This is a genomic window from Paraburkholderia unamae, from assembly GCF_003096875.1.
Taxonomy (GTDB): domain Bacteria; phylum Pseudomonadota; class Gammaproteobacteria; order Burkholderiales; family Burkholderiaceae; genus Paraburkholderia; species Paraburkholderia unamae.
This window is the reverse complement of record NZ_QEOB01000012.1, coordinates 1-56,680: the sequence shown is the minus strand read 5'-3', so window position 1 is coordinate 56,680 and position 56,680 is coordinate 1. Positions and strand designations below refer to the sequence as shown.

Annotated in this window: 52 protein-coding genes (1 of these 52 cut by a window edge); 20 read left to right on the top strand and 32 right to left on the bottom strand. The window is 66.4% G+C overall.

The genetic code is table 11. From position 1 onward, the window contains the following. On the top strand, positions 1-98 hold the final stretch of the coding sequence (locus C7402_RS24260; RefSeq protein WP_116612442.1) for a cupredoxin domain-containing protein. It extends 250 nt beyond the left edge of the window; the window shows 98 of its 348 coding nt (coding positions 251-348); its start codon lies off the left edge, out of view; its stop codon occupies positions 96-98. 29 nt (positions 99-127) lie between these two features. On the opposite strand, the gene C7402_RS24255 is transcribed toward C7402_RS24260, so the two are convergent. The 7 genes from C7402_RS24255 to C7402_RS24225 form a co-directional block, all read right to left on the bottom strand. Further along, positions 128-700 carry a succinylglutamate desuccinylase/aspartoacylase family protein gene (locus tag C7402_RS24255; RefSeq protein ID WP_208948991.1) on the bottom strand — a complete coding sequence of 191 codons (573 nt, stop codon included), beginning with the start codon at positions 698-700 and terminating at the stop codon, positions 128-130. Between the two features lie 7 nt (positions 701-707). Further along, a complete protein-coding gene (locus tag C7402_RS24250) occupies positions 708-1,532 on the bottom strand; it encodes a substrate-binding domain-containing protein (protein ID WP_116612441.1) in 825 nt (274 codons plus the stop codon). Between the two features lie 310 nt (positions 1,533-1,842). Continuing rightward, entirely contained in the window at positions 1,843-2,865 is a 1,023-nt protein-coding gene (locus tag C7402_RS24245; RefSeq protein ID WP_116612440.1) for a dihydroorotate dehydrogenase-like protein, read from the bottom strand. A gap of 43 nt (positions 2,866-2,908) precedes the next feature. Beyond that, on the bottom strand, positions 2,909-6,502 hold the full coding sequence (gene nifJ / locus C7402_RS24240; RefSeq protein WP_208948990.1) for a pyruvate:ferredoxin (flavodoxin) oxidoreductase: 3,594 nt from the start codon (positions 6,500-6,502) through the stop codon (positions 2,909-2,911). After that, a complete protein-coding gene (locus tag C7402_RS24235; RefSeq protein ID WP_116612439.1) occupies positions 6,499-8,169 on the bottom strand; it encodes an NAD(P)-binding protein in 1,671 nt (556 codons plus the stop codon). Before C7402_RS24235 ends, nifJ begins: the two co-directional genes overlap by 4 nt. A gap of 72 nt (positions 8,170-8,241) precedes the next feature. Continuing rightward, positions 8,242-9,507, bottom strand: coding sequence for an MFS transporter (locus tag C7402_RS24230; RefSeq protein ID WP_208948989.1), 1,266 nt, complete (start codon positions 9,505-9,507; stop codon positions 8,242-8,244). A 100-nt stretch (positions 9,508-9,607) separates the two neighbouring features. After that, positions 9,608-10,666 (bottom strand): alpha/beta fold hydrolase, encoded by a 1,059-nt coding sequence (locus C7402_RS24225; protein ID WP_112175209.1) that lies wholly within the window; start codon positions 10,664-10,666, stop codon positions 9,608-9,610. A gap of 495 nt (positions 10,667-11,161) precedes the next feature. Here C7402_RS24225 and C7402_RS24220 point away from each other — a divergent pair, with 495 nt between their 5' ends. From C7402_RS24220 to C7402_RS24200, 5 genes are all read left to right on the top strand, one after another. Next, entirely contained in the window at positions 11,162-12,001 is an 840-nt protein-coding gene (locus tag C7402_RS24220) for a transporter substrate-binding domain-containing protein (protein WP_116612438.1), read from the top strand. 91 nt (positions 12,002-12,092) lie between these two features. Beyond that, entirely contained in the window at positions 12,093-12,743 is a 651-nt protein-coding gene (locus C7402_RS24215) for an amino acid ABC transporter permease (RefSeq protein ID WP_116612437.1), read from the top strand. A gap of 25 nt (positions 12,744-12,768) precedes the next feature. Next, positions 12,769-13,431 carry an amino acid ABC transporter permease gene (locus C7402_RS24210; RefSeq protein ID WP_112175156.1) on the top strand — a complete coding sequence of 221 codons (663 nt, stop codon included), beginning with the start codon at positions 12,769-12,771 and terminating at the stop codon, positions 13,429-13,431. Between the two features lie 15 nt (positions 13,432-13,446). Next, complete coding sequence (locus C7402_RS24205) at positions 13,447-14,325, top strand: amino acid ABC transporter ATP-binding protein (RefSeq protein WP_116612436.1); 879 nt, start codon at positions 13,447-13,449, stop codon at positions 14,323-14,325. 30 nt (positions 14,326-14,355) lie between these two features. Beyond that, the gene (locus C7402_RS24200) at positions 14,356-15,078 is read left to right on the top strand and encodes a class II aldolase and adducin N-terminal domain-containing protein (protein WP_112175158.1); all 723 of its coding nucleotides are present in this window, start codon (positions 14,356-14,358) and stop codon (positions 15,076-15,078) included. A gap of 83 nt (positions 15,079-15,161) precedes the next feature. Here the strand turns inward: C7402_RS24200 and argE are convergent, their stop codons facing one another. From argE to C7402_RS24180, 4 genes are read right to left on the bottom strand one after another with little or no spacing between them, the layout of a single operon-like run. Further along, a complete protein-coding gene (gene argE / locus C7402_RS24195) occupies positions 15,162-16,334 on the bottom strand; it encodes an acetylornithine deacetylase (RefSeq protein ID WP_116612435.1) in 1,173 nt (390 codons plus the stop codon). Next, complete coding sequence (locus tag C7402_RS24190; protein ID WP_116612434.1) at positions 16,327-17,004, bottom strand: DUF1028 domain-containing protein; 678 nt, start codon at positions 17,002-17,004, stop codon at positions 16,327-16,329. The genes argE and C7402_RS24190 overlap by 8 nt, the downstream gene beginning before the upstream one ends. Before the next feature lie 10 nt (positions 17,005-17,014). Beyond that, complete coding sequence (locus C7402_RS24185; protein WP_112175161.1) at positions 17,015-17,446, bottom strand: RidA family protein; 432 nt, start codon at positions 17,444-17,446, stop codon at positions 17,015-17,017. Beyond that, on the bottom strand, positions 17,446-18,792 hold the full coding sequence (locus C7402_RS24180) for a flavin-containing monooxygenase (RefSeq protein WP_116612433.1): 1,347 nt from the start codon (positions 18,790-18,792) through the stop codon (positions 17,446-17,448). Before C7402_RS24180 ends, C7402_RS24185 begins: the two co-directional genes overlap by 1 nt. A gap of 223 nt (positions 18,793-19,015) precedes the next feature. Between C7402_RS24180 and C7402_RS24175 the strand changes: the two genes are divergently transcribed. The 6 genes from C7402_RS24175 to C7402_RS24150 all read left to right on the top strand — a co-directional run bounded on the left by C7402_RS24175 (position 19,016) and on the right by C7402_RS24150 (position 25,745). Further along, positions 19,016-19,942 (top strand): LysR family transcriptional regulator, encoded by a 927-nt coding sequence (locus C7402_RS24175; protein ID WP_112175163.1) that lies wholly within the window; start codon positions 19,016-19,018, stop codon positions 19,940-19,942. 135 nt (positions 19,943-20,077) lie between these two features. Continuing rightward, entirely contained in the window at positions 20,078-21,229 is a 1,152-nt protein-coding gene (locus C7402_RS24170) for an aromatic ring-hydroxylating oxygenase subunit alpha (protein WP_116612432.1), read from the top strand. Positions 21,230-21,273: 44 nt separating this feature from the next. After that, entirely contained in the window at positions 21,274-22,509 is a 1,236-nt protein-coding gene (locus tag C7402_RS24165; protein ID WP_116612431.1) for an ABC transporter ATP-binding protein, read from the top strand. Between the two features lie 14 nt (positions 22,510-22,523). Continuing rightward, a complete protein-coding gene (locus C7402_RS24160) occupies positions 22,524-23,561 on the top strand; it encodes an ABC transporter substrate-binding protein (protein ID WP_224044754.1) in 1,038 nt (345 codons plus the stop codon). Positions 23,562-23,613: 52 nt separating this feature from the next. Further along, positions 23,614-24,870 (top strand): ABC transporter permease, encoded by a 1,257-nt coding sequence (locus tag C7402_RS24155; protein WP_116612430.1) that lies wholly within the window; start codon positions 23,614-23,616, stop codon positions 24,868-24,870. Positions 24,871-24,917: 47 nt separating this feature from the next. Further along, positions 24,918-25,745: an ABC transporter permease gene (locus C7402_RS24150; RefSeq protein ID WP_116612429.1), complete on the top strand. Its 828-nt coding sequence runs from the start codon at positions 24,918-24,920 to the stop codon at positions 25,743-25,745. A gap of 19 nt (positions 25,746-25,764) precedes the next feature. On the opposite strand, the gene C7402_RS24145 is transcribed toward C7402_RS24150, so the two are convergent. The 18 genes from C7402_RS24145 to C7402_RS24060 form a co-directional block, all read right to left on the bottom strand. Continuing rightward, a complete protein-coding gene (locus tag C7402_RS24145) occupies positions 25,765-27,378 on the bottom strand; it encodes a GMC family oxidoreductase (protein ID WP_116612428.1) in 1,614 nt (537 codons plus the stop codon). A 27-nt stretch (positions 27,379-27,405) separates the two neighbouring features. After that, positions 27,406-28,416 carry a zinc-binding dehydrogenase gene (locus C7402_RS24140; RefSeq protein WP_116612427.1) on the bottom strand — a complete coding sequence of 337 codons (1,011 nt, stop codon included), beginning with the start codon at positions 28,414-28,416 and terminating at the stop codon, positions 27,406-27,408. Between the two features lie 35 nt (positions 28,417-28,451). After that, positions 28,452-28,970 carry a VOC family protein gene (locus C7402_RS24135; protein ID WP_112175171.1) on the bottom strand — a complete coding sequence of 173 codons (519 nt, stop codon included), beginning with the start codon at positions 28,968-28,970 and terminating at the stop codon, positions 28,452-28,454. 34 nt (positions 28,971-29,004) lie between these two features. Continuing rightward, complete coding sequence (locus C7402_RS24130; protein ID WP_165841983.1) at positions 29,005-29,943, bottom strand: substrate-binding domain-containing protein; 939 nt, start codon at positions 29,941-29,943, stop codon at positions 29,005-29,007. A gap of 62 nt (positions 29,944-30,005) precedes the next feature. Beyond that, on the bottom strand, positions 30,006-30,998 hold the full coding sequence (locus tag C7402_RS24125; protein WP_116612425.1) for an ABC transporter permease: 993 nt from the start codon (positions 30,996-30,998) through the stop codon (positions 30,006-30,008). Between the two features lie 3 nt (positions 30,999-31,001). Beyond that, a complete protein-coding gene (locus C7402_RS24120) occupies positions 31,002-32,480 on the bottom strand; it encodes a sugar ABC transporter ATP-binding protein (RefSeq protein ID WP_112175174.1) in 1,479 nt (492 codons plus the stop codon). 59 nt (positions 32,481-32,539) lie between these two features. After that, positions 32,540-33,562 carry a zinc-dependent alcohol dehydrogenase gene (locus C7402_RS24115; RefSeq protein ID WP_116612423.1) on the bottom strand — a complete coding sequence of 341 codons (1,023 nt, stop codon included), beginning with the start codon at positions 33,560-33,562 and terminating at the stop codon, positions 32,540-32,542. Between the two features lie 125 nt (positions 33,563-33,687). Then, on the bottom strand, positions 33,688-34,701 hold the full coding sequence (locus tag C7402_RS24110) for an aldo/keto reductase (protein WP_112175176.1): 1,014 nt from the start codon (positions 34,699-34,701) through the stop codon (positions 33,688-33,690). Positions 34,702-34,789: 88 nt separating this feature from the next. After that, positions 34,790-35,677 (bottom strand): shikimate dehydrogenase family protein, encoded by an 888-nt coding sequence (locus tag C7402_RS24105; protein ID WP_116612422.1) that lies wholly within the window; start codon positions 35,675-35,677, stop codon positions 34,790-34,792. Beyond that, positions 35,661-36,686, bottom strand: coding sequence for a Gfo/Idh/MocA family protein (locus tag C7402_RS24100; RefSeq protein WP_116612421.1), 1,026 nt, complete (start codon positions 36,684-36,686; stop codon positions 35,661-35,663). Before C7402_RS24100 ends, C7402_RS24105 begins: the two co-directional genes overlap by 17 nt. A 28-nt stretch (positions 36,687-36,714) precedes the next feature. Continuing rightward, on the bottom strand, positions 36,715-37,656 hold the full coding sequence (locus tag C7402_RS24095; protein WP_116612420.1) for an electron transfer flavoprotein subunit alpha/FixB family protein: 942 nt from the start codon (positions 37,654-37,656) through the stop codon (positions 36,715-36,717). A 15-nt stretch (positions 37,657-37,671) separates the two neighbouring features. Continuing rightward, a complete protein-coding gene (locus C7402_RS24090; protein ID WP_116612419.1) occupies positions 37,672-38,421 on the bottom strand; it encodes an electron transfer flavoprotein subunit beta/FixA family protein in 750 nt (249 codons plus the stop codon). A 12-nt stretch (positions 38,422-38,433) separates the two neighbouring features. After that, on the bottom strand, positions 38,434-39,417 hold the full coding sequence (locus tag C7402_RS24085; RefSeq protein WP_116612418.1) for an ABC transporter permease: 984 nt from the start codon (positions 39,415-39,417) through the stop codon (positions 38,434-38,436). Between the two features lie 9 nt (positions 39,418-39,426). After that, positions 39,427-40,926, bottom strand: a complete 1,500-nt coding sequence (locus C7402_RS24080) for a sugar ABC transporter ATP-binding protein (RefSeq protein ID WP_112175182.1) — start codon at positions 40,924-40,926, stop codon at positions 39,427-39,429. Between the two features lie 9 nt (positions 40,927-40,935). Next, complete coding sequence (locus C7402_RS24075; protein ID WP_116612417.1) at positions 40,936-41,955, bottom strand: ABC transporter permease; 1,020 nt, start codon at positions 41,953-41,955, stop codon at positions 40,936-40,938. Beyond that, positions 41,952-43,028 (bottom strand): sugar ABC transporter substrate-binding protein, encoded by a 1,077-nt coding sequence (locus C7402_RS24070; protein WP_112175184.1) that lies wholly within the window; start codon positions 43,026-43,028, stop codon positions 41,952-41,954. The genes C7402_RS24075 and C7402_RS24070 overlap by 4 nt, the downstream gene beginning before the upstream one ends. A gap of 96 nt (positions 43,029-43,124) precedes the next feature. Next, positions 43,125-44,804, bottom strand: coding sequence for a GMC family oxidoreductase (locus tag C7402_RS24065; RefSeq protein WP_112175185.1), 1,680 nt, complete (start codon positions 44,802-44,804; stop codon positions 43,125-43,127). 68 nt (positions 44,805-44,872) lie between these two features. Then, positions 44,873-46,381 (bottom strand): aldehyde dehydrogenase family protein, encoded by a 1,509-nt coding sequence (locus C7402_RS24060; RefSeq protein ID WP_116612416.1) that lies wholly within the window; start codon positions 46,379-46,381, stop codon positions 44,873-44,875. Positions 46,382-46,554: 173 nt separating this feature from the next. Here C7402_RS24060 and C7402_RS24055 point away from each other — a divergent pair, with 173 nt between their 5' ends. Further along, positions 46,555-47,235, top strand: a complete 681-nt coding sequence (locus tag C7402_RS24055) for a TetR/AcrR family transcriptional regulator (RefSeq protein WP_112175187.1) — start codon at positions 46,555-46,557, stop codon at positions 47,233-47,235. A gap of 50 nt (positions 47,236-47,285) precedes the next feature. Here the strand turns inward: C7402_RS24055 and C7402_RS24050 are convergent, their stop codons facing one another. After that, positions 47,286-48,812, bottom strand: a complete 1,527-nt coding sequence (locus tag C7402_RS24050; protein WP_116612415.1) for an acyl CoA:acetate/3-ketoacid CoA transferase — start codon at positions 48,810-48,812, stop codon at positions 47,286-47,288. 210 nt (positions 48,813-49,022) lie between these two features. On the opposite strand from C7402_RS24050, the gene C7402_RS24045 reads away from it, so the two are divergent. From C7402_RS24045 to C7402_RS24015, 7 genes are all read left to right on the top strand, one after another. Continuing rightward, complete coding sequence (locus C7402_RS24045) at positions 49,023-50,168, top strand: acyl-CoA dehydrogenase family protein (protein ID WP_116612414.1); 1,146 nt, start codon at positions 49,023-49,025, stop codon at positions 50,166-50,168. After that, the gene (locus C7402_RS24040; protein WP_116612413.1) at positions 50,165-50,968 is read left to right on the top strand and encodes a 3-ketoacyl-ACP reductase; all 804 of its coding nucleotides are present in this window, start codon (positions 50,165-50,167) and stop codon (positions 50,966-50,968) included. The genes C7402_RS24045 and C7402_RS24040 overlap by 4 nt, the downstream gene beginning before the upstream one ends. A gap of 8 nt (positions 50,969-50,976) precedes the next feature. Next, a complete protein-coding gene (locus C7402_RS24035; protein ID WP_116612412.1) occupies positions 50,977-52,146 on the top strand; it encodes a dihydrodipicolinate synthase family protein in 1,170 nt (389 codons plus the stop codon). 1 nt (position 52,147) lies between these two features. Beyond that, positions 52,148-52,579 (top strand): Dabb family protein, encoded by a 432-nt coding sequence (locus tag C7402_RS24030; protein WP_112175192.1) that lies wholly within the window; start codon positions 52,148-52,150, stop codon positions 52,577-52,579. Continuing rightward, on the top strand, positions 52,494-53,348 hold the full coding sequence (locus C7402_RS24025; RefSeq protein WP_116612411.1) for a sugar phosphate isomerase/epimerase family protein: 855 nt from the start codon (positions 52,494-52,496) through the stop codon (positions 53,346-53,348). Before C7402_RS24030 ends, C7402_RS24025 begins: the two co-directional genes overlap by 86 nt. A 19-nt stretch (positions 53,349-53,367) precedes the next feature. After that, the gene (locus C7402_RS24020) at positions 53,368-54,336 is read left to right on the top strand and encodes a Gfo/Idh/MocA family protein (protein WP_116612410.1); all 969 of its coding nucleotides are present in this window, start codon (positions 53,368-53,370) and stop codon (positions 54,334-54,336) included. A gap of 189 nt (positions 54,337-54,525) precedes the next feature. Then, entirely contained in the window at positions 54,526-55,551 is a 1,026-nt protein-coding gene (locus tag C7402_RS24015; protein WP_116612409.1) for an alpha/beta fold hydrolase, read from the top strand. Positions 55,552-55,582: 31 nt separating this feature from the next. On the opposite strand, the gene C7402_RS24010 is transcribed toward C7402_RS24015, so the two are convergent. Both C7402_RS24010 and C7402_RS24005 read right to left on the bottom strand, forming a co-directional pair. Then, entirely contained in the window at positions 55,583-56,380 is a 798-nt protein-coding gene (locus C7402_RS24010) for an SET domain-containing protein-lysine N-methyltransferase (RefSeq protein ID WP_165841982.1), read from the bottom strand. Between the two features lie 105 nt (positions 56,381-56,485). Beyond that, positions 56,486-56,680: AMP-binding enzyme (locus C7402_RS24005; protein WP_133254540.1), on the bottom strand; the 195-nt coding region annotated here is incomplete at its 5' end.

Here is a 56,680-nt window from a genome sequence, read left to right as displayed (position 1 = left end):
AAAACGACACGTATCAGTTCAAGTTCGACAAGCCAGGCGTGTACAAGGTGTTCTGCGGGATACATCCCTATATGAAGGCAACCATTACCGTGCAGTAGGCAGGTCTATATTAATTCGGAATCCATAATTACTCGACGTAGTCTTCCGGATTCTCCCTGCCCGGACTCTGATAAAGAATCATCATGAGAGGAATACGGGGCTCCGCCGTGGCATCGATGCGGCGTCCCGTCACCTCGCCGGCGACCCCGGTCGTATATTCCGCAACCACTTCGCCAAAGGCGTTGCGCTGAATGGCGACTTTCTGCCCCGCCTTGACCTTGTCGTTCAGCTTGACCAGCAATTCGACGAAGCCGCCATGCGTGCTCAGGATGCCATGCGCGCTGTTGCCGACGAAGATCCCGACGTCCCGCCCGGTGCGGCCCATCGGGCCGGTGACGACGCCATAGCGCTTGAGCACATTCATCGTCCCTTCTACGAACAAGGGGATCATGTCGAAATCGAAGACGCGCTCGGAGCCGATTTCCGGCGTGATCGCCGGAATGCCCACGTCGATCAGCGCGACACGCTTGCCCGGCTTCGCACCGCAAACGACGACGGCCGACACATACCCGTGTTGGCCCGTCGGCATCTGCACGCCCTGGAAATAGAACATATGCTTCTTGCCGCGCGCCAGGTCGCTAACGTCGAGCGCGCTGATCAAACAGCGATCAGCCGATTGGCCCGCCGCTGCTCATACGCACAATCAGCTCGGGGCGCAGGCGTTCCGACTTTGGCTTTTCGCCTCCGAGCTGCTTGACCAGCAACTCCATCGCGCGAAAACCCATGGGGTGCATGGGCGAGCGCACCGATGTGAGACCGATGGGCAATTGGGCCGCAAGCGGCGTGTCGTTGAACCCGACCAGCGCCACGTCCCGCCCTGGCTGCATGCCCGAGTCCCGCAGCGCACCCATGACACCAATGGCGAGAAAGTCGTTGACGGCAAAGATGGCCGTCGGCTTGCGCTTCCTCGCGCACAGTTGCTCGCCGGCCTCACGGCCGGCCGCCGTATCGAACGGACCATGCAGGATCGAGTCCGGCCTGATCTCGACGCCGAGCGCCTTGCATCGCTCCACGAAACCCACGCACCGGTCCCAGCCGCTGCTCGAATATTGCTCCCCGGCCAGCACGGCAAAGTCGCGGTGCCCCAGGGCAACCAGGTGATCGGCCGCCATTTTCCCGCCTGCGAGGTCGTCGCAGGTGATGGAGCAATACTTCCTTCCCTGGTGGCGGCTCACGAGAATCATCGGCACACCGCGTTTGGCCAGTTCGTCGATGAACGCGGTTTCGTCGCGGCGCGCGTCCGCGAAGATGAGTCCCTCCACGTTACGGTGCAGCGCCGCCTCGCCAAGCAGCCGCTGGCGCTGCGCATCGTCGTGTGTGTTGGCCACGAAGGTCATGTAACCGGCGGCGTCCGCCGCGTCGTCGATGCCTTCGTAAATGATTGCGAGCACGAGGTCGGAGAGCCTCGGCACGCGACCCGGAAAGTTCCGCATTGGCGCAACGCCAGGCGAATCGGCAATGGCGGCGCGTTAAAGAAAGACCACTGCGGATATCATCAGGATAACGATATATGTGTCGCCTCACCGTCGTCTAGCCGTTGACGGTACTCCACCACAAGGGCCCGCGCCGCACTGAACTGCCACGCGGGCCCCATTCTTCGACAACCTTAACCGCAACGACTGGCACAAGCCTCTCGACAGCCAGCCGCCTCCCCGCGCCTGCATGGCGCGTCATCGAAGCGCAACCGAAGCGATGCGATGCGATGACGCGCCATGCAGCGCGGGCCCGCGCTCCGTACCCGCGCTAGGCGTCCAGATGCCGCCCGCTCCATGTCTGAAGCCGGTCGAGATATTGCCCGCGCGTATATGCCACCGGGTCCTTCAGCCGCGCAAACGACATCGCGCCGCGAATCGCGTCGAGCGAGTCGACTTCGCGCGCCTCCAGCCACGCCCTCAGCCCGCCCAGCAACCGCTCGAAGCACGACGGCCCCTCGCGCAGCACGGTCGACGTCACCATCACGGCGTCGGCGCCCGCATACAGGTATTTAATCACCTGTTCGGCGTTCTCCACCCCCGTGGACGCAGCCAGCGATGCGCGTATTCTCCCCGCAAGCAGCGCGATCCACTGTAGCGGCAGGCGCATGTCGATGGCCTGGCTCAGGGTCAGCTCGCTCGAAAGCTTCAGCCGGTGCAGGTCGATGTCTGGCTGCACGAAGCGGTTGAACACCACGAGCCCGGCGGCGCCGGCCTCCACGAAGCGCTGCGCCATGTTGCCGACGTTCGTGAAGTACGGTCCCATCTTCACGCACAGCGCAATGCCGAGTTGGCCGCGCAGTTCCTGCACGATCCGCACGTAGCGCTCCTCGATCGCGGCGCCGCTTTCGAACAGGTCCGTCGGCACCGCGTACAGGTTCACTTCCAGCGCCTGCGCCCCGGCCTGCTCGATCTGCTTGCCAAAGTCCAGCCAGCCTCCGGGCGTCGTGCCGTTGAGGCTCGCGATCACGGGGATCGACAGGCTTTCGCGTGCGCGGCGCAGCAGGTCCAGGTAACGGTCCGGAACGAGCCCATACGGGCCCGAGGCAATGTGCGCGGGCGGGAAATAGTGCTGATGCATCTCGGGATTGCTGTCGATGCCCGTCGCGAGTATCGCCTCGCGCCGCGTGCCCGCAACGCCGACCTGCTCCTCGAACAGGGACGGCAACACGACGGCGGCCGCACCCGCGTCCTCCAGCCGCCGCAGATGATCGATCTGCGCATTCGCGGGCGAGGCCGACGCCACGAGCGGGTTATTGAGCGTCAGCCCGAGGTAGGGCGTCGTCAGATCCATTGCTGTCCTCCCTGATGCGCGATTGACTGAGGAATCCTGATCGTCATGCCCGGCTCCCGTCGCGCTCGGCAACCGCGGGTGCGCCGCTCCAGAATCGACTGCCGTCGCGCGCGGCCAGATCCTCGTATTGGCGGTACTTCTCCTCGACCCATCGTTGCGCGGCGTCGAGCAGACTGGCGGCGGTCTCGCCGTCGGTTTCCGCCAGCGAGCTGTAGCGGATCTCGTTGTATGCGTAATCCTTCAACGCAATGGCGGGTCGCATCGAATCGAGCTGGAACGGGTTGGCCCCCACGCGGCGCATGGACGGGTTATAGCGGAACAGCGGCCAGTAACCGGCTTCGGTCGCGAGCGCCTGCTGGTGCATGCCCTGGCGCATGTCGATGCCGTGCGCGATGCAATGACTGTAGGCGAGGATCAGCGACGGTCCCTCGTACGCCTCGGCCTCGCGAAACGCCTGGAGCGTCTGCTGCGGATTCGCGCCCATCGCGACCTGGGCGACATAGATGTTGCCGTAGGCGATCGCCTGGAGCGCCAGGTCCTTGCGCGGCACGCGCTTGCCCGCCGCCGCGAACTTCGCGACGGCCGCGAGCGGCGTCGCCTTCGACGACTGGCCGCCGGTATTGGAGTAGACCTCGGTGTCGAGCACCAGCACGTTCACGTCGCGGCCCTGCGCGAGCACATGATCGAGCCCGCCATAACCGATGTCGTACGCCCAGCCGTCGCCGCCGACGAGCCAGATGCTGCGGCGGATCAGATGATCGACGACCGAGAGCAGATCGGCCGCGCGCGCGTCGTCGTGCAATGCGAGCAGGCGGGTCTTGAGCAGCGCCACGCGCTCGCGCTGGGCGCGGATGGCCGACTCCTGCGCCTGCGGCGCGCCGATGATCGCCTGCACCAGATCCTCGCCGACCTGCGGCGCCAGTTCCTTGAGCCGGCGATGCGCGAGCGCGAGTTGCTGGTCGGCGGCGAGCCGGAAGCCGAGGCCGAACTCAGCGTTGTCCTCGAACAGCGAGTTCGACCAGGCCGGCCCGCGTCCTTCGTGATTCTTCGTCCAGGGCGTGACGGGCAGATTGCCCCCGTAGATCGACGAGCAGCCGGTGGCGTTGGCCACTTGCAGGCGGTCGCCGAACAACTGGCTCAGGAGGCGCAGATACGGCGTCTCGCCACAGCCCGCGCATGCGCCCGGAAACTCGAACAGCGGCTGGAGGAACTGCACGCCGCGCACGTTCGCGAAATCGACGCGCGCCCGGTCGTTGACCGGCAGCGACTCGAAAAAGCGAATGTTCTCGCGCTCCGCTTCGAGCACGGGCAGCTTGTCGGCGATGTTGAGCGCCTTCGTCTCCGGCTCCACGGCGCTGTGTGCCGGACACGCCTCGACGCACAGCCCGCAGCCCGTGCAGTCCTCCACGTAGATCTGCAACGAGAAGCGGGCTTCCGGGTAGCCGCGCGCATTCACGGGCGCGGACGGGAACGAAGCGGGCGCGCCGGCCAGGCGATCCTCGTGGAAGTAGCGCGCGCGGATCACGCCGTGCGGGCACACGAAGCCGCACTGGCCGCACTGCACGCACAGGTCGGCGCGCCACTGCGGCACGGTGTCGGACACGTTGCGCTTCTCGTAGGCGCTCGTGCCCGAGGGAAAGGTGCCGTCCACGGGCATCAGGCTCACGGGAATCGCATCGCCCTTGCCCGCGAACATCATGGCCGTGACGTCACGCACGAACGCGGGCGCATCGGCCGGCACGAGCGGCGGCAGTGCGCCGCCGTCCGCCTTCGCCGGCACGCTCACCGGCTGCATGCGCGCGAGCGCCCCGTCCACGGCGGCGTCGTTCATCCGCACCACGTGCTCGCCCTGACGTCCGTAAGTCTTGCGGATGGCCTTCTTGATCGCCGCGATCGCCTCGTCGCGCGGCAGCACGCCCGACAGCGCGAAAAAGCAGGTCTGGAGCAGCGTGTTGACGCGAAAGCCCAGGCCCAGCTCGCGCGCGGCCGCCGAAGCGTCGATCACGTAGAGACTGAGCTTGCGCTCGATGATCGTCTGCTGGACCGGCCGCGGCAGATGCGCCCAGACCTGGTCGGCGGGATACGGCGCGTTCAGCAGGAAGATCGCGCCCGGCGCGGCGTACTGGAGCACGTCCACGCGTTCGAGAAAGTCGAAGCGATGGCATGCGACGAAGCCCGCCCGGGCGATCAGGTACGGCGCGCGGATCGGCCGCGGCCCGAAACGCAGATGCGAGACGGTCTGCGCGCCGGACTTGTGCGAGTCGTACACGAAATAGCCCTGCGCGAAGTTGGCGGTGTCCTCGCCGATGATCTTCACGCTGTTCTTGTTCGCGCCGACCGTGCCGTCCGCGCCGAGTCCGTAGAACACCGCGCGCGTCACGTCGTCGGGTTCGATGTCGAACGCCGGGTCGTAGTCGAGGCTCAGGTGCGTCACGTCGTCGTCGATGCCCACGGTGAAGCTGTGGCGCGGCCGCTCGCGCCCGAGTTCGTCGAATACGGCCTTGACCATCGCGGGCGTGAAGTCCTTGTTCGAAATCCCGTAGCGGCCGCCGGTCACGAGCGGCAGCGACGCGCGCTCGCCACGGCTGAACGCGCTGGCGAGCGTCGCGAGCACGTCCTGGTAGAGCGGCTCGCCCGACGCACCCGGCTCCTTGGTCTGTTCGAGCACGGCAATGCGCTTGACCGACGCGGGCAACGCCGCCAGCAGATGCGCCGCGGAGAACGGCCGGTACAGCCGCACTTGCAGCACGCCGTGCTTGCGGCCCTGCGCCGCGAGCGCCTGCACGGTTTCGCGCACCGTCTGCGCGCCCGACCCCATCAGCACGACGATGTGCTCGGCGTCCGGTGCGCCGTCGTATTCGAACAGCCGGTAATGCCGGCCGGTCAACTGGCCAAAGCGCTCCATCAGCGTCTCGACGATGCCCGGCACCGCGTCGTAGTAGAGATTGGCGGCCTCGCGCGCCTGGAAGTAGGTGTCCGGGTTGTGCGCCGTGCCGCGCACGAACGGCCGCTCGGGGCTCAGCGCTCGGGCGCGGTGCGCGCGGATCAGCGAATCGTCGATCATCGCGCGCAGCACGTCGTCGCCGAGCAGCTCCAGCGTGTTCAGCTCGTGCGAGGTGCGAAAGCCGTCGAAGAAGTGCAGGAAGGGCACGCGCGATTGGAGCGTCGCGGCCTGCGCGATCAGCGCGCTGTCGTGCGCCTCCTGCACCGAGGCCGCGTTGAGCAGCGCGAAGCCGGTCATGCGCGCGGCCATCACGTCCGAGTGGTCGCCGAAAATCGACAGCGCCGAGGTCGCCAGCGAGCGCGCCGCCACGTGGAAGACCGTCGAGGTCAGCTCGCCCGCGATCTTGTACATGTTCGGCAGCATCAGCATGAGCCCCTGCGACGCCGTGAACGTGGTCGTGAGCGCGCCCGACTGAAGCGCGCCGTGCACCGCGCCCGCCGCGCCGCCCTCGGCCTGCATTTCCTGCACGAGCGGCAGGTTGCCCCACAGGTTCGGCAGGCCTTGGGCCGTCCATTGATCGGCCAGCTCCGCCATCGCCGACGACGGCGTGATCGGGTAGATCGCGCACACCTCGTTGAGCTTGTAGGCGACGGTCGCGACCGCCGTATTGCCATCCATCGTGCTGCGGGTCATCGCACGGCCTCCGTGTTCGGGTTCGCGTTCGGGATCGCTGCCGCGCTCGCCTCCGGCGTCATGTCGATGGCGTGGCACGGGCATTGTTCGAAGCAGACCGCGCAGCCGGTGCAGCGCCCGAGGTTGACCTCGTAGCCGCGCCCCGGGCCGAGCCGCTCGATCGCGCCGGTCGGGCATGCCGCGTAGCAGTTGTCGCATTCGTAGCAGTTGCCGCACGACAGGCAGCGGCGCGCCTCATGCCGCGCCGCCCGCTCGTCGAGGCCGCCTAGCACCTCTTCGAAGCCGCTGCGCCCGGCCACCGGCAGCACCGGCTGCGCCGACGGCAGCGCGTCGCTATAGAGCGGCAGATGCAGCGCGTCGAAGCCGACGATCGCATGGCGCGCCGGCGTGACGAACGGCTCGCCGCGCAGCCACGCGTCGATATGGCGCGCGGCGCGCTTGCCGTGGCCCGTGGCGGTCGTCACCGTGCGGTTCGCGGGGGTCATGTCGCCGCCCGCGAACACGCCCGCGCAGCCGGTCTGAAAGTCGTCGCCGACGATCACCGTGCCGTCCGCTTCGAAGCCGATGCCCGGCACCTCGCGCAGGAACGCCGTATCGGTCTGCTGGCCGAGCGCGAGAATCAGCGAGTCGGCCTCCAGCGTCTCGTATTCGCCGGTGGGCTGCGCGCGGCCGTTCTCGTCGAGCCGCATCTTCTCGACGCGGATCGACTGCCCGTCGATGTCCCGGATGCTCGACAGCCAGCGGATGCGCACGCCCTCCTCCAGCGCCTCTTCGGCTTCGAACGGCAGCGCGCCCATGTGCGCGCGATCGCGGTAGTAGACGATCAGCGCCTCCTGCGCGCCGAGGCGGCGGGCGGTGCGCGCGGCATCCATCGCGGTGTTGCCGCCGCCGTAGACGACCACGCGCCGGCCGAGCTGTGGGCGCTCGCCCGTGCCCGTTGCCCGCAGCACGCTCACGGCGTCGAACACCCGCGCCGCGTCGCGCGCCGGGATGTCGATGTGGCGGGCCACCTGGGCGCCGATCGCGAGCAGCACGGCGTCGAAGCCGCCCGCGGCCTTTTCCGCCGCCAGGTCGCCGACCTTGTGGTTCAGCACGAAACGCACGCCGAGCGCTTCGAGCCGCCCGATTTCGTGGTTCAGCACGTCGCGCGGCAGCCGGTACGCGGGAATGCCGAAGTGCAGCATGCCGCCCGCCACCGGGCCGGCCTCGCGCACTTCCACGGCATGGCCGCGCCGCGCGAGATGCCACGCGGCCGACAGACCGCACGGCCCCGCGCCGACGATCAGCACGCGCTTGCCGGTGGCGGGCGCGGGCGTGATCGTCCAGCCGTGTTCGAGCGCGAGATCGCCGAGAAAGCGCTCGACCGCATGCACGCTCACCGCGCTGTCGAGTTCGCCGCGATTGCAGGCGCTCTCGCACGGGTGATAGCACACGCGGCCGTGAATCGCGGGAAACGGATTGTCGGCGACGAGATGCCGCCACGCGGCTTCGTACTTGCCCGCTTGCGCGAGCGCGAGCCAGCCCTGAATGTCCTCGCCCGCCGGACACGCGTCGTTGCAGGGCGGCAGCAGGTCATGCCAGACGGGGTGCCGGGTGCGCACCGGCCCGATCGCCTGACGGCGGGTCAGGTCCACGACGGGGCTCATGTTTTCCAGTCGAACGTTCATGGGAACTCCAGCCAGACGTATGGGGTGGGGAGGTTCGCGGAGTCGCGCTCCGCTTTTATGTCGGCGCCGGGCCTAGGCGCCCGCGCCGGTGCGCGAGCCGGTTTCCTTGAGGAACAGCGCGAGCACGATCGCAACGCCAATGCCGACCAGCAGCCACGCCCCTGCGGCGCGGAACACGGCGAGGTCGATCGGGCCGCCGTGGGCGTAGTGCGCGAGCAGCCGGCCGAACACGGGTGTGAGCCAGGCGCTGAAGGTGAACACGAGAAAGTTGATCGCGCCGGTTGCGCTGCCTTTCACGTTGTCCGGATTGACTTCCTTGATCACCGAGTACGGCAGCATGGCCGCGCCGGAGCCCACGCCGAGCAGCAGGCCCAGCACGTAATGCGGCGCGACGCCGGGCGGCAGGTAGAGGATGGCCGCGGCGCAGGCGAGCATGAGCAAGGCGCCCGCGAGCAGCACCGGTTTGCGGCGGCCGATGTGATCAGACAGATAGCCCAGCAGCGGGCAGCCGATCACCCAGCCGAGCGGCACCATGCTCGCGCGGTTGACCGCTTCGGCGTAGCCGACCTCCAGCCCGTTGCGCAGGAACGGCACGCCCCAGATCATGTCGCCGATCGTCGTCGGCAGGAACAGCAGGCCCGCGCAGAAGCCGCACAGATACGATTGCGGATTGGTCAGCACCACCTTGTACGGCGCGAACATCTTCGCCCACGAACCCCGGCTTGCCGGACCCTCGTCGTGTCCGGCCGGCGTGGCGAGGAACACGAGCACCGCGATCACGAAGAGACCGGCGCCCGAGAGCCACCAGAACTGCCGCCACGTGATGAGCTCGTGAATGAGCGGCCCGACCGCGAACTGGCCCGCGGAGCCGCCGAGCATGCCGAAACATTGCGTGAAGCCCACCGCCGTCGCGAGGTAGCGCGGCGGAAAGCCGTGCGTGGCGAGATACACCGCGCCGGTGAACGCGCAGGCGGAACCGGCGCCCTGCAACAGACGGCCGATCTGCGCGGACTCCGCGCTTCCGAGCCCGAACAGCCCCGCGCCGATCGCGACCAGCACGATGCCCACCGGAATCACGCTCTTGCCGCCGAGCCGGTCGAGCGCCGCGCCCGCGAGGATCGAAAACAGCGAATAGGTGTAGTAGTACAGCCCGACCAGCGTGCTCACGCCCACCGCGTCGCGGCCGAACGCCGCCGAAAGCTCCGGGACCATCACGCCCGGCGCCGAGCGCAGCGCATATTGCATGAAGTAGAAGACGATGCAAAAGAGCCACGCGATCACGAAGCCGATATGCATGGGCTCGCGAGCCGTCTGGGCCTGCGCGGAACGGGAAGTCACACTCGCCATATCGGGCCTCTTCGCTTGACGGACTGCATGAAATTGAAGCGCGGGCATCCGCGCATCGCCGATGCCCGCAGCTCTACCGGCTCTACCCGGTCTAGGCGGCTGCCGCCACCCAGGCGGCGATTGCCGGCCAGGTCTCCTTGAGCGTGCGCGAGCCCATGAAGAGGCCGATATGGCCGCCCGGCACGAGACGCTTCTCGATGCGCTCGGGCGGCGTGCCCAGGTATTTCTCGGCGTCGAACACCTGCTCCTTCGTGGTGATGTCGTCCGACTCGCCCGCGAGCAGATAAACCGGGCATGTAATCGCTTTCAGGTTCAACGTGCGGCCGAGCGCGACGAACGTGCCTTTCGCGAGCCGGTTCTCCCTGAAAATCTGCCGGATGGTTTGCAGATACCAGCGCCCGGGCAGGTCGAGCGGGTTCTCGTACCAGCTCTGGAAGGCCTCCTCCTTTTTCACGTACACCGGGTCGTCGATGTGCTCGTACAGATCGACGTGCTCCGTCACGTAGTGCTGGTCCGGGTGCATGTTCTTCCATCCCCGCAGCATGAAACGGCCGCGCATCAGGCCGCCGCCAAGCTTCACCAGCTCCTCGTAGAACGACTCGGGATACGTGTGCACCATCCGCTTGATGGGACCGTCGCCCGCGTCGGTGTCGATGGGCGAGCCCGCGAGCACGAGACTCGCGACCTTGTGCGGAAAGCGCGCGGCGTACATGGCCGACATCCAGCCGCCCTGGCACAGGCCCACCAGGTTCACGCGGCCGCCGAGTTCGTCGACGCACACGTTGATCTCGGCGAGGTACTGGTCGATCTCCAGATCCTTCATGTCCTCCGTCGCCGACTTCCAGTCGGTCAGGAAAAGCCGCGACAGTCCGTGCTCGCGCAACGTTTGCATCAGGCTCTGACCCGGCTGGAAGTCGGCGATCATCGCGCGGTGGCCCGCGTACGGCGCATCGACGATGGTCGGCAGGCCCTGCGGGTTGTCGCCGGAGTAGTCGCGCAGCACCATCGTGCGCAGGTCCAGCAGCGGCCGGCTGGCCGTGGCGAGCGCGGGATGCAGCTCGAAATGGAGCCGTTCTTCTTCCGCGAGGAAAGCGAGATTTCTGGCCGACAGCGAAGCGCCGGCTTCGATCAGCGCGGCGGTGGCCGCCATCGGCCAGAAGATCGGCAGCGCGAGCATCGACGTACTACCGGGGCTTTGAGTTTGACGAGTGGGGCTCAAGAGCATTTCTCCATGCTTGGGGCAGCGTGTGGAAATCAAACGAGTTTCGGCAAAGGGCGGGGAACAGGCGGTGGATCTGGGGAAAATGGCGTCGGCATCGCACGCACTGACAGAGAACGACACAGACAAAGATTAAGCACCTTCTGAAAAGAAGGCGCATTGATTTATATCAAATTTATTGCGCCGCACAATCGAAGCTGTGCACGGCCGCCCGTCCGCCCGCGACACGCCCGTGGTGGCGCACTCGCAGCTTGAAACCGGCATCCCGACGTTTGCTGACATCGACCCGTTTCAGTCATAGGCAAAACCTTTCCACTTCATCGGGAAACAATATTTTCTCGGGATTGTGACCAGGTAAATTGCCTGGGTGGCCGCACCGCACCCCGCTATGTCGGGGCCCTCCCCGCCGCTTCAGGACGACGACCCATGAATCTTTTCCAACGCTGGAAACACCACGTTTGTGCCGCCATGATGCTGACCGCGAGCCTGGCCGCGAGTCTGCCCGCCCACGCCGACGACCTGCTTGGCCGCGTCAGGCAGCAAGGCGAACTCGTTGTCGGAACCGAGATGCAGTTCGCGCCGTTCGACTTCCTGGAGAACGGCCAGCAAGCCGGCTTCAACAAGGATCTGTTCGCCGCCGTCGGCAAAATCATGGGCGTGAAGGTGCGCTTCATCGACCTGCCCTGGGACAGCGTGCTGCCCGGCCTCGACGCGAAGAAGTTCGACATGGTCGCCGGCCCCCTCACGGTCACGAAGGCGCGCATGGAACGCTACGCCTTCACTTATCCGATCGCCGACGCCACCGACGCGCTTCTCAAGCGCGCCAGCGACGCGAGCATCAAGCAGCCCTCGGATATCGCGGGCAAGGTCGTCGGCGCGCAAAAGAGCAGCGCGCAGAACGAGCAGTTGAAGACTTACGCCGCGACGCTCAAGCAGACGCCCGAAGTGCGCGAATACGTCGACAACAACCAGGCCTACGCCGATCTCGCGTCGGGGCGCCTCGCCGCCGTCGCGAACTCGCTCACGAATATCGCCTATGTCGCGAAGCAGCGCCCGGCCGTGTTCGCGGTCGTGCAGCCCGCGTTCGGCTCGAAGGTGTATTTCGCCTATTGCATGCGCAAGGATGCGGACAGCCAGTCGCTCGACGACGCTTTCAACGCCGCCATCAGCACGCTGAACAAGAACGGCGAGCTGGCGGCGCTGCAAAAGAAGTGGTTCGGCGTGGCCGTGAGCCTGCCGATGGCCGTGCCGACGCCCAATACCTGAGCGCGGCAAAAGTCGCGGGAAAAGTCGCGCCAACAGTCGCGGCACCCATAGCGCGCCGTCCGCACCTCACACTTCGACAAGGCGATTCGACATGTTCAGTCTGAGCGCGTTCTGCGATGCCCTGCCCCTGCTGCTTCACGCGTCGCTCATGACGCTCGCCGTTTCGTCGGCCGGGCTCGTGATCGGCTTCTTCATTGCGCTCGTGGTGTGCGCGGCGCGGCTTTCCCCGAAGCCCGCGCTGCGCATTGCCGCCACGGTGTACGTGCGCGTGCTGCGCGGCATTCCGTTGCTCGTGCAACTTCTTCTGGTTTATTACCTGCTGCCGTTCGTCGGCATCAACGTGCCGCCGCTCACGGCGGCCATCAGCGCCGTGTCGCTCTGTTCGGCAGCGTATATCGCCGAAATCCTGCGCGGCGGCTTTGCGAATCTCGCTCGCGGGCAAACCGAGGCGGCGCGCATGCTCGGGCTCTCGGCATTCGATCAGCTTCGGCGCGTGCAGATTCCCCTGGTGCTGCGCTCGACTTTGCCGTCGCTCGTCAACGAGATGGTGCTGCTGATCAAGGCGTCGTCGCTCATTTCGGTCGTCGGCATCGCGGAAGTCACGCGCACCGCGCAGAACATCGCGGCCAGCACCTATCAGCCGCTCGAAGCGTATGCCGCGGCGGGCCTGATCTATTTCATCCTGTGCGGCACCCTGGCGTTGCTGGCGCACGGCGCGGAGCGGCGCCTGCGCGCCGCCTGACGCGAGCGCGCATACGGAGCCGACCATGTCCCAGTTCGACTTGCATGTCATCACGAACAATCTGCCGCAAATCGGCGCGGGCTTCGCCACGACTGTCGGCATGTGGCTCGCGGGTGTCGCGCTCGGCGCGGCCATCGGCCTCGCGGTCGCGCTGGCGCAGCTAAGCGGCGGCCGCGCCTTGCGCGCGCTGCTGCGCGCCTATATCGAACTCTTTCGCGGCACGCCTTTTCTCGTGCAGCTTTTCCTGCTCTATTACGGCGGCCCCGCGCTGGGTTTGATGCTCACGCCCGCGAGCGCGGGCGTGGCGAGCCTCGCGCTCTACGCGGGCGCCTATTTTGCCGAAGTCTTTCGCGGCGGCTTCGCCTGCGTGCCGCGCGGCCATCTCGAAGCGGCCGTGTGTCTCGGCCTCACCCGCTGGCAGGCGATCTGGCGCATCGAGCTGCCGCAAATGCTGGCGCTCATCACGCCCGCGCTCGCGAATCTCACGATCGTGCTCAGCAAGGAAACGGCCGTGCTCTCGATCGTGACGGTGCCCGAACTCACCTTCGTGCTGACCGGCATCGGCTCCGCGACCTTCGCCTTCGTGGAAACGCTGCTCGTGCTGTGCGTCTGCTACCTGCTGCTTGTCGAAGCGGCGACACTCGCCGGCAACTGGGCCGAACGGCGCGTGAGCCGCTTCCTGGCATGAACCCTGGAGATCCGCATGAATAATCCGGCCGAACCCGGCGAACACGCGAGCGCTTTTCTGGGCGCGGGCGCCCCGCACGCTTCGAGCGCGCCGCTGATCCAGGTGAGGGATCTCTACAAGCGCTTTGGACACACCGACATCTTGCGCGGCGTCGATCTGAGCATCGCGAAGTCGGAGGTCGTGTGCATCATCGGGCCGTCCGGTTCCGGCAAGAGCACGCTGCTGCGCTGCATCGCGGGGCTCGAAACCTACGATCACGGCGACGTGCGCATTGAAGGCGAACTGCTCGGCTACGTCGATCGCGGCGGCCGGCGCGTGCGCGCGGCGGCGCGCGAGGTGAACCGCGTGCGCCGCAATGTCGGCATGGTGTTTCAGCAGTTCAACCTGTGGCCGCACATGACGGCGCTGGCGAACGTGAAGGAAGCGCTCTTGCGCGTGCGCGGCCTGTCGAATCAGCAGGCGGACGAACGCGCGGGCAAGATGCTGGAGATGGTCGGTCTGTCGCACAAGGCGGACGCGTACCCGTCGCGGCTTTCCGGCGGCCAGCAGCAACGCGTCGCGATTGCGCGCGCGCTCGCCATGGCGCCGCACATCATGCTCTTCGACGAACCGACTTCGGCGCTCGATCCCGAACTCGTCGGCGAGGTGTTGCAGGTGATGAAGCAGCTTGCGCGCGACGGCATGACGATGGTCGTCGTCACGCACGAAATGGGCTTCGCCGCGCAGATGGCCGACACGGTCGTCTTCATCGATCAAGGTCGCGTTGCCGTGCGCGGCGCGCCGCAACACGTGTTTCGCGAGTCGGAGAACCCGCGTTTCAAGCAGTTCCTGCAAAACTATCTGGACCGCAATGCCTTCTGGTCCGGCGCGCCGGGCGCGCGCAATCCAGCGTGATCCCCCTCGAATCCCCCACTCCCTTTCACCATGAGCGAATCTGAACTGCGTATCGATCTGGCCGCGGCCTTCCGGTGCTTCGCACGCCTGAACATGCACGAAGCGGTCGCGAATCATTTGAGCGTGGCCGTGTCTGACGACGGCCGCCGCTTCCTGACCAACCCGAAGTGGATGCACTTCTCGCGCATCAAGGCGAGCGACCTCGTGCTGCTCGACGCCGACGACCCCGCGAGCCTCGCGGGCGGCAAGGTCGATCCGACGACATGGGCGATTCACGGTCAGTTGCACCGCCGCCTGCCGCACGTGCGCGTCGCCATGCATCTGCATCCGGTTTATGCCACGACGATCTCCACGCTCGAAGATCCCGTGGTCCTGCCGATCGAACAGAATACCGCGCGCTATTTCAACCGCATCGCGCTCGACACGGCATTCTCCGGCATGGCCGACTCCGAAGACGAAGGCGCGCGCCTCGTCGCGCTGCTCGACGGCAAGTCGCGCCTGATGATGGGCAATCACGGCGTGATGGTGTGCGCGCCGACCATCGGCGAAGCATTCGACGACATGTACACGCTGGAGCGCGCCTGCCAGATTCTCGTGAACGCCTATGCGACAGGCAAGCCACTGCGCGTGCTCTCCGACGCCGTCGCCGAACGCACCGCGCGCGACTGGGAAAGCATTGCGGACTTCTCGATCGCGCACTTCGAAGAAATGAAGAAAGTGCTCGACGCGGAAGATCCGTCTTATCGGGACTAAATGCGCAGACTCGATGCGGCGCATGAAAAGGGCGCGTGCGAATCAACGCACACGCCCTTTTTGAGCCGCTTAGAAAGCGCCGCTTAACCGGCCGTTTGCAGGTGCTGCGCGAGACGCAACAACATCGCATCGCAGCGATCCAGTTGATCGAGCGTGACGAACTCGTCCGGCTTGTGGCCTTGATCCATGCTGCCGGGCCCGCACACCACGGTCGGAATGCCCGCCTGCGCGAAGAGACCGCCCTCGGTGCCGAATGCCACCGTGCCGAAGTCGCTCGATTCGCACAGCCGCGCGAGCAGTTGCGCAACCTCGCTCTCAGGCGGCGTGGCCAGCCCCGGATACGCGTTGAGCGCTTCGAAGCGGATGCCGGTATCGGCGTGCACCGCGCGCATTTTCGGCACGAGTTCGCTCTCGGCGTAACGCTTCAGATCGTCGGCGACCGTGAGCGCGTCGAAGCCCGGCACCGTACGCACTTCGAAGTCGAATTCGCATTCGGCGGGCACGATGTTCAGCGCGCGGCCGCCCTTCACAACGCCGGTTTGCAGCGTGGAAAACGGCGGATCGAATCGCGCGTCGCGATACTCGGGCCGCGCGAGTTCGTCGCCGATCGCCTCCAGCTTGTTGATGAGGCGCGCCGCATACTGGATCGCGTTCACGCCGTACGGCGCATAAGCCGAATGACACGCCGCGCCTTTCACATGGCAGCGCATCGCGAGCTTGCCCTTGTGACCCAGCACGGGCTTGAGTTCCGTCGGCTCGCCGATCAGGCACACGCGCGGCGCGTGCGCGCGCTGCGCGAGTTCGGCGAGCATGGGCCGCACGCCGAGGCAGCCGATTTCCTCGTCGTACGAAAACGCGAGATGCACCGGCATGGCGAGCGGCGCGCGCTGGAAGGCGGGCACCGCCGCCAGCACGCACGCGATGAACGATTTCATGTCGGCCGTGCCGCGTCCGTAGAGGCGTCCGTGCTTCTCGGTCAGGCGGAACGGCTCAACCGTCCATACCTGGCCGTCCACGGGCACGACGTCGGTGTGGCCCGAAAGCACGATGCCGCCGCGATCGCGCGGACCGATTGTCGCGAACAGATTGGCCTTGGTGCGCTGCGCGTTGTAGAACAGCTCGCACTCCACGCCCAGACCCGCGAGATACGCCTCGATGAATGCGATGAGTTCGAGGTTCGAATCGCGGCTCACGGTCGCGAAGCCGATCAGGCGCTCCAGCATCGCGCGGCTCGTCGTCTCGCGCGGCTCACTCATCGCCTGGCACTCCGTAGCTTGGCGCGGCCGTGGGGTTCAGCGCGCGCGTGATGTAGTCCTGCATCTGCGGGCGGTACGCCTCCCACAGGCCGCCCAGCGCGGCAATGGGTGCTTCGTCGGCCCAGTCGACCCGCAGATCGACGATGGGCCAGACCTGCGCATCGACGATCTTGAGCGCCGCCGAATGCACCGGCCCCGCTTCGCCGCCCGCCTCGAGCGCCGCGTGCATGGCCGCCAGCAAACGGTCCGCGAGCACGCCCGGCGTGCTCTCGAACGCCTGCGCCATCGCGTCGATCACCTGTTCGTGAGCGAGCATGTTGCCCGCCGCGACGCATTGATCGCCCGCGCGCGCATGGTTGCGCCCGAGCGTGCGCTCGCCCGTGAACAGCGCCGTGCGCCCCGCGCTGTCCACGGCCGTGACCTGCCGGTAAGCGCTATACGGGTCCAGGGCGAGCGCGCGTTGCAACGCAGCCTCCGGCGCGAGCTTGTCGCGCTCCAGCAAGTCGAGCACCTGCGCGCCGAGCGCGGGCAGCGTGACATTCTGCGTCGACACCACGCCCACGCCCGCGCGTGCCCACGCGCAGCGCGCGCCCACGGCGATGCTCGACGAGCTGACGGCAATGCCCAGTTGCCCGCTCTGCGGGCAACGTCCCACGATCGAGAAGGTCATGGCCCGCTCCTCAGTCCTGTACCGGCTTCCAGTTATCGGGAATCACGGCGATCACGTCGATTTCCATGAGCCATTGCGGCTGCCCGAGTGCGCTCACGACGAGCCCCGTCGAAATCGGGAACACGCCCTTCAGCCACTTGCCGACTTCCTGATAAACGGGCTCGCGATAACGCGGATCGATCAGATACGTCGTCGTCTTGACGATGTGCGTGAGGTCGCTGCCCGCTTCTTCGAGCAGTTGCTTGATGTTCTTCATCGCCTGCCCGGCCTGCGCGCGCGGATCGCCGAGGCCGACCAGATTGCCGTCGAAGTCGGTGCCCACCTGGCCGCGCACGTAAACCGTGTTGCCCGCTCGGACGGCCTGGCACAGGTCGTTGTCGAGCGACTGGTTCGGGTACGTGTCCTTCGTGTTGAACATGCGGATACGGGTATGCGTAGGCATCAATTCACTCCCAGTTCGTTGAGATTCGGCTCGCCCGGCGCCTGCACGGCGTCGTGCCCGGCGGATGCCGCGCGGCGCTGCGCGGCGTCGCGATAGTCGAGATATTTGCGTTGCGTGGCGATCTGGTCGGCCAGATGCTTCGCGTCGTGCCACACGCCCCAGATGAACGACGAGCCGCGCCGCGACAGCCACGGCAAGCCGAGGAAATACACGCCGGGCTCCTTCGAGACGCCGCGTTGATGGCGCGGCTTGCCCTTTTCGTCGAAGGCGTCGACCTCGAGCCACGCATAGTCCTGCGCATAGCCGGTCGCCCAGATGATCGTGCTCACGCCCGCTTCGGCGAGATCGAGCGTGAGGATCGGATGCGTCACGCACTCGGGATCGGCGGGAATATCGCGCGCGTGTGGATCTTCCGGCAACGCCACGCCGTTGCGTTCGACATAGGCGTCGGCGGCGTCGAGCAGCGTGAAAAGACTTTGATCGCCGCGCGTGAGATTGGCGGCGAGATCGTCGGCGAAGGTGACGACGTGGCCTTCGAACGATTGCGTCACGCCCACGAGCGTCATGCCCTGGTGCGCCAGTGCGCGGAATTCGACGGTCTGCCCGCCGCGCGCGCCGCTCACGGCAATCGTCACGTGCTCCCGGCCCGGCCCCGCGACTTCCTTGTCCCACTCGCCGAGCACGCCCAGCCACCAGCAAAAATCGCGATTGCGGTACGCGCGCGGCGGCCGGTCGTGCGCGCCCACCGAAAGATAGACCTTGCGGCCCGCGCGCATGAGTTCGTCGGCGATCTGCACGCCCGAGGAGCCCGCGCCCACGACCAGCACCGCGCCGGGCGGCAACTGCTCGGGATTGCGGTAATCGACGGAGTGCATTTGCGTGAGCGTCGCGTCCCCAAGTGCGGCCGGTGCGATCGGCGGAATCACGGGGCGCTGGAACGGCCCGGTCGCGACCACCACGCGTTGCGCGTCGATCACGCCATCGGACGTCTCCACGCGAAAACCGGGGCGGCCCGCGTGACGGGTCACGCGCGTGACCTCCACGCCGGTGCGGATCGGCGCGTGATACTTGCGGGCGTAGGCCTCGAAATAGTCGGCGACCTGATCCTTCGAGGCGAAGGCGTCCGGGTCCAGCCCCTCGAACTCCATGCCGGGAAAACGATCGTGCCACGCCGGACCGTTCGCGACGAGCGAATCCCAGCGCGCGGTGCGCCAACGCTCGGCAACGCGATCGCGTTCGAGCACGAGATGCGGCACGCCGATGCGGCTGAGATGCTCGCTCATCGCAATGCCGGCCTGCCCGGCCCCGACGATGAGCGTGTCGATTGACGTCGTGTCAGCCGTCATGGCTGCCTCCTTCTGAAAAGCGATGCGGGACGGGCCGCACAGGGCCCGCGGATAGCGGAGACCGGAGAGGGTCCGAGAGATCCGGCCGTGTCAGGGGAGAAAATTTACGCCCGGCGCTTGCGCCCACAAACTACTTAAAAAAAATGCGTTGCATTGTTTTTCGCTATGCAAGCATCCCCCGCGTGATCGACAATGTTTTGGTCGGCAATCCTCAGGAGAGGCGATGGATCACAATCCGTTGCGCTATTCGCTGCGCCAGTTGCGCTATTTCGTCGTGGCCGCGGAAGCGCTGTCCTTCACCGCCGCGGCGCGGCGCCTGCACATTTCGCAGCCGTCGATCTCGACGGCGCTCGCGGACCTGGAGGCGTCGTTCGGCGTGCAGCTGTTCATCCGGCATCACGCCAGCGGGCTTTCGCTCACGCATTCGGGACGCGATCTGCTCGGCCATGCGCGCAATCTGCTCAAGAACGCCGAGGAATTGCAGCTTGCGGCGAGCGAAATGGACGGCGGCATGAGCGGCTCGATTTCGCTGGGTTGCCTCGTGTCGCTCGCGCCGCCGCTCATGCCGGGCATCATCAGCCGCTTCGTGAAGGAGCACGCGGGCATCGGGTTTCGCACCACGGAGGCGCATCAGGACGTGCTGTTCGGGGGCCTGAGCGACGGCTCGCTCGACATCGTGCTCACCTATAGCCTCGATATCGCGGACGGCATCGCCTTCACGCCGCTGCTTTCGCTGCCGCCCTATGTGCTGCTGCCGAGAACGCACCGGCTCGCGCGCGCGCACAAGGTCTCGCTCGCCGAGCTGCTCGAAGAACCCTATGTGATGCTCGATCTGCCGCACAGCCGCGAATATTTTTCCGCGCTGTTCGATTCGGTCGGCACGCGCCCGGTGCCCACTTTTCGCTCGTCGCAACCCGAAGTCGTGCGCGGCATGGTGGCGAACGGCCTGGGCTACAGCATCCTCAATTTCCCGCTCAAATCCACGCGCACTGTGGACGGCGAGCACTTCGTCATCAAGCACTTCAAGGACAACGTGAGCGCGACGACGCTCGGCATCGCGCAGTCGAGCGGCATGCGCTCGCGCCGCATCGTGCAGCACTTCGCGGCGTTCTGCGAAGCCTATGTGCGCGAGCTCGACGTGCAGGAGTAGCGGCGCCTCCAGCCAGCCCCGGGAGCCATGCCTATAAGTTTTCCCTATCCTTTACATGGGAAAACAATATTTTGACTGGTAATTTGGATTGTTAGATTGGAGTCCATGCACAGCCCATCAGGTCATGGAGGCCGCATGGCATCACTCCTCTCGTCCCCCGCCGACGGACACGAATTGCTCGGCGCGCTGCGCGCCAATTGCGAGCGCCCGTTCGAAGACGCCCGCTCCATGCCGCCGGGCGTCTATACGTCAGAGGCATTTCTCGCACTAGAACAGCGCGACGTTTTTCGCAACGAATGGCTCTGCGTCGGCCGCGTGAGCGAACTGGCGAAACCCGGCGACTATCTGACGACCCAGATCGACGACCAGCCCGTGGCCGTGCTGCGCGACACGAACGGCGAACTGCGCGCGTTCTCGAACGTCTGTCTGCATCGCATGTCGGTGCTGCTCGAAGGCAGCGGCAACGTCCGGCGCATCGTCTGCCCGTATCACGCCTGGAATTACACGCTCGACGGCGCGCTCGCCGGCGCGCCGCTGATGGACCGCCAGCCCGGCTTCTGCAAGGAGCACTACAAGCTGCCCTCGGTGCGCTGCGAAACGTGGCAAGGCTGGATCTACGTGACGCTGAACGACGACGCGCCGCCCGTCGCCGAGCAGCTCGCCGGGCTCACCGCCCTGATCGAGCCGTACGGCATGACCGACTACGTGCAGACCTTCCACGAAGAGCACGTGTGGGACACGAACTGGAAGCTCCTCGCCGAGAACTTCATGGAGAGCTATCACCTGCCGATGCTGCATCGCGCGACGGTGGGCCCGCATTCGAAGCTCGAGGAAATGGAATGTCCGCCGGGCCTGCCCGCGTTCAACTATCACTGGATCACGAAGGAAGCGACGCTGCCGATCGGCAACGCGCATCCGGCCAACCAGCGTTTGCAGGGCCACTGGCGGCGCACCACGGCGCTGCTCGCGATCTATCCCACGCACCTCGTGACGCTCACGCCCGGTTACTTCTGGTACCTGATCCTGCAACCGAAGGGCGTGGGCCAGGTGCATATCCGCTTTGGCGGGGGCCTCGCGCCCGAGTTCATCGACGACCCGAAAGCGGCCGACTACATGGCCACGCTGAAAACACTGCTCGACGAAGTCAACGCCGAAGACCGCCACGGCGTGGAGTCCGTGTTCCGCGGCGTGCACGCGCCGCTCGCGCGCGCCGGGCACCTGAGCCACCTGGAGCGGCCCAATTACGATTTCGCGCGCTATCTCGCGCGCCGCATTGGCGCGTCGTGAGCCGCGCGCCTCGTTCCTCGCCGACCGACATTTGATGCCGTCCCATGCAAAGCGAACCGTTTATTTCATTTCAAGGCGTCAGCAAGTCGTATGACGGCGTGCACAGCGTGGTCGACGGGCTCGACCTCGACGTCGTGCGCGGCGAATTCGTCTCGCTGCTCGGACCTTCGGGCTCCGGAAAAACCACCACGCTGATGATGCTCGCGGGCTTCGAATCGCCCACGCGCGGCGAGATTCGCCTCGCCGGCAAGCGTCTCGACGACAAGCCGCCGCACCGCCGCGACATCGGCATGGTGTTCCAGAACTACGCGCTCTTTCCGCATATGACGATCGCGGAAAACGTGGCGTTTCCCCTCTCGGTGCGCAAGGTGAGCCGCAGCGAGCAGCAGGCGCGCGTCGCGCGCGCGCTCGACATGGTCGAACTCGGGCATCTCGCGAAACGCCGTCCCGCGCAGTTGTCGGGCGGCCAGCAACAGCGCGTCGCGCTGGCGCGCGCGCTCGTGTTCGAGCCGAGCGTCGTGCTGATGGACGAGCCGCTCGGCGCGCTCGACAAGCGCCTGCGCGAAACCATGCAGTACGAAATCATGCGCCTGCATCGCGACCTCGCGCTGACCGTCGTCTACGTGACGCACGATCAGCATGAAGCGCTGACGATGTCCGATCGCGTCGCCGTGTTTTCCGATGGCCGCATCCAGCAGGCCGCCGCGCCGACCGAGCTTTACGAGAACGCGGCCAACGCGTTCGTCGCGAGTTTCGTCGGCGAGAACAACGGCTTGAAGGGGCGCGTCACCTCGACGGACGGCGAATGGGCCGCGCTGCAACTCGCCGAAGGCGGCACCGTGCATGGCCGCGCGGGAGCGGAACTCAAGCCGGGCGACACGGCGATGCTCGCGCTGCGTCCCGAGCGCGCGCATATCGCCGCGACCGAGGCGAGCGTGCTCGACGCGCAGCGGCAGAACCTCAACGCCGTGCACGCGTTCGTCCACGAACTCGTCTATTGCGGCGATCACCACCGCGTGCATCTGAAACTTGCGAACGGCGAAGCCCTCGTCGTCAAGGTGCCGAACACCCAGCATCACGAGCTGCCCGCGCTCGGCCACCAGACCGTGGTGACCTGGCGGCGCGACGACTGCAAGGTGCTGCCCGTCACCGTCACTTCCAGCGCGCACGCGCCGGCCGGGGAATCCGGCGCGCGCGCCGCGTCGTCACCGCCGTCCCCGCAATCCCCTCAGTCCATTCCATCCGCCTCGCCATCCATCGCAGGAGTCAAGCAAGCATGAAAACGAATCGCTCTATGATCCGCACCGCCCTCGCCGCCTGCGGCCTCGGCGTGGTCGCCATGACCGGCGCACACGCGGCCGACACGATCTCGGTCGTGACGTTCGGCGGCGCTTATGAAGCGGCCGCGAAAAAGGCGTGGTTCGAGCCCTTCACCGCGAAGACCGGCGACCAGTTCAGCACCGAATCGTACGACGGCGGCCTCGCCAAGCTCCAGGCGATGGAGCAGGCCAAGAATCCGACGTGGGACCTGATCGACCTCGAAACCAACGACGCCATCAATGCCTGCGACGAAGGCCTGCTGGAAAAGTTCGACAAGAAATCGCTCGGCAACACCGCCGACTTCCTGCCAGGTTCGATCAGCGATTGCGCGGTCGGCGCGATGGTCTGGTCGACGGTCTACGCCTACGACACGAGCAAGCTGAAAGCCGCGCCGACCACCATCGGCGACTTCTTCGACCTGAAGAAATTCCCGGGCAAGCGCGGCATGCGCAAGTCGCCCAAGGTGGCGATGGAGTGGGCGCTGATCGCCGACGGCGTCGCCCCGCAGGATGTGTACAAGACGCTCGCCACGCCCGCCGGCGTCGATCGCGCGTTCAAGAAGCTCGACACGATCAAGTCGAACATCGTCTGGTGGGACGCGGGCGCCCAGGCGCCGCAGCTGCTCGCCGACGGCGCGGTGGTCATGACCCAGGCCTACAACGGCCGCATCGACGACGCCGTCCACAAGGACAAGAAGCCGTTCAAGGTCGTGTGGGACGCACAGGTGTACGACTACGAATGGTGGGGCGTGCCGGCCGGTGCGAAGCATGGCGACGCGGCGCGCAAGTTCATCGTCGCGTCGTCCACGCCGCAGGCCTACGCCGATCTGTCGAAGTACATCGCCTACGCGCCGCCGCGCAAGAACGCGATTCCGCTGATCGACAAGGCGCGCCTGAACGACCTGCCGACCGCGCCCGCGAACTTCAAGCGGCCGTTGCAGATCGACGCAACCTTCTGGGCCGACAACGCCGACGCGATCAACAAGCGCTTCCAGAACTGGCTCACGCAGTAACGCGAGCCCGCACGAGGCCTATCCGCATCGACAGCCCAGGCGCCACGCGACGATGAACACACCGCTGCCCACCACCGCTTACCCCGGCCCTGGCGCGACGGCCGCCGGCCGCGCGTCGTTTCTCGCCGCGCGCCGCAAGGCGGCCCTTCGTGCGCTGGCGCTTGCGCTGCCGCTGCTGGTCTTTTTGCTCGTGACCTTTGTCGCGCCGATCGCGAGCCTGCTCGCGCGCAGCGTGCAGAACCCCGAAGTGCGCCATGGCATGCCGCATCTGAGCGCGGCGCTCGCGAGCTGGAGCGGCGTTGGCGTGCCCGGCGAAAGCGCGTTCTCGGCGCTTGCCGCCGACCTGAAGCACGCCAGCGAAAACAGCCAGCTCGGCGATATCGCGCGGCGCATGAACTTCTATCAGCCCGAGTACCGGAGCCTGTTGTTCAAGACCGCGCGGGCCGTGCGCGCGCAAACGCCCGCGCAGTGGAAACCCGCGCTCATCGATCTGGACGCGCGCTGGGGCAGCACCGAAACGTGGCGGCTGCTCAAGCGCGCCTCGCAGTCGCCCACGCCCGATTACCTGCTCAACGCCGTCGACGCGCAGGTCGCGCCCGACGGCGCCGTCGCTCACGTGGCCGCCGGCAGCGCCGTCTATCGCGCCGCCTTCGCACGCACGGTGGCGATCAGCGCGAGCGTGACGCTGCTGTGCCTGCTGCTCGGCTATCCGGTTGCCTACCTGCTCGCGACGCTGCCCGAGAAGCAAAGCTCGCGCCTCATGATGTTCGTGATCGTGCCGTTCTGGACCTCGCTGCTCGTGCGCTCGACGGCGTGGTACGTGCTGCTGCAACCGGGTGGCGTGATCAACAGCGCGCTGCTGCGCCTCGGCGTGATCCATGAGCCGATTGCGCTCATCTTCAACCGCACGGGCGTGCTGATCGGCATGACGCACATCCTGCTGCCGTACATGATTCTCGCGATCTATTCGGTGATGAAGAACGTGTCGCCGTCGTACATGCGTGCGGCCAAGTCGCTCGGCGCGCATCCGGCCGTTGCGTTCGTGCGCGTGTACGTGCCGCAGACCTTCCCCGGCGTGGGCGCGGGCTGCTTCCTCGTGTTCGTGCTGGCGCTCGGCTACTACATCACGCCCGCGCTGCTCGGCGGCGCAGGCGACGAAATGATCAGCCAGCTCATCGCCGAGCAGACCAACGATCAACTGAACTGGGGCCTCGCCGGTGCGCTGTCCTGCTATCTCGTGATCTTCACCGGCGTGTTCTATTTCGTCTTCAACCGGCTCGTCGGCATCGACCGGCTGCGCTTCGGTTGACCGCGACCGTTCACGACCCACGCACTCACTGAACCATCGAGCCCGACATGAACGACGCCCGCCCCAGGCTCCTCTCGGAACGCATCGCAGGCGCCGGATTGCGACTGCATAGCGCGCTGATCTTCTTCTTCCTCGTCGCGCCGATTCTCGCGATCGTGCCGCTCTCGTTCAATTCGGGCTCGTTCTTCTCGTACCCGATGCAAGGCTGGTCGCTGCGCTGGTACGAGCAGGCGTTGAGCTCGCCGGACTGGCAGCGCGCGTTTGCGAACAGCCTCGGCATCGGCGCGGCGTCCACCTTGATCGCCACCGTGCTCGGGACGCTCGCGGCGCTCGGCCTGAGCCGCCCCGGCTTTCCGCTGCGCGCCATCGTCATGCCGCTCATCATTTCGCCGATGATCGTGCCCATCGTCGTGGTCGCGGCCGGCTTCTATCTCGTGTTCGCGCCGCTCGGCCTCGTGAATTCGTATCTGGGCGTGGTGCTTTCGCACGCGGCGCTCGGCACGCCGTTCGTCGTCATCACCGTGACGGCGTCGCTGCTGTCGTTCGATCAAAGCCTCCTGCGCGCGGCGTCCGGGCTCGGCGCGCGGCCGTGGGTGGCGTTTCGCCGCGTGACGCTGCCGCTCATCCTGCCCGCCGTGGCGACCGGCAGCATCTTCGCGTTCGCGACCTCGTTCGACGACGTGATCGTGATTCTCTTTATCGGCGGCCCCGATCAGCGCACCGTGCCGCGCCAGATGTGGAGCGGCATTCGCGATCAGATCGATCCGTCGATTCTCGCCGTCGCGACGCTGCTGATGATCTTCGCCGTCGCGCTGCTCGCCAGCATGAACTGGCTGCGCAAGCGCGCGCAGATGGCAAGCGGCGCGATGAGTTGACCGGGCCGCGCGTGTGAGGTCAGGTCACGCCAAGGATATGGTCCGCCGCTTTCTCCGCGATCATGATGGTCGGCGCGTTGGTGTTGCCCGAGGGAATGAACGGCATGACCGAAGCATCGACGACACGCAGGCCGTCGAGACCGATCACGCGCAGATCGGGCGTCACGACGCTCTCGCGATCGTCAGGCGGCCCCATCCGGCAGGTGCCCACGGGGTGGTGGTCGGTCTTGGCGCTCGCACAGGCGTACTGGAACAGATCGTCGTCCGTTTGCCGTTGCGGCCCGGGCAAGACCTCCCTGGACACATATTTCGCCAAGGCCGGTTGCGCCATGATCTCTCGTGCAAGGCGTAGCCCCTTGAGCGCCTTCTCGCGGTCCTGCGGTTCGGCCCAGTAATTCGGGTCGATCAGCGGCGCGGCAAGCGGGTCGGCGCTGCCCAGCCTCACCGTGCCGCGCGATTGCGGCCGCATATAGGCGGTGTTCAACGTGATGCCCGCGCCGCTCAGCGCCGCAACGCCCGCCTCGATTCCCGAACCGAGCCCCAGGTGGAACTGGATGTCCGGCGAACGCGCCGACGCGCTGCCGTCCGCGTACCAGAAGCCGCCCGTTTCGAACAGGCTCGAAGCCGCGGGGCCACGCTTGAACAGCAAATATTCGAGCCCCGCCAGCGCCGCGTAATGCGCGCGGTTGTACTTGTCGTAGGTATGGTCCCCCGTGCATTGGCCGATCACGAACAGGTCGAGATGGTCCTGGAGATTGGCCCCCACGCCCGGCAGATCGTGCGCGACTCGCACGCCCACTGAAGCCAGATGATCGGCGGGCCCGATCCCGGACTGCATCAATAGCTTCGGAGTGCCAATGGCCCCCGAACTGACGATTACTTCGCGCGCGGCACGCAACGCAACCGGTGTTTGCGAATCGCCGCCGGTCATCGTGACGCCGGTCACGCGCGAGCCTTGCAGATCGAGCCGCAGCACGGTCGCGCGAAGGCGCACCGAGAGATTCGGCCGGCTCAGTGCCGGTCTCAGGAAACCGACGGAAGCGGAAGCGCGTTGCGCGTCGCGCTGGGTGAGCTGGTAGTAGCCCAGCCCCGCCTGGCTCGCGCCGTTGAAATCCGCGTTGAAGGGAATACCCAACTCCTGCCCCGCCTGAAAGAAGGCTTCGCACACGGGCAACGGGCTAACCGGATTCGATACGCCGAGCGGGCCGCCATAACCGTGGTATTCGTTGGCGAACCGCTGGTTATGCTCCGAGCGCCTGAAATAGGGAAGCACGTCGCGGTAGCTCCATCCCCGCGCGCCGCCCAGCGTTTCCCACTCGTCATAGTCCGCGGCGGCGCCGCGCGCGTACACCTGCGCGTTGATCGACGAGCCGCCGCCGATCACCTTCGCCTGCGTGAAGCGCAACACGCGCTGGCCGAGATGCCTCTGCGGCACCGTGTGCCACCCCCACGAGCCGATCCCCTTCGTCATCTTGGCGAACCCGGCGGGCATGCGATAAAACGGATGACGATCGCCACCGCCGGCTTCGAGCAGCAGGACCGTCACCGAAGGATCTTCACTCAGCCGGTTCGCGAGAACACATCCCGCAGAACCGCCGCCGACGATAATGTAGTCGTAGGTTGCGTTTGTCATGTTACGAGCGAGAGCATCACAGAGTCGTCAGTGGGCGGCGGCGTCAAGCCAGTCGAACACCACGAACGGTGGGTCGACTTCGCCCGTACGCAGCGCGCCGTAAATGTCGCCGGCGTGCTCCGGGTTCGCGTGGCGAAACAGCCCCTCGACAGGAAAACGTCCCTCGCCCAGCCAACGCACCGCGTGCGTGAGGCCCGAGAGGATGCTGTGGGCGCTGTTGTTGTAGCCTCCGGTGAGTGCCTCCCAGCGAAACGGCTGGCGCAGAAGGGGCAACTCCCATTCCCAGCCGCTGCGCAGATGAACGAAGCCGCCGAAGACCGCGTCGAGCAGTTCGTGCGCGCTCGCGTCGCTGCGACGTCGCCAGGGCACGCCAACCAGCACGACCTCGCCGCCCTGGCGCACCATGCGGCATGCGTCCAGCACGGCTTGCTCGTGGCCCGAGCAGTCCACCATCAGCGCTACGTTCCCGAGCAGCTTCGCGTGATCGAGGGGCATCGCCGCGAACGCCGCTTCGATACCCGACGCAAGCACCCGCTCACGGCGCACGGCATCGGGCTCGACAACGAAGACCCGGTAGCCGCCAAGACGGAACAGATGCGCCGCGAGATAGCCGACCGGGCCCGCGCCGCCTATGCCGACCCAGTCGCCGGGGCGCGCGCGCGTCGTCATCAGCGTCGTCATGGAAACGCCGATCAGCCTGGCGAGCAGTGCCTCGCGCACCGCCAGGTGCGGTTCGATCGGCACCGTGTAGCGGACATCCACTTGCTGAAAGCTGCGGTGCGGCCCCATGCAAAGCCGCCGTTCGCCCTGCGCCACGCCGGACACCGCGCTACCCGCCGCTTCGACTTCGAACACCGCGGCGTAGCCGGGCCGCACGGGAAACGGCCCGTTGTCGGACCAGGCCAGCTCGGTTCCCGGGCTCACCAGCGTCGCGATCGTCCTGCCGCGCACTTCATGCTCGCCCAGGTTTTCCGGCTGCGCACACGGCTCAAAGACGATCTCGCCGCGAGCCGGAAAGACAATCTCCCGCTCCTGCATCGGCTCACCCCTCCTTTTCGTGCTCGTGGCCCCGGTCATTGCGCGGGCCCCACCGGGGACCAGAGCTTCGGAGCGCCTTCGCGCTCGTAAGCGAGCGCATGCCGGTGACTGACCAGTTCGAGAAATTGCCCCCACGGCGCGCGCAAATACACCCATGTCAGCCCGGCCATCGGACCGGTCTCGACGTCGGTCGGGCCTTCGAGCACGTCCACGCCCGCTTCGCGCAGGCGCGTTGCCGCGCCATGCGCGTCGTCCACCTGAAACGCCAGATGGAAGCCGCCCGCTTCGCTGTTGCGCTTGAGCGGGGCGTCGTTCGAATCGCCTGAGTAGCGAAACAGTTCGAGATTCGTCCCGTTGCCGCAACGCAGGACCTTGATGTCCTCGATACGGCAGTGCTCCGGCACGCCGAGCCGCCGTTTCATGAAGGCGTCGTCGGCCTCGATCCGGCCCGTCTCCATCACGGTCACCGCGCCGAATACCTTCGCGAAGAACGCCACCGCCTCGTCGAGATCCGGGACGGTGAAACCGATGTGCTCCAGTCCATGCACTTTCATGCCTTGCCTCCTGATGGTCCTATGGCGCGCGTCGTCAAAAGGCCGGCTTGACCGAATCCACATTCGCCTTCGTCACCCGCACCGTGGGCAGCGTGATCTTCGGCGGCACTTTCTCGCCCTTCAGAATGCGCAGGGCGACCTGCATGCCCTCCGTGCCTGCGGGCGGGTAGAGCCAGGTCGCCAGTTCGTCGCCTGCGCGAATCGCGTCGAACTCTTCCTTCTGGCCATCCAGGCCCACCACCTTGATTTCCTTCGAGCGTCCCGCTTCCTTGATCGCCTGAATCGCACCCAGCGCCATCTCGCCATTGGCGGCAAACACGATATCGACCGTCCCGGCCGGGTGAGCCTGAAGAATGTTCTGCATGACTGAATAAGCCTTCGGACGGCGATAATCGCCCGGCTGTTGTGCGACCACCTTGATGTCGGGATACGTCTTCGTCACCGCCTCCATGCCGCCCACGCGATTGAGCGACGTCTCGTCGCCGGGAATGCCCTCCAGCACGACGAGATTGCCCTTGGGCTTGCCGTTTTTCTGCGTGAGCGTCTCGACGATGAAATGACCCGCATCGGTGCCGAGCGCCCGGTTGTCGCCGGAAACCATGGTGACCGCGCCCGCGTTCTCGATGGGCTTGCCAACGAACATGTAGGGCACGCCGCGCTCCTTGAGCGATTCGAGTTCCTGGCGCAGCCCTTCTGCCTTCGCCGCCTGCACGAGGAGCAGCTTGATGCCTTTGGACTCCATGTCCTCGATTCCGGCGATCTGCGTGGCCACGCTGCCCTGGCCGTCGGTCGCGATCAGGTTCACGCCGGCCGCGCGCGCCACCGCCTCGATCTGGCGGCGCTCGGTGGCCAGCCACGGATGGTCGAGGCTCTCCTGCGAAAGACCCACGGTATCGGCGGCATGCGCGCCCACGGCGGTTCCTGCGGCGAGCGAAAGCGCCACCGCGCAGCGTACGAATCTGGATTGCAGCATCATCGTCTCCTTGCTTGATCGTATGGATGGTTCAATGAATTCAACGGCCGCTTTTCGGGCACTTATCGCCCTTTTGTGCGGCCGATCCGGGCGTGGATCAGGACGGCCCCCACGATAATCGCGCCCTTCACAATCAACTGCGTATAGGCGGGTATGTTCAACAGGTTCAGCAAATTATTCAGTACACCGATCATCATCACGCCGATCACCGTTCCGCCTATGCTGCCGGAACCGCCCATCAGGCTCGTGCCGCCCACCACCACGGCGGCAATGGCATCGAGCTCCAGCCCCTTGCCCAGGTTCGCCTCGCCGATGTTCAACTGCGTGGCCATCACCACGCCGCCAATTCCCGCGAACGCGCCCGAGATGCAATAGGCGATCACGCGCACGCGGTCCACCGGCACGCCCGAGAGGCGCGCCGCCTCGGCATTGCCGCCCACGGCGTAGATGTGCCGCCCAAAGCGGGTCTTGCGCAGCACGAGCGCGCTCAACGCGGTCATGACGACGAACACGATCGCCTGAACGGGCACGCCCGCGAGCTTGCCGCGCCCGATCCACGCCAGCCCCGGCGACACGCCGATCAGCGGCTGACCGTCCGACCATGCGAGCCCCACGCCCACGAGCGCGGTCATCATGCCGAGCGTGACGATGAAGGGCTGAATGCGCCCGCGCGTCGTGATGACCCCGTTGACCCAGCCGCAAACCAGCGCGACGAGCACGCCGCCGAACAAGGCCGCAACGCCGCCGTACGGCTTGAGACTCGCCACCGCCAGGGTGGCGAGACCCAGAATCGAACCCACCGAGAGATCGATGCCGGCGGTGAGAATGACGAACGTCATGCCGAGCGAAACGAGCCCGACAACCGAGACCTGCCGCACGACGTTGAGCAGGTTGTCGACGCTCAGAAACACCGGCGAAGACAACGCGGCGGCGGCGCATAAAAGCAGAAATATCGCCACGATCCCGTAGCGCTGGATAAGCTGGATGCGGCGGTAGCTCCGATCCGAAAAACGTGCGGTCGCCAAACCCTGGGGGACCGGTTCTGCAATTGCCATGGTTCACCTCGCCATCAGTTGAAGAACGGACACTTCCGTCGCGTCGCGGCCCGGCAGTTCGCCGGAAACCCGGCCATCGCGCAACACGACGATTCGATCGGCCAGCCCGAGAAGTTCGGGAAGCTCGGAGGAAATCAGCAAGACCGCTTTGCCGCTGCGCGCGATCTCGTCGATCAGCCGGTAGAACTCGGCCTTCGCGCCCACGTCCACGCCGCGCGTGGGTTCGTCGAGTATCAGCAAGGTGGTGTCATGCGCCATCCACTTGCCGAACACGACTTTCTGCTGGTTGCCGCCGGAAAGCGTGCCCACAGGCACCTCGGAGCCCGCAGCCGACACCGCGAGGCGCCGGCACACGGCATCGACCTGTGAGCGCTCGCGGCGCTTGTCGACGAAGCCGAACCGGCTCACGCGCGCCAGCGTGGGCAGCATGGCGTTTTCGCGGATGCTCAGGCCGAGCACGAGGCCCTGGGCCTTGCGATCCTCCGGCACGAGCGCCACGCCGGCTTCGATGGCCTCGGCCGCCGACTTTGGCCGATGCGCGCGCCCCGCCAGCGTCACGCTTCCCGCCGTCACGCCGCCTAGCCCGAACAGCGCCCGCGCGACTTCGGTGCGCCCCGCGCCGACGAGCCCGGCGAGTCCGACCACCTCGCCCGCACGCACGGTGAACGACACGTCGTGCACGCCGCTCTCCAGCGTCAGGCCGCGCACATCGAGCACGATCGGCGCACCATGCGCCTCACGCCGCGGCGGAAAGCGCGTATCGACTTCGCGGCCGACCATCAGGCCGATGAGCGACGCGTGATCCAGATCGGCCACCGCGCGCGTGCAAACCGCGCGGCCGTCCTTGAGCACCGTGCAGGTGTCGCAAAGGTCGAAGATCTCGTCCATGCGGTGAGAGACGTACAGGATCGTGACGCCCTCTCGCGACAAGCTGCGGACGATCTCGTAGAGCAGCGTGAGTTCGTGCTCGGAGAGCGTTGCGGACGGCTCGTCCATGATCAGCACGCGTGCCGATACCGCAAGCGCGCGTGCAATTTCCACAAGCTGCTGCTGCGCGACGGAGAGCGTCGCCACGCGGCGGCGCACGTCAATCGGCGCGCCTATGCGTTCGAGCAATGCCGCGGCGTCGCGTTGCATCGTCGCGCTGTCCAGCCAGCCTCTTACCGTGCGCTCGCGCCCGAGGAATATGTTCTCGGCCACGCTCAGCTCCGGAATGAGATTGAACTCCTGATAAATCGTCGACACACCTGCGCTGACCGCGTCGCGGGGCGTGGACGGATTGAACGGCTCGCCGTCGAGCACCAGCGAACCTTCGTCCTGCGCCGCCGCGCCGCTCAGGATGCGGATCAGCGTCGACTTTCCGGCGCCGTTCTCGCCAACGAGCGCATGGACGGAGCCGCGCCGGCACGAAAACGACACGCCATCCAGGGCGCGCACCCCAGGATATGATTTGCCGATGCCCTTGACTTCGAGTGCGACCATTACGTACTCCTGCATTTCATTCTGTCTCTCCCGCGCCTGCCCTAGGGAACGCGCCCGCCTCAGGCGACCTGCACCTGGATCTTCAGCACGCTGCGATCCTCCGAAAGCCGGTCGAACGCCGCTTGCACGTCGTCGAGCCGGTAGACCGTGGTGAGGAACGGTGCGGTTTCGATACGCCGGTAGCCAAGAAGCGTGGCGGCCTCGTGCATGTCGTCGCCCATTCCGGCGACGCTCGCCTGAACGCCCTGCTCGCGCAGCACGAAGTCCAGCGCGCTGATACGAAACGTGTGACCCGGCTTGGCGAGACCGAACGCGATCACGCGCCCGCCCGGCCGGATCAGCGTGAACGCGCGCTCATACAGGTCGGTCGAGCCGACACTTTCGACCACGACATCGGCGCCGCGACCGTCCGTTGCCGCGCGCATGGCCGTTTGCGCTTCGTCCAGATCGGCGACGACGATATCGGCTCCCAGCGTTCGCGCCAGTTCCGCCCGTTCGGCGTTGGGCTCCACCAGCATCACAGGCGCGGCGCCCACGCGCAGCGCGAGTTGCAGATGCATTTGCCCGATCGGACCGCCGCCGATCACGAGCACGCTCTCGCCCACGCGCACGTGGCTCTTGCGAAGCGCACGCACGATGCACGAGAGCGGCTCCACGAGCGCCCCCGTCTCCACAGGCATGGCCGCCGGCAGCGGCACGATGGCGTACGCCGGCACGCGAATATACTCGGCCATCCCGCCATCGATATGGATACCTAATTGAGTCACGCGTGCACAATTCAACACTTCGTTCTTGCGACAATAGAAGCATTCGCGGCAACCGATGTTGATATCGGCGGTCACGGCCTGGCCGACGCGCAAGCCGGTCACGGCTTCGCCCAGCGTGGCGATCGTGCCGGCGAACTCATGGCCCGGAATGAGCGGCAACCGGTCACGCGAATAGTTGCCGTGATAGATATGCAGATCGGTCCCGCAAATGCCGCAGCGTTCGACCTTGATGAGGACATCGTGCGGACCGCACGCTGGAACCGGTACCTCTCGCACTTCCAGTTGGCCAGGCGCAACCAGGACTGCTGCTTTCATGGCGTGACTCTCTCGCGGTGAATACGACGGGAAGAAAACGGACGACCGCGCCCCTGCCACGCGCGGGAGCGCGCGCGGCATGCCGATCGACCTTGAGCCGGGACGTTGCCCGGCACGCTCGTGGACTAAGGGGTCGGTGCGTCTTCGCGAATCAGTTCGCGGCGCTTGAGTTCGGCCCAGAAGGCCGATGGAATCTCCGTGCGGAACGTTTCGATGTTCTCGTCGAGTTGAGCGACGGAGCGCGCGCCGGGGATATTGGTGGGAATCGCCGGGTGTCCGAGCACGAACTGGAGCGCGGCGGCCTTCAGCGGCACGGAGAATTCGCGGCAAACGTGCTCGATCTGGCGTACTCGTTCGAGCACGGGCTCCGGCGCCGGTGCGTAGTTGTACTTGGCACCAGGCACCGCACCTGTCGCGAGAATGCCGCTGTTGTAGCCGCCGCCCAGCACGACCGATGCGTTGCGCGCCACGCAAAGGGGCAAGAAGCTTTCGAGCGCGTCCTGCTCCAGCAGCGTGTAGCGGCCCGCGAGCAGCACGCAATCGAAGTCGTTGCGCACCAGCGCCTCCTGCGCCACCTGCCACTCGTTCACGCCCACGCCGATCGCCTTCACCACGCCTTCGTCGCGCAGCTTGAGCAGCGCCTTGGCCGCGCCGGTCATCGCCTGCTCGAACATGGCGGGCTGCTGCGGCCCGTGCGTGTAGTTGTCGATGTCGTGAATGAACGCGATGTCGATATGCTCCAGCGCCATGCGTTGCAGGCTGTCCTCGATCGAGCGCATCGCGCCGTCGTAGCTGTAGTCGAAGCGCATCTCGAACGGCAGGCCGTCAACCCAAGGCGTGAAGTCGATCTCCGCGCGGGGTCGCGAGCGCAGCAAACGGCCGACCTTGGTCGATAGCACGAACTCGTTGCGCGGATACCAGCGCAGCCCCTGGCCGCAGCGCGCTTCGCTCAGTCCGTGCCCGTACATGGGCGCGGTGTCGAAGTAGCGCACGCCCGCGTCCCACGCGGCCTTGATGAGCCCGGCCGAATCCTCTTCGCTGATCGGCCTGAAGATGTTGCCGATCGGCGCCGCGCCGAAGCCCATGACCGTGGTTTCCAGCCCCGATCGGGGCCACCTGCGTTTCGCTGCTGGGTTCATTCGTCTCTCCTGAGCCAGGCATCGATCCTGGCCAACGATGGTAAAAGCCTGTGAACTCGACGTAGAAAGTAACTCTACGGATGGTTACTTATTGGCGATGGTAGTGGGCTTGCCCGCTCGTCACAATCGGGTTTTCCCCGTTTTCCCCCCGCTTTTCCCCGCCTCCTGCGCATGCCGGGGTCAAGCGAAAAAAGTCCGCGATGGAGCCCACGGAGTGCTCTAGCAAATGCCGCCCCTCGTGCGTCGCGAGGCCGCGCGTTTTCGCTTCGGCAAGCAGGCGCGTCGTGGCGGGCTTCATGATCAGATCGGCAACCAGCGCGCCCTGGCGTGCCTCGCCGAGGTCTACGGGCATCGGGTCGCCCTCTCGCATGCCACAGGGCGTAGCGTTGATGATCAGATCGTGCGTGCTCGAAGCGCGGGCTTCCCCTTCCCTAACGGCCGTATTCGAAGCATACGCCCGCAGCGCATGGAGCAGATTTTGCCGCGAATCCGCGCGTACGTCGCACACGTCCAGACTCGCCGCCTCCCGTTCGACCAATGCATGCGCCACCGCGGCGCCCGCGCCGCCCGCGCCCACGAGCAAGATGCGCCGGCCTCGCACGGTATGGCCGCGCGCAGCCAGGCCATCGACAAAGCCGATGCCGTCGAACATCGCGCCTGTCCATGCGCCATCGGGCTCGCGCCGCAAGCAGTTGACCGCGCCGACCGCGCGCGCCACGGGCGTGAGAGCGGCGGCGTACTTCGCGGCAGAGACCTTGTGCGGCACGGTCACGACCACGCCCGCCACGTTGGCAATCGCGCGCAGTCCGTCGAGCACCACGCCTAGCTTGTCCGCGCTCACATGAAAAGGAATCAGGACCGCGTTCAGCGACCGTTGCGCGAATCGCCGATTGAACAACTGCGGCGATTTCACCTGGGCGACCGGGTCGCCCAGAATGGCCACGATGCGGGTATCTCCGTCAATTTCCGGCGTCATGTTCCGCCCCTCCCTTCGCCGTCATTGCGGCTATGAGCCGTTGCACCTTGAGCGCGTCGTCTCCCGTCACGGGCGCCGGCCGGCCTTCGCGTATGGCGGCGATAAAGCCGGCCAGGAGCGCGCGATGCGGACCATGATCGAACGCCATCGGCTGTGCGCCGAAACCGGACGACGCGGCCTCTTTCTCCTCGAACGATTCCCGCCGCCCGTCGCGCCAGTAGATGTCGAGCCGCCCGCCTTCGAGCACCGCCGTGCCGTTCTCCGCGACAAATTCCAGTCGTTCCGGAAAGCCCGGATACGCCGCCGTCGTGGCGAAAACGCGGCCCACCGCGCCGCTTCGAAATTTCAATGCCGCGCAAGCGTAATCTTCCGATTCCATCCGGTGAACCGTTGTCGTCGAACACGCAGCGCTAACGACCGATGCATCGCCCGCGAGCCAAAGCAGCAAATCCAGCGCATGGATGGCCTGCGTGAGCAGCACGCCGCCGCCGTCCCGTGCGTAGGTGCCCCGGCCCGGTTCGTCGTAATACGCTTGATCGCGCCACCATCGCACCTCCACGCCCGCGCTCGCGAGCCGCCCGAGCGCGCCGCTTTGCACGAGCGTGGCCAGTTGCTGGACCGCCGGCCGAAAGCGGTTCTGGAACACGACGCCAAGGCGCACGCCCGCTCGCTGGCAGCATGCAGTCAACTGCTGGGCGCGCGCGAGCGAGACGTCGAGCGGCTTTTCGAGCAGCACATGCTTGCCAGCTCCGGCAGCCGCTTCGACGAGTTCGAGATGCGTATGCGGCGGCGTCAGGATGAGCACCGCATCGATCGAGGCATCGGCCACCACGCTGTCGAACGAGGGCGCGAGAGCGAAGCCGTGCTCGCGCGCGAACGTTGCAGCACGCACGGCGCTGCGCCCGGTCACGCCGGCCACCTCCACCTCCCGCGCCAGATCCTTCAGGGCGAGTGCGTGAGGCGCGGCCGCCAGTCCGACGCCGATCATGGCAACGCGCAGTGTGCTCATCCGGGCAGGCTCCTGGTCACGTTCGGGTCTAGCGTTGCGGGAGCGCGGCAACCAGCGCCGGTGTCGCCTCGAACAGATCGCCCACGAGGCCGTAATCGGCCACGCTGAAGATCGGCGCTTCCTCGTCCTTGTTGATGGCGACGATGACCTTCGAGTCCTTCATGCCCGCGAGGTGCTGGATCGCGCCGGAGATGCCGATCGCCACGTAGAGTTGCGGCGCGACGATCTTGCCGGTTTGGCCGACCTGATAATCGTTGGGCACGTAGCCCGCGTCCACGGCGGCGCGTGATGCGCCCAGGGCTGCGTTGAGTTTGTCGGCGAGCGGTTCCAGAACCTTGGTGTAGTTTTCGCCGCTGCCAAGGCCGCGACCGCCCGAGACGATGATCTTCGCGCTCGTGAGTTCGGGCCGGTCGAGCTTCGTGACTTCGCGGCTCACGAACTGCGAAAGACCGCTGTCCGCTGCGGCTTCGAGCTTTTCGATTATGGCGTTGCCGCCCTCGGCCGCGACGGCGTCGAACGCGGTCGTGCGGACCGTGATGACCTTGACCGGATCGTTGGACTGGACCGTTGCAATCGCATTGCCAGCGTAGACCGGACGCTCGAACGTGTCGGACGCGACCACAGCGGTGATATCGCTGATCTGCGCGACGTCGAGCTTCGCGGCAATGCGCGGTGTGACGTTCTTGCCCGATGCTGTTGCGGGCGTAAGGATGTGCGAATAGCGCCCCGCAATGCCCAGGACCGTCGCTTCGACGTTCTCGGCGAGACCTTGTGCGAGTTGCGGCGCGTCGGCCAGCAGCACCTTCGCAACGCCTGCAATTTTCGCTGCCGCATCGGCTACGGCCTGCGCGTTGTGGCCCGCGACCAGCACGTGAACATCACCGCCCATCTTTTGCGCAGCAGCCACGGTGTTCAGCGTCGCGGCCTTGACGCTTGTGTTGTCGTGTTCGGCAATAACCAGAATCGTCATTTCTCAATCGCTCCCTTACAGCACCTTGGCTTCGGTTTTCAGCTTGTCGATCAGCGCCGCAACGTCGGGCACCTTCACGCCCGCGCTACGCTTGGCCGGCTCAACGACTTTCAGCGTTTTCAAACGCGGCGTAACGTCAACGCCCAGGTCCTCCGGCTTGACCGTTTCCAGCGGCTTCTTCTTCGCCTTCATGATGTTCGGCAGCGTGACATAGCGCGGCTCGTTCAGGCGCAGGTCGGTCGTGACGACAGCGGGCAACGTGAGCGCGAGCGTTTGCGCGCCGCCATCCACTTCACGCGACACGGTGGCCTTGCCGTCGGCCACGACAACCTTCGAAGCGAACGTGGCTTGCGGCAGATTAGCCAGGGCGGCGAGCATCTGCCCGGTCTGGTTCGAATCGTCGTCGATCGCCTGCTTGCCGAGGATGATGAGCGAGGGCTGTTCCTTATCGACCAGCGCCTTCAAGAGCTTCGCCACGGCCAGCGGTTGCAGATCTTCATTCGACTCGACCAGCACGGCGCGATCCGCACCGATAGCCAGCGCCGTGCGCAGCGTTTCCTGCGCCTGCGAAGGACCGCAAGAAACCGCGATCACCTCCGTAACAACACCCGCTTCCTTCAACCGCACCGCTTCTTCAACGGCAATCTCATCGAACGGATTCATCGAGAACTTCACGTTGGCGATATCCACGCCCGTGCCGTCCGACTTCACCCGCACCTTCACGTTGTAGTCCACCACGCGTTTGACACACACCAGCACCTTCATACGTCGCACCCTTTACTTGATGACCAGAACCTTCGAACGGTCGAACGCCACCGTGACGGCAACGACCAGAATGACGCCGAACACGATCTGCTGCGCGAACACGCTCACGCCCACGAACGTCATGCCCACGCGCGTGACCGAAACGAGCAGCGCGCCGATCAGCGTGCGGCCAATGCCGCCCGCGCCGCCCGTGAGCGCGGTGCCGCCGACGATGACGGCCGCGATGGCCGGCAGCAGAAACTGGTCCGCGAGCGTCGGCGAGCCGCTACCGAGCCGCCCCGCCATGATCACGCCCGCCAGCCCCGCGAAAAGCGACGACGTCCCGAACACGAGCCATTTGTTGCGCGCCACGCGCACACCCGAAGCAATGGCCGCCGGTTCGCCCGCGCCAATGGCGTCCACGTGCCGGCCGAACACGGTGCGCCGATGCAGAAACAGGCAGATGGCGAACACCACGATAGAGAGGAGGATTTCATGCGGAATGCCGAACGTGCTCCCCGTCGTCCAGCCGAGCGCTGACTTTCGCACGTCGTCGTCAATGCCGATCGAGCGCGTGCCCGAAAGCACGAGGGCCGCCGCCGAAGCGATGCCGCCCACCGCAAGCGTCGCGATAAACGACGGAATGCGCAGCACGGTCTGGATCATGCCGCTCACGATGCCGATGCCGAACGACACCGCCAGCGCGATCACGGCGGCGTAGGGCCCGAAACGCGGCACAAGCAGCGCGACAATGACGCTCGCGAGCGACGCCACCGCCTGCAACGACAAGTCGATACTGCCGATCAGGATAACGAACGTTGTCCCGGCCGCCATCACGAACAAGGTACAACTGTCCGCGAGCAGGCCCAGCTGCGTCGAAGGCATCAGGAAGTGGGGTTGCACGATCTCGATCAGCAGATAGAGCGCGACGAGCGCTATGATCGGTGCGTAGTCTGTTAGTTTCGCGCGCAACGAAACCTGCGGCGCGTGACCCTGTGCGGTTTGGGAAGTCGACATGGCGTTTCCTTACATCATGTACTCGACAATCTCGACCTGCGCCGGCTTGCGGCCGACCTCGCAGTCAAGCGTCTTTTGGGCCCGGCCGTCGCGCATCACCATCACACGATGGCTCAGGCCGAGAATCTCTTCGAGGGTGTCGCCGGTGAGCACCACGGCCACGCCTTCCGCGCTCAGCTCGCGAATCAGCTGGTACACCTCTTCCTTGGCGCCGACGTCCAGCCCGCGCGTGGGATGATCGAGCACGAGCACGCGGCTTCCGGCGTAGCGCCATTTCGCGAGCACCACTTTCTGCTGATTGCCGCCGGAGAGGTTGCGGCACGACGCATCGGGGCCCGGCGTCTTGATGTGCAGGCGCTCGATCCACGTCTGCGCGATCTCGCGTTCGTTCGCACGGCGCATCACGCCCGCGCGGCTCACGCCGCCGAGATGGGAGAGCGTGAGATTCTGCGCCACGCTCATCGGCGTGACGATGCCCTCGACCTTGCGCTCGCGCGGCACATAACCGACACCCAGGCTCACCGCATGGCGGGCGTTGGGCTTGAGCCGCACGCTGCCCACCTGCACCGAGCCCGCATCGGGCTTTTCGAGTCCCGCGATCACGCGGCACAACTCTTCGCGCCCGGAGCCGACCACGCCCGCAATGCCGAACACCTCGCCGCAGCGGACTTCGAACGACACGTCGTTCAGCGCATGACCCATGGACAGATTGCGCACGGCGAGCGCGACCTCGCTACGCGGCGGCTTTTGCAGGTTTTCGCGGTAGTACTCGCCGTGCAGCGAGCGCCCCACCATCAACTCGTGAAGTCTCGCCACCGAAGCATCGGCGCTGTTCATCTGCGCAACCGTGCGCCCGTCCTTCATGACGTACACGCGATCGCTCAACGACAGCAGCTCATCCAGACGATGCGAAACGAACACGAAGGAAGCGCGCGATTTCAGCTCGCGCACGAGGCGAAAGAGTATCTCGATCTCGGCCGACTCCAGCACGGAAGTCGGCTCATCGAGCAGGATCACGGGCATGCCCCCGGCGTGGCTCGCGAGCGACAACGCGCGGGCAAGCTCGACCATCTGGCGCTGCCCGAACGAGAGGTCCTCGCACAGCGTCAACGGATCGACGTCGAGGTGCACCATCTCGAGTTCTTTCTGCGCCGCCCGGCGCAGCTTCGCCCAGTCGAGGCGGCCAAAGCGCACGAACGCCTGCTCGCGGCCAAGAAAGAGATTCTCGGCCACGGTGAGGTTCGGCAGGATCGACTGCTCCTGGTACACCATGGCGATACCCTTCGAGGTGGCCTCGCGCGGGTTGCGAATGACGAGCGGCTCGCCGCCGAGCAGAATTTCGCCGGAGTCCTGACGATAGGCTCCCGTCAACAGCTTCATCAGCGTGGATTTGCCCGCGCCGTTCTCGCCGATCAGGCCGACGATCTCGTTCGGTCGCACCTCGATCGAGACGTCGTCGAGCGCGAGCACGCCAGGAAAGCGCTTGGTAATGTGATTCAAGGAGAGCATGTCTTTCCCCTACTTGACGATGTGCTTGCGGGAGCGGTTCAACGCGAGCGTCACCGCCAGGATGATCAACGCACCCTGAATGCCTTGCTGCACGTACGGCGGAACACCGAGCAGCACCATGCCGTTGGCGAGCACGACGACGATCAGCGTGCCGACCAGCGTATTGAGCGGACCGCCGTTGCCGCCCGCCAGCGACGTGCCGCCCACCACGATGGCGGTGATCGCGACGAACAGTTGCCCGTTCGCGATGAGCGCGTGCCCCTGCCCGTACTGCGCGACGGCGAGCACGCCGGCCACGCCATAGAAGGCGCCCGCGAGCGCGAACACGGCGATGCGGACTTGTCGCACGCGCACGCCGTTCAGGCGCGCGAGTTCCTCGCCGCCGCCAATGGCGAGCACGTGGCGGCCGAGCAGCGTGTGACGCGACACGGCCCATGCGACGACCAGGCAGGCAATGGCGATCCACACCGTGAGCGGCAGCCCCAGATAGCGCGTGATGGCGAGGCCCCGCAATCCCGAGTCGGTCACACGGATGGTGTTGCCCGAGAGCCAGGCGGTGCCGATGCCGGTCGCGATGAAGCCCACGGCGAGCGTCGTGATGAACGACGGGATGCGCAGCAGCACATGCAGCACGCCATTCGCGAGCCCGAGCGCCAGGCCCGCCGCCACCGCCACGCCGACCGTCCACAGGCCGAAGTGGTTATCGTTGATGGAGTTCTCAACGAGCATCGACACCGCGATGGCCGCCACTGCGACGATGCCTTCGGCCGACAGGTCGATGCTGCCAAGCTGGATCACATAGGTGCCGCCAAGCGCGATCGTGAGCGGGATGGCCGCCGCCACGGCGATGCGCGCGAAGTTCATCGGATCGAAGAAGTCGCGGTTCACCGCGCCGATCGCGAGGCCCAGCACGATCAGCACGATGAGCGGCGCGAGCCGCCTCAACGTTTGCGGGGCGACGAGCGCATGAACGCCGGGTGTCGAGCCATGAACGCCCCCTCGGCCGGGCGCTGCTGTGAGCCTGTTCATCGATACACCACCGGCCCGGCCACGCGGGCATAGAGATTGTTCCAGTCGGCCGTGGGCGCGGCCTGCAACGCCATGACCTGCTGCACGTTGGCCTTCGTCACGAGCGTGGGCTTGCAGAACATTTCGCGCTTGTCCTTCGAAAGCGAGGCGACCTGAAGCTTTTGCTGCTTCGCCTCAAGGCCCATGGAAAGACCGATGCCGCCGAGCCAGTACGGGTCGAAGTAGACCGTCGAATTCATCTCTCCGGCCTTGAGCGCGGCGAGTCCCTGCTGGTCGCCGTCCATGCCGGAAACGGGTAACTGGCCGGCCAGACCCTCGCCGCGCAACGCTTCGATCGCGCCGAGCGCCATGTCGTCGTTGGCCGCCCATACGCCCTTGATCTTCGAGTTGAAGCGCGTGAGCCACGCCTGCATGATGGGGAACGCCTTTTGCGAGTCCCAGTCGGCCACCTGGAAGTCGAGCAGTTCGATGCCGGGGAACTTCTTGAGCGCCGCCATGAGGCCCGCCTTGCGCTCGATCGCAGGCACGTTGCTGAAGATGCCGCCCAGCGCCACCACGCCGCCCTTGCCGCCCATGGACTTGAAGAGTTCGGTGGCCGTGGCTTCGCCGTTGGCGACGCCATCGAACGAAAGATGCGCCACGTAGTTCGGGTTGTAGTCCCACGGATGCAGATCCTTGGGCTTGTTCCAGATCGTCGTCACGAACGCGCCGGCTTTCGCGCAGGCTTCGACGATCACGCGCGCGTCGGCCGAATCGTTCGGGTCGACGTTCAGCACGAGATTGCCGCCGGTTTTCTGCAACAGCGCGCGCACGTCGGCAATGCCCTTTTCGGAGCTGCCTTCCGTCGTGAGCGGCACGTAGGACAGGCCGGCGTTCTTCGCGAAGTTCTGCGCGCCCTTGTTGAACGCCACGTAGTACGGGCTCGTCAGCGAGCGGAACGAACACGCCAGCGTGACGGGCTGCGCGCCGAACGCGAGCGACGAGAGTCCGCCGCTTGCCGCGGCGACCGCGGCGCCGGCCCCCAGCTTCATGAACTGACGCCGGCTCAAGGTCGAACGATCAAAACTGGACATGATGTCTCCTCCATGGATTCGGCACCTGTTAAGCGCCAACGTAAATAACTGGTTAGTTACTGACTGTGTGGTACCCGGCTGGCCGGGTACGGTTGTTTATGCTGTTGCGGCTGTTGCTGCGGGAACCGGTTCGCGCGAAGCCGTGCGCGCGAGGCTCGTGGGCGCGGCCACGCTCGCCGGCGCGCAGCGTCCGCGAATGAGGTCGGCCGCCTTTTCGGCGATCATCAGCGTGGGCGCATTCGTGTTCGAACTCACGATGCGCGGCATGATCGACGAGTCCGCCACGCGCAGTCCCTCGATGCCGTGCACGCGCAGTTCGGGATCGACGACCGACAACGCGTCGACGCCCATCTTGCAGGTGCCCACCGGGTGATAGCCCGTGCGGCCGTACTGCTGCGCATACGCCTCATAGTCGGCCTGGGTGCGCACGGAAGGCCCCGGAAAGTGCTCGCGCTTGAGGTACTTGCTGATCGCGGACTGGCTCATGATCTCCCGGCTCTGGCGAATGCCCTCGACGGCGACCTGAAGGTCATAGGGGTCGCGAATATACGCGGGGTCGATGAGCGGCGCGGCGGCCGGGTCGGCGCTCGACAGCGCCACGCTGCCGCGGCTGCGCGGGCGCAGGAAATAGGAATTCAGCGTGCAGCCGGACCCCGAGGGCACCGGCGGCACCCCGGCTTCGACACCGGCGCCCGGCAGAAAATGGAACTGGAGGTCGGGCGTGGCGACGCCCGGGTCCGAATACCAGAACGCGCCGCCTTCGGCGATATTCGACGTCACCGGCCCGGAGTTGAAGAGCTTGTACTGGAGCCCCGCCATCAACATGAGATGCTTCTTCGCATACTTGTCGAGACTGTACGGGCCGTTCAGCTCGTAGACGATATCGATGTCGAAGTGATCCTGGAGATTCTGGCCGACGCCTTCCAGTGCGAGACGCGGCTTCACGCCCGCGCGTTCGAGATCCGCCGCCGGTCCGATGCCCGAGAGCATCAGCAGCTTGGGCGAGCCGATCGCACCCGCGGTCACGATCACCTCGCGCTCGGCGCGCACGACGCTGGTGTTCGCGCGGTTGTCCTTGTCGGCCAGTTCGACGCCCACCGCGCGGCCGTTTTCGATCACGACGCGCAACACGAAGCAGTCCGTGCGGATCGTCAGGTTCGGCCGCCCGCGCGCCGGGTTGAGATAGCCGACGGCCGCGCTGCATCGACGCCCGCCGCGCTGCGTCACCTGATAGACGCCCACGCCCGCCTGCTGCTCGCCGTTGAAATCGCTGTTGTGCGGCATGCCCGCCTGCTGGCCCGCGCGCACGAACGCCTTCGTCATCTCGTTGACCGTGATGAGGTCGGAGACGCCGAGCGGGCCGCCCACGCCGTGGTACTCGTTGCACAGGCGTTCGTTGTCCTCCATGCGGCGCAGATACGGCAGCACGCCCTCGCGAAATCCCCAGCCGGCACAGCCCTCGCGCTCCCAGCCGTCGTAGTCGGCGGGCTGGCCGCGCGTATAGACCATGGCGTTGATGGAGCCGCCGCCGCCGAGCACCCGCCCTTGCGCAAACGGGATCTGCCGTTGCTGCGTCGGCTTGCCCGCGACCGTCTTGTAGCCCCACGTCAACGGCCCGCCGGTCATCTTGAAGAAGCCCACGGGCATATGGATGTACGGGTCGGTATCCGCGGGGCCGGCTTCGAGAAGCAGCACCCGCACGGCCTGATCTTCGCTCAGCCGCGCTGCCAGCGCGCAGCCGGCCGGCCCTCCACCCACGATCACGTAGTCAAACATCACTGTCTCCATTGCTTTTTTCAACCGGCCGCGCCCGTTGCGAGACGCGGCCGTCCTGCCGCCGCGGTTCAGGCCATCCAGCGTGCGCGTGCGCCAAGTTGCACGTGCACCGACTTCAGCTCGGTATATTCCTCCAGGCCGTAGCGGCCCGTTTCGCGGCCGATTCCCGATTGCTTGAAGCCGCCGATCGGCAGTTCCGGCCCGCCGGTGATCGTGCAGTTGACCCAGATGCGTCCCGCCTGCACGGCGCGCAAACTTTGCATCGCGCCTTCGAGGTCGCGCGTCCAGATGCTCGCGGCGAGGCCGAACGGCACGCCGTTGGCGAGCGCGACGGCTTCGTCGAAGGTGTCGAACGGCGTGACCGCGAGCACCGGGCCAAAAATTTCTTCCTGCGCGAGCGCGCCGCGCGGATCGACATGGCGAAACACCGTCGGGCTCACGAAATAGCGTTCGCCTTCGCTGCTCGACTCGCCGCCGCACACGAGCTGCGCCTGCGATTCGCGGCCCGCTTCGATATAGCCGCGAATCTTGGCGAACTGGCGCGCCTCGACGATGGCGCCGACATGGTTCGCCGCGTCGAGCGGGTCGCCCACGCGCACCCTGGCCAGCACCGCGCGCACGCGCTCGACCAGTTCGGCCTCGACCGAACGATGCACGACCAGGCGGCTCCCGGAAACACAGCACTGACCGGCGTTAAAGGAGATGCCGAACGCGATGGCGTCGGCGGCGTCGTCGAGATCCGCGTCGGCAAAGACGATCTGCGGATTCTTGCCGCCCAGTTCGAGCCCCACCTTCTTCATGTTGCCGGCCGCCGCGCGCATGACCGACTGACCCACCGACGTGGAGCCGGTGAAGGAGATCATGTCGACGTCCGGATGGTCGGCGAGCGCCTGCCCCACGACCGAACCGAGCCCCGTCACGACATTGACCACGCCCTCGGGCAAGCCCGCTTCGGCGAGCAGCGTAGCCAGCCGCAGCGTGGTCGTGGGTGTGAGTTCGGCCGGCTTCACGACCACCGTGCAACCGGCGGCCAGCGCGAACGGCAACCGCTCGGAGAGAATGAAGAAGGGAAAATTCCACGGCGTGATGATGCCGACCACGCCCACGGGCTGACGCAGCACGAGGCCGAACATGCGCTCGCCCAGCGAGTCGTGCGTGTCGCCGTGCACGATGCGCGCGAGGCCCGCCGCATATTCCCAGATGCCGGCCGCGCCGAGAATTTCACCGCGCGACTGCGCAAGCGGCTTGCCGCTTTCGAGCGTTTCGAACCACGCCAGGGTGTCCGCCTGCTCGCGGATCAATTGCGCCGTTTTGAGCAGCACCGTGGCGCGCTGCTCGGCCGGGAGGCGCGACCAGCGGCCGTCGTCGAATGCCTGGCGCGCGGCCGACACGGCGGCGTCCAGGTCGGCCACGCTCGCGCGCTGCGTGCTGGTCACGGCCACGCCGTGCGCGGGGCTCTTGCGCACCACGCGCTCGTCCTGCGAGCCGCGCCAGGGTTTTCCCCCGATGAACATCGGGGTGTGGATCGGTTCGCCCGGCAGCCGCGAGGCGGCGACGAGTTCACTCAGGTTGCTCATGTAACGTCTCCGTGTTGATGCCCGGAAGGCCGGGTCAATCGCTTCCGGCACTCCGATTTTTTGCACATTCTGCACCATCCGGTTACTTCCTGACAACGCCTTTTTGGTCTATATTCGCTGACAAGAAGCACCCGTTGCCGGTGCCCAAATTCACCCCTATACGACCACTACCCATGAGCCTTGAAACCCCGACCCGAGGTCGAGCCGCGAAATCGGCCCCCGTCACCAAGGCGCCGCCGCGCCAGCGCGACCCCGAAGTCACGCGCGCCCGCATTCTCGAAGCGGCCACCAAGGAATTCGCGAAACTCGGCCTTGCGGGCGCGCGCGTCGAAGCCATCGCCACGCGGGCGAAGTCGAACAAGCGGATGATCTATCACTACTTCGGCAGCAAGGAGGAACTGTTCGTCGCCGTGCTCGAAGAGGCTTACGCCGACATCCGCTCCGCCGAACTCAAACTCGACCTCGACCACCTCACGCCCGAAGAGGCGCTCGTCGCGCTCGTCACGCATACGTGGAACTACTACCTGAAGAACCCGGAGTTCATGACGCTCGTGAACAGCGAGAATCTTCACAAGGCGCGACACGTCAAGAAGTCCGAACGATTCCGCGAACTGCACCACGGCTTCATTTCGATGCTGCAACGCATTCTCGATCGCGGCGTCGAGGCCGGCGCATTCCGCAGCGGCGTGGACGCCCGCCAGCTTCACATCACGATGGCGGCCATCGGCTATTACTACCTCACCAACCGCTACACGAGCGGCGTCATCTTCGACATCGACTTCATGAGCAAGGATGCGTTGAAGAATCGTCTCGCGTTCAACATCGACACGATCCTTCGCCTCGTGCACCCGTAGGCCATGCGCGCCGCGAGGCGCGCATCGAACCGGCGGGCGCGCGTGGGCGTTCATGCCGCCCGCTCCTGCGAAAGCGCACCGCGCCGCGCGAGCAGCGCCGCATCGACCAGCGGACGAAAGCCCATGCGGGCGATCACGTCCCGTTCGATATCGATGCCCGGCGTCACCTCGATGAGGCGCACGCCATCACGCTCCAGCCGGAACACGGCGCGCTCGGTCACGTACAACACTTCCTGGCCGGCAATGCGTGCCTGCGCGCCGCTGAAGGTGATCTGCTGCACGCGTTGCACGAGTTTCGGCACGCTGCCCGGGCGCGTGATGGTCACGCGCTCGCCGTGCTGCTCGACCTCCAGCCCCTTCGCCTCGAACGCCCCGCAGAACACGATCTTGCGCGCGCCCTGCGTGATGTCGATGAAGCCGCCAGGCCCCACCACGGTCGGGCCGAGCTTCGACACGTTGATGTTGCCCTCGCCGTCCATCTCGCCCATGCCGAGAAACGTGACGTCGATGCCGCCGCCGCTGTAGAAGTCGAACTGATCGACGCCTGAGAGAATGGCGTGCGCGTTGCGCGCCGTGCCGAACATGGGACCGTCGAGCATTTCGCCGTTGTGGATGCCTTGCTCCACGGACCCCCAGAACGTGCCGAGCCGCCCCTGTTGCGCGAGGATGCCCGGAATGCCGCCCGGAATGCCGAAGCCGAAGTTGGCCGAGCACCCCTCGCCCAGTTCCCGCGCCGCGCGTGCCGCGATCAGATAGCGAATGCCGGTCGGCACTTCGGGCGCCACCGCGCATTGCGTGTCGCGCGTCTCGCCGCTTAGCACCGGGTCGTAGTCGGCGACCGTGCATTGCACCTGCGACGGCGCCTCGACAACCGCATCCACCAGCACGCCGGGTATTCTCACGAGCCGCGCCGGCACAGACTCGCCTTCGGGCATGCACGCCTTGACCTGGGCGATGACGCGGCCGCCGCTGTTGTGCGCGGCCAGCGCCACTGCATAGGTGTCCAGATCAACCGGCTCGCGGCGCAGCGTGACGTTGCCGTGCGCGTCGGCGCTCGAACCGCGAACAATCGCGAAGTCCACCTTGAACGGCTTGTAGCGCAGGTACTCGCGCCCGTCCAGTTCGACCAGTTCCACGAGGTCTTCGGTGGCGCGCGCATTGAGCTTTCCCCCCTCGACGCGCGGATCGACAAACGTGCGCAGGCCGACATGCGTGATCAGGCCCGGACGGCCCGCGCCAATCTCGCGCAGCAAGGTGGAAATCGCCCCGGCGGGCAGGCTGTACGCCTCGAAGGCCTCCTCCTTCGCCAGTTGCTGCATCGCGGGCGACCAGCTCCAGTGACCGCCGATCACGCGCCGCACCATGCCCTGGTGCGCGAATCGTCCGAGCCCGCTGCCTTTGCCGTCGCCAATGCCGAGCGCGTGCACGATCGTGAGATCGCGCGGATGCCCCGTCGCCAGAAAGCGCTGCTCCAAGGCAGCCAGCACCGCGTCCGCTTCGAGCAGACCGCCGCCCGAACCTGTCAGTGCAATCGTCGCGCCGTCGAAGATCTGCTCGACCGCCTTCGCGACATCCATACATTTTTTCAACTCGCCCCTCCGTCCAGATCGGCTGCAACCCTCGTTGACAGCAGCGCTTCGTTGGTCTTAAATAACGCACCGGTTAGTTACTTGCTGCGAATGTTGGCACAGGAAACTGCTTAATTCAAGGGGTGTTTTTAGCGCAGCCGGGTTTACCTGAGCGGACAACTTTGCTCACACCCCATTTTTATCGGACATGGAGACAGCATGAAACTCTCGGATATTCATCAGCAGATTCGCGAAACGACGCGTCGTTTCGCCGATGAAGTGATTCGCCCGGTGGCGGAGGCGCTCGATCGCGAGGAGCGCTTTCCCGCCGAGATCTACCAGCAGATGGGCGAACTGGGTCTCTTCGGGATTACCGTGCCGGAGGCTTACGGCGGCGTGGGCCTCGACGCAACGGCCTATGCAATCGTGATGGAGGAACTCTCGCGCGGCTACGCCTCGGTCGCCGACCAGTGCGGGCTGCTCGAACTCGTGGGCACGCTGCTGAGCGTGCACGGCACCGAAGCGCAGCGCGCGCGCTACATGCAGCCGCTCTTGAGCGCCGCGCTGAAGCCGGCGTACTGCATTACCGAAGCCGACGGCGGCAGCGACGTTTCCGGCATCCGCACCACGGCGACGCGCACGGCCGACGGCTGGGAGTTGAGCGGCGCCAAGCTGTGGATTCACAACGCGCCCGTGGCGGACCTCGCCTTCGTGCTCGCGCGCACGAACCCGGAAGCGGGCAAGCGCGGCATGAGCATCTTCATCGTCGACTGTTCGCTCGCGGGCGTCTCGAAGGGGCCGAAGGAACACAAGATGGGCCAGCGCGCCTCGCAGGTCGGCGAGCTGCATTTCGAGCGCGTGAAGCTGGCCGAAGACGCGCTGCTCGGCCAGGAAGGACGTGGCTTCCACATCATGATGAGCGTGCTCGACAAGGGCCGCGTGGGCATCGCCTCGCTCGCGGTGGGCATCGCCCAGGCGGGTCTCGAAGCCGCGCTCGACTACGCAAAAACGCGCCGCCAGTTCGGCAGCCACCTGGCGGAGTTTCAAGGCATTCAGTGGATGCTCGCCGACATGGCGCGCGACATCCAGGCGGCGCGCCTGCTCGTGCGCGACGCCGCCGAACGGCTCGATGCGGGCGAGCGCGCCAGCATCGCGTGCTCGATGGCGAAATGCTTCGCGGGCGACACGGCCGTCAAGCACAGCGCCAACGCCGTGCAGATCTTCGGCGGCAGCGGCTACATTCGCGGCTTCGAAGTCGAGCGGCTCTATCGCGACGCCAAGATCACGCAAATCTACGAAGGCACGAACCAGATCCAGCGCACCATCATCGCACGCGATCTGATCGCGAACGGAGCCACGCTGTGAACGCGTCGAACGCCCCAACTTCCGCAGCGCGGCCGGTTGCGCTCGTCACGGGCGCGCGGCGCGGCATCGGCCGCGCCATCGCCGTCGAACTCGGCCGCGCGGGCTTCGATGTCGCGCTGACCGATGCCGTCGCGTCGGCCGAACTGGACGCCGCCGTCGACGCGGTCGCGCAAACGGGCGCGCGCGCGGCAGCCCTGGTTTCCGACCTCGCCGATCTCGCCACGCACGCGGCGCTCCTCGCGCAGGTGGAGGCGAAACTGGACGGCCCGGTCGATTGCCTCGTGAACAACGCGGGCGTGTCGGTGCTTTCGCGCGGCGACCTGCTGGACGTCACGCCGGAGAGCTTCGACCGGTGCATGTCGGTGAACCTGCGCGGCACGTTCTTTTTGACGCAAACCTTCGCGCGCTATCTGGCCGAAGGCGGGCGCCGCGCGCGCGCCGCGCATCGCAGCGTCATCACGATCACCTCGTCAAACGCGATCGCGGCTTCACCGCTACGCGGCGAATACTGCGTGTCGAAAGCCGGTCTCTCGATGGCGACCACGCTGTTCTCGCTGCGCCTCGCCGAACTCGGCGTGGGCGTCTACGAGGTGCAGCCCGGACTCATCGAGACCGAAATGACCGAGCCCTCGCGCGCGCGCTACGACGCGCAGATCGCGCAAGGACTCACCGCCATCCCCCACTGGGGCAAACCGCAAGACGTCGCCACCGCCGTGCGCACGCTCGCCACCGGGGGCCTCGCCTATAGCGTGGGCCAGGCCATCCGCGTGGATGGCGGCCTGCTCGTCAACAAGTACTGAGCCCAATCATGACCCTTACGATCACGCTTCCCACCGCAAGCGGACACCTCGAGCCCTGGCGCGTCGAAGGCAAGCCGCTCGCCGTTTGCGCGCCCGCGCGCCCCTTCAACCGGATCGCCTATTCGGCGGCGCATATCGTCGCCGATCCGTTGCGCGCGGGCGAGCTCGACGCGGCTCCCGCCATCGACTGGCCGCGCACGCTCGAATACCGCCGCTACCTGCTGCAACAAGGTCTCGGCATTGCCGAAGCGATGGATACCGCGCAACGCGGCATGGGCGTGCCGTGGCCCACGGCGCTCGAACTCATCACGCGCACGCTCGCCGAAACGCGCGATATCGCGGGCGCGCGCATTGCGTCCGGCTGCGGGACCGATCACGTCGATCTGCGCGATGTTGCGGACTGCGACGACGTGATCCGTGCGTACGCGCATCAGATCGAAGCCGTGCAGCGCGTGGGCGGCAACATCATTCTGATGGCCAGCCGCGCGCTCGTGAAAGTCGCGCGCTCGCCCGACGACTACCGGCGCGTCTATCGCGAAGTGCTGGCCATGTGCGACCGGCCGGTCATCCTGCACTGGCTCGGCGAGATGTTCGATCCTGCGCTGGCAGGCTACTGGGGCGGCGGCGATTTCGCGCAAGCCGCCGCCGTATGCCTCGACATCATCGAAGAGAACGCAACGCGCGTGGACGGCATCAAGATTTCCCTGCTCGACGAGCACAAGGAGATCACGTTCCGCCGCCGCCTGCCGGAAGGCGTCAAGCTCTACACGGGCGACGACTTCAACTATCCGTCGCTGATCGTGGGCGACGGCACGCATCACTCGCATGCGCTGCTCGGCATTTTCGACGCCATCGCTCCGGCCGCCTCGCAGGCGCTCGCGGCCCTCGCCACGGGAGACCGCGCCACCTACGACGCCCTGCTCGCGCCGACCGTGCCGCTCGCGCGCCATATCTTCCGTACACCTACGCAATTCTACAAGACCGGCGTCGTCCTGCTTGCGTACCTGAACGGATTCCAGCCGCACTTCTTCATGCCGGGCGGCCACCACGGCATGCGCCCGCCCGCCTATCTCGCCGAGGTGTTCCGCCTGGCCGACCGCGCGGGCCTGTTGCGCGAGCCCGAAGCGGCGGTGCGCCGGATGCGCGCGCTGCTGCTCCCACTGGGCTGCGGAGACTGACGTGCCGACGACCCCAGGCCCCCGCCACACCACCGTGCGCCACATGGAGCTGTGCCGCTTCCGCGACGAGGTGACGCCCGAATGCCGCCGCGCTTTTTTCGAGCAGATCCGGCGGCTCGCGGAATTGCCCGGCATCGCGTTCTCGAACTTCCACAGCGGGCTGAACGCCTCCCCGGAGGGGCTGGCCGCCGCATTCGACGATGGCTTCATGATGGATTTCGCGAGCTGGGACGCCTGCTTCGCCTACCTCGCGCACCCGACCCGCCAGGCCATCTCCGCGCGGCTGATCGAAGCGCTGCAAGGCGGACGCGCGGGCCTGCTCGTCTTTGACATGAATCTGGAACCCCATGAGAAACCTGCAAGGAACACTCGAGCTTTGCTCAATCAACACCGCGACGCTCGGTCATCGGGAGCCGCTGACTCGCGTAATTGACCGCGTGGCGCGGGCGGGCTTTGGCGGCATCGCGCCGTGGCGTCATGAAATCGAGGACGGCAAGGCGGATATCGACGCGCTCGCCCGCCAGATCCGCGCCCTGGGGCTCACGGTGACCGGCTACTGCCGGTCAGCCTATCTGCCTGGGGCAACCCGGGAACAGTTCGCCGCCAACGTCGAAACGAATCGTGCGGCGATACGCGACGCGGCCACGCTCGGCGCGCAATGCTTCGTGATGGTGGTGGGCGGCCTGCCCGAGGGCAGCCGCGACCTGCCGGCCGCGCGGGCGCAAGTGATCGACGGCATCGGCATGCTGGCCGACACCGCGCGCGCGTTCGGCGTGCCGCTGGCCATCGAGCCGCTTCATCCCGTCTACGCGGCCGATCGCGCAGTCGTCAATACGCTCGCGCAAGCCTTGCAGATTTGCGAAACGCTCGATGCGGGCGGCGACACGCTGGGCGTGGCGCTCGACGTCTACCACTGCTGGTGGGACCCGGCGCTCGACGCGTCCATCGCCGACGCCGGACGCGCGCGCCGCCTGCTCGCGTACCACGTCTGCGACTGGCTGCGGCAGACGCGCGACCCGTTGCTGGACCGCGGCATGATGGGCGACGGCGTGGCGGACCTGCGCGCGATACGCACCGCCGTCGAGCGAGCCGGGTACGCCGGCATGGTCGAAGTCGAGATTTTCTCGGCGCAGAACTGGTGGCGTCGCGACCCCGACGAAGTATTGGCGATATGCGCCGAGCGACTGCAAACGGTCTGCTAAAGCAAAAGGAAACCACCGAATGAAAGACGTCATCCGATGGGGCGTGCTGGGCGCGGCCCGCATCGCCGATCAATTCGTCGTGCCCGCATTGCAGCGCTCGCGCAACAACCGGGTCGCGGCCATCGCGGCGCGCGATCCCGCGCGGGCCGGCGCCTTCGCGGGCCGCCATGGCATCGAACAGGTGCTCGCGCACTACGAGGACGTGCTCGCCGCCGCCGATATCGACGCGATCTATATCGCGCTTCCGACCGCCCTGCACTTCGAGTGGTGCAAACGGGCGCTGCTGGCCGGCAAGCACGTGCTCTGTGAAAAGCCCATCGCGATGCATGCAAGCGAAGTGGAGGCGCTTGTCGCCTTGCGCGAGCGTACCGGCAAGCTGTGCGCCGAGGCCTTCATGGTGGCGCATCATCCGCAATGGCACTATGTGCGCGACTGTCTCGCACAAGGTCTGATCGGCGACCTGAAACTGGTGGAAGGCGCGTTCAGCTACTTCAACGAAGACCCGCATGCGCTCAAGAACGACCGGGCGCTCGGCGGCGGCGGCGTGCGCGACATCGGCGTGTACCCGGTCGTGACGACGCGTCTTGCCACGGGCCTCGAACCCATTCGCGTGGAAGCGGACGTCGAGATCGACCCACGCTTTGGCACGGACCGGTTTGCGTCGGCGCGCGTCGCCTTTGACGGATTCGATCTGCGCTTCTATTGCGCCACGCAACTGGCGCGCCGCCAGCAGATGACTTTCCACGGCACGCGTGGCTGGCTCTCGCTCGAAGCGCCGTTCAACCCCGGCGTCTACGGACCGGCGGTCGTCCATCTGCGCACCGACGAGACCGCGTCGATTCGCACCGAGGCTTTCGACGGCTTCGACCAGTATCAGCTCATGGTCGAAGACTTCGCCGATGCGCTGCTCGGCACGCGGCCGGGTCCGCGCTTCCCGCTTGAGAACTCGCTGGGGAATCAGCGCGTGATCGACCGGATTCTTGCCTGACCGGAGTGACTTCGACGGGGAGACGGTCGCGACAGGTTGATCGTGCAATCGGGATGTTCGCGGCGGCGGTTTTGCGCGATCATCTCGTGCGGGCACCGAAATTTTTGGCGCTCTCACGGGCAAGCAGCGTATGGTTCTTGCCCGATCACTGATCTTTCCAGTCACGCGCTCGCAGGAAGCCGCACATTCATGAGCAAACGCATTCCCGGCTGGCCATCCTCCGCTGAACCGTTGCGCAGGCTACGCTTGCGCCGCGACGGACACGCGATCGCGGTCACGATCGCAGGCCCGAGCGCCGCGCCTGCCGTTGTCCTGCTGCACGGCGGCCCTGGCAGCGCAAGCCAGCCCGGCATGCTGGCCCTGTTCGATCTGACCAGAACGCGCGTGATTTTTGTCGATCAACGCGGCGCGGGCGCGTCGTCGCCTCGCGGCACGCTGCGCGGCAACCGCACGGATCGCCTCATCGACGACCTCGAAGCGATCCGCCGCGCGCTTGGCATCGCGCGCTGGGGTGTGGTTGGCGGCTCGTGGGGAGCGGCGCTCGCGCTCGCGTATGCGAGCCGGCATCCCGGAAGCGTGCGGGGCGTCGTGCTGCGCGGACTCTTTCTGACCTCGCGGCACGAGGTGCGCAGTCTCTTCGTCACCTCGCGCAGTCGAGCGCCGCGCGCCTGGCGGCGTCTGCGCTCCGCCGCCGGATGCACGCGCGCGAGCGCCCTGCTGGCAGCTTGTACCCGACGATTGCAGCCCGGCGCGGCCTACGCGAAGCAACGCGAAGTCGCGCTCGCGTGGCGTGCGTTTGAAGATGCGGTGCTCGCTTCGTCGCGGCCTGGCCGCGCCATGAAAGCCCGGGCGCGTCGCGCGAACGAGCCGAAGGCCGTGCATGCGCTCATCGCCAAGTATCGTATTCAGTCGCATTACCTGATGCACGACTGCTGGCTGGGCGAGCGCCGCTTACTCGCCTGCGCGCGCTCGGCAGAACGTGCAGGAGTCCCGATCTTTGCCGTTCACGGGACGCGAGATCCCGTGTGCCCCGTGCACAACGCAGAACGTCTCGCCAGGGCCGCGCCGCGTGCGCACATCGCCCGCGTGCCCGGCGGGCATCTCGCCAGCGACACCGCACTGAAGCACGCCCTCGCGCACGCGGTACAGGCCATGCTTGCCCGTGCCGATGACGAAAACTGCGGCACGCCTGGCCCGGCTTCAGGAAAAGCGTAGCAAGCTGCACGGGCTCGCCGCACGCCAACCGCTACGCGAGCATTTCGAGGTCGAGCGAATCGACCGCCTCAACCAGAATGCGTGCGTCGCCATTCACGGGCTGGGGCGTGCCCGAAGGCGCGAACACCGGGGTTCCGGCGTCGAACGCTCTCTGGGACAACGCACACCGTCCCGGCGCGGTTGCCAGCCCGGCCAGCCACACCTGCTCGCCATACAACGCGCGGCCAGGCTGACGCCAGCATATGGCGAGCCGATTTCCGGCAAGACGTTCGAGCACGCGGACCTGCGCGGGCGCGCACGGCTGCGCCTCGCAGGCAACGGGCGCGGCGTCGTGATTCGTGCTGGCCGCTGCCCGACGTTCGGGTTCTTCGCGCCGTATCGCGAGCATCGTTCCCCGGCAAGTCTTCGCACCACAGCAGCACGCAAACCTCCCGGTCATCGCAGGTCCTCGCGGCGGCTCGACGGCAAGCGCGTAATCGATCGTGATTTCCTTCGCCGCGGCGATCGGGCCGATGGCGCGAACGAACGCGCGGCCATTGCGCACTTGCACCCGGCAATTCGGCTCGCACGAGTGGTTGATCCACCGCGCGGGGTTGCGTTCGCGCGCGCCGACCATGACATAGCCGTCGCTCACGCCAAGGAAAACGGCGTTTCCCGGTGGCAGCTCTCCCGCTACAAGCCGCGAGAGCGCGGCTTCCCAGGCCGCCCACTCGCCCTTGTACTCGATCACGCACTCGCCGGCGTACAACGCATGTCGCGCGAATACGCCACGGCCGCGACGCGATTGCCGCACGATGATATGGGGAAGCCTCCCTTCGCTCACGCTCATCGGTCCACTCCACAAAGGCCGCCCAGCGCGGGCGGCATCCATGCCATTCGTGCGGGCGGCAGGGCGACCGCTTCAATGCGAGTTCAGCGCGGGTTCAGTGTGGGCTCAGCGAGCCTCGCCGAGCTGATCGAGAATCGCGGGGTTTTCCAGCGTGGACACGTCCTGCGTGATCGCCTCGCCCTTCGCAAGCGAGCGCAGCAGGCGCCGCATGATCTTGCCCGAGCGCGTCTTCGGCAGGTTCTCGCCGAAGCGGATGTCCTTCGGTTTCGCGATCGGACCGATTTCCTTGCCCACCCACGC

What these genes read in the sequence shown, in the direction of transcription:
- C7402_RS24250 (WP_116612441.1), bottom strand. Translation starts at nt 1,532, where the DNA reads ATGCGGAACTTTCCGGGTCGCGTGCCGAGGCTCTCCGACCTCGTGCTC.
- C7402_RS24245 (WP_116612440.1), bottom strand. Translation starts at nt 2,865, where the DNA reads ATGGATCTGACGACGCCCTACCTCGGGCTGACGCTCAATAACCCGCTC.
- nifJ (WP_208948990.1), bottom strand. Translation starts at nt 6,502, where the DNA reads ATGACCCGCAGCACGATGGATGGCAATACGGCGGTCGCGACCGTCGCC.
- C7402_RS24235 (WP_116612439.1), bottom strand. Translation starts at nt 8,169, where the DNA reads ATGAACGTTCGACTGGAAAACATGAGCCCCGTCGTGGACCTGACCCGC.
- C7402_RS24225 (WP_112175209.1), bottom strand. Translation starts at nt 10,666, where the DNA reads ATGGCGGCCACCGCCGCGCTGATCGAAGCCGGCGCTTCGCTGTCGGCC.
- C7402_RS24220 (WP_116612438.1), top strand. Translation starts at nt 11,162, where the DNA reads ATGAATCTTTTCCAACGCTGGAAACACCACGTTTGTGCCGCCATGATG.
- C7402_RS24215 (WP_116612437.1), top strand. Translation starts at nt 12,093, where the DNA reads ATGTTCAGTCTGAGCGCGTTCTGCGATGCCCTGCCCCTGCTGCTTCAC.
- C7402_RS24210 (WP_112175156.1), top strand. Translation starts at nt 12,769, where the DNA reads ATGTCCCAGTTCGACTTGCATGTCATCACGAACAATCTGCCGCAAATC.
- C7402_RS24205 (WP_116612436.1), top strand. Translation starts at nt 13,447, where the DNA reads ATGAATAATCCGGCCGAACCCGGCGAACACGCGAGCGCTTTTCTGGGC.
- C7402_RS24200 (WP_112175158.1), top strand. Translation starts at nt 14,356, where the DNA reads ATGAGCGAATCTGAACTGCGTATCGATCTGGCCGCGGCCTTCCGGTGC.
- argE (WP_116612435.1), bottom strand. Translation starts at nt 16,334, where the DNA reads ATGAGTGAGCCGCGCGAGACGACGAGCCGCGCGATGCTGGAGCGCCTG.
- C7402_RS24190 (WP_116612434.1), bottom strand. Translation starts at nt 17,004, where the DNA reads ATGACCTTCTCGATCGTGGGACGTTGCCCGCAGAGCGGGCAACTGGGC.
- C7402_RS24185 (WP_112175161.1), bottom strand. Translation starts at nt 17,446, where the DNA reads ATGCCTACGCATACCCGTATCCGCATGTTCAACACGAAGGACACGTAC.
- C7402_RS24180 (WP_116612433.1), bottom strand. Translation starts at nt 18,792, where the DNA reads ATGACGGCTGACACGACGTCAATCGACACGCTCATCGTCGGGGCCGGG.
- C7402_RS24175 (WP_112175163.1), top strand. Translation starts at nt 19,016, where the DNA reads ATGGATCACAATCCGTTGCGCTATTCGCTGCGCCAGTTGCGCTATTTC.
- C7402_RS24170 (WP_116612432.1), top strand. Translation starts at nt 20,078, where the DNA reads ATGGCATCACTCCTCTCGTCCCCCGCCGACGGACACGAATTGCTCGGC.
- C7402_RS24165 (WP_116612431.1), top strand. Translation starts at nt 21,274, where the DNA reads ATGCAAAGCGAACCGTTTATTTCATTTCAAGGCGTCAGCAAGTCGTAT.
- C7402_RS24160 (WP_224044754.1), top strand. Translation starts at nt 22,524, where the DNA reads ATGATCCGCACCGCCCTCGCCGCCTGCGGCCTCGGCGTGGTCGCCATG.
- C7402_RS24155 (WP_116612430.1), top strand. Translation starts at nt 23,614, where the DNA reads ATGAACACACCGCTGCCCACCACCGCTTACCCCGGCCCTGGCGCGACG.
- C7402_RS24150 (WP_116612429.1), top strand. Translation starts at nt 24,918, where the DNA reads ATGAACGACGCCCGCCCCAGGCTCCTCTCGGAACGCATCGCAGGCGCC.
- C7402_RS24145 (WP_116612428.1), bottom strand. Translation starts at nt 27,378, where the DNA reads ATGACAAACGCAACCTACGACTACATTATCGTCGGCGGCGGTTCTGCG.
- C7402_RS24140 (WP_116612427.1), bottom strand. Translation starts at nt 28,416, where the DNA reads ATGCAGGAGCGGGAGATTGTCTTTCCGGCTCGCGGCGAGATCGTCTTT.
- C7402_RS24135 (WP_112175171.1), bottom strand. Translation starts at nt 28,970, where the DNA reads ATGAAAGTGCATGGACTGGAGCACATCGGTTTCACCGTCCCGGATCTC.
- C7402_RS24130 (WP_165841983.1), bottom strand. Translation starts at nt 29,943, where the DNA reads ATGCTGCAATCCAGATTCGTACGCTGCGCGGTGGCGCTTTCGCTCGCC.
- C7402_RS24125 (WP_116612425.1), bottom strand. Translation starts at nt 30,998, where the DNA reads ATGGCAATTGCAGAACCGGTCCCCCAGGGTTTGGCGACCGCACGTTTT.
- C7402_RS24120 (WP_112175174.1), bottom strand. Translation starts at nt 32,480, where the DNA reads ATGGTCGCACTCGAAGTCAAGGGCATCGGCAAATCATATCCTGGGGTG.
- C7402_RS24115 (WP_116612423.1), bottom strand. Translation starts at nt 33,562, where the DNA reads ATGAAAGCAGCAGTCCTGGTTGCGCCTGGCCAACTGGAAGTGCGAGAG.
- C7402_RS24110 (WP_112175176.1), bottom strand. Translation starts at nt 34,701, where the DNA reads ATGAACCCAGCAGCGAAACGCAGGTGGCCCCGATCGGGGCTGGAAACC.
- C7402_RS24105 (WP_116612422.1), bottom strand. Translation starts at nt 35,677, where the DNA reads ATGACGCCGGAAATTGACGGAGATACCCGCATCGTGGCCATTCTGGGC.
- C7402_RS24100 (WP_116612421.1), bottom strand. Translation starts at nt 36,686, where the DNA reads ATGAGCACACTGCGCGTTGCCATGATCGGCGTCGGACTGGCGGCCGCG.
- C7402_RS24095 (WP_116612420.1), bottom strand. Translation starts at nt 37,656, where the DNA reads ATGACGATTCTGGTTATTGCCGAACACGACAACACAAGCGTCAAGGCC.
- C7402_RS24090 (WP_116612419.1), bottom strand. Translation starts at nt 38,421, where the DNA reads ATGAAGGTGCTGGTGTGTGTCAAACGCGTGGTGGACTACAACGTGAAG.
- C7402_RS24085 (WP_116612418.1), bottom strand. Translation starts at nt 39,417, where the DNA reads ATGTCGACTTCCCAAACCGCACAGGGTCACGCGCCGCAGGTTTCGTTG.
- C7402_RS24080 (WP_112175182.1), bottom strand. Translation starts at nt 40,926, where the DNA reads ATGCTCTCCTTGAATCACATTACCAAGCGCTTTCCTGGCGTGCTCGCG.
- C7402_RS24075 (WP_116612417.1), bottom strand. Translation starts at nt 41,955, where the DNA reads ATGAACAGGCTCACAGCAGCGCCCGGCCGAGGGGGCGTTCATGGCTCG.
- C7402_RS24070 (WP_112175184.1), bottom strand. Translation starts at nt 43,028, where the DNA reads ATGTCCAGTTTTGATCGTTCGACCTTGAGCCGGCGTCAGTTCATGAAG.
- C7402_RS24065 (WP_112175185.1), bottom strand. Translation starts at nt 44,804, where the DNA reads ATGTTTGACTACGTGATCGTGGGTGGAGGGCCGGCCGGCTGCGCGCTG.
- C7402_RS24060 (WP_116612416.1), bottom strand. Translation starts at nt 46,381, where the DNA reads ATGAGCAACCTGAGTGAACTCGTCGCCGCCTCGCGGCTGCCGGGCGAA.
- C7402_RS24055 (WP_112175187.1), top strand. Translation starts at nt 46,555, where the DNA reads ATGAGCCTTGAAACCCCGACCCGAGGTCGAGCCGCGAAATCGGCCCCC.
- C7402_RS24050 (WP_116612415.1), bottom strand. Translation starts at nt 48,812, where the DNA reads ATGGATGTCGCGAAGGCGGTCGAGCAGATCTTCGACGGCGCGACGATT.
- C7402_RS24045 (WP_116612414.1), top strand. Translation starts at nt 49,023, where the DNA reads ATGAAACTCTCGGATATTCATCAGCAGATTCGCGAAACGACGCGTCGT.
- C7402_RS24035 (WP_116612412.1), top strand. Translation starts at nt 50,977, where the DNA reads ATGACCCTTACGATCACGCTTCCCACCGCAAGCGGACACCTCGAGCCC.
- C7402_RS24025 (WP_116612411.1), top strand. Translation starts at nt 52,494, where the DNA reads ATGAGAAACCTGCAAGGAACACTCGAGCTTTGCTCAATCAACACCGCG.
- C7402_RS24020 (WP_116612410.1), top strand. Translation starts at nt 53,368, where the DNA reads ATGAAAGACGTCATCCGATGGGGCGTGCTGGGCGCGGCCCGCATCGCC.
- C7402_RS24015 (WP_116612409.1), top strand. Translation starts at nt 54,526, where the DNA reads ATGAGCAAACGCATTCCCGGCTGGCCATCCTCCGCTGAACCGTTGCGC.
- C7402_RS24010 (WP_165841982.1), bottom strand. Translation starts at nt 56,380, where the DNA reads ATGAGCGTGAGCGAAGGGAGGCTTCCCCATATCATCGTGCGGCAATCG.